This window comes from Massilia sp. 01N417, from assembly GCF_056399645.1.
In genome coordinates this window covers 1-56103 of record NZ_JBFTRS010000023.1, presented here as the reverse complement: position 1 = coordinate 56103, position 56103 = coordinate 1, and the positions used below count along the sequence as shown (strand labels likewise).

Below are 56103 nucleotides of genomic sequence, written 5' to 3'. Positions count from 1 at the left end.
CCGAAGCCTATGCGGAAGTCGACTTCGTCGGCAACGACGCCGGCCGCTACCGCGCGCGCTGGAGCGTGCGCCGCTCGCGCAACCGCGCCGCCGGCGCCCTGCAGCCCGTCACCATGAGCCTGCAGCGCCTGCCGGAACTGCAGCCGATCGGCGCCACCAAGACCGAGGTGCTGGGCGAGATCGAGCGCCGCATCGGCCTCTCCTTCGAACAGTTCACGCGCTCGGTGCTGCTGGCCCAGAACGAGTTCTCGGCCTTCCTGCGCACCGACGAGAACGAGCGCGGCGAACTGCTCGAGACCCTGACCGGCAGCACGGTCTACGGCGAGATCTCGCGCCGCGCCTTCGAACGCTGGCGCCGGGAACAGGAAGCGATGCGCCGCCTGACCTCGCGCCTGCAGGACCAGGCACCGCTGGCGCCCGCCGAACGCGAAGCCCTCGAAGAACAGCATGCCCAGGCCAGCCAGCAGCTCGCCGACGTCGACACGCGCCGCGCGGCGCTGGAAGAACAGCTGCGCTGGCACCAGGAGCTGGCGCGCCTGAAAGCCGCGGAAAGCGCCGCCGATGGCCTGCTCGCCGCTGCGAACGCCGAGCTGGATGCGGCGGGCGAACGGCGCCGGCGCCTGGCCACCCTGGACGCCGTGCAGCCGGCGCGCCCGCTGATGGCCGACCTGGCGCGCCTGGCCGACGAGCAGCGCCAGGCGCAGTCCCAGCTGGCGGCCGGCGAACAGGAACTGGCGCGCGCGCTGACGGCCCAGCAGGAAGCGCTGCGCGGCCAGATGGAGGCCGAGCGCAAGCTGGAAACGGCCGAAGATGCCCAGCGCGCCGCCGCGCCGCAACTGGACCGCGCCAAGGTCCTGGACGCGACCCTGGACAGCCTGGTGCCGGCCCACGCCAAGGCGCGCTCGGCGCATGAGGACGCGGCGGCCGAAGCGCAGAAGGCCGAGGCGGCGCGCCTGGCCAAGACCCAGGAACTGGTCGCCGCCCGCCAGGCCCTGCAGGAGACGATCGCCTGGCTCGACGCCCAGCACCGGCTGGAAGGCCTGGCCGGCCAGTGGACGCGCTGGGAACAGCGCCTTGCCCAGGCCGAGGATGCCGCGCGCCTGGATGCGCAATCGGCGGCTGCGCTGCAGGAAGCCAGGGCCGGCGCCGAACAGGCCGCCGCCGCCGCCCAGCGCACCGCCGTCGCGCTGGAGTCGGCGACCGCGCTGCTGGCCGCCCGCGATGCCGCGCGCCGCACGGCCGCCGAGGAACTGGCCGCGATCGACGCCGATGCCCTGCGTGAGGAACGCCGCCGCCTGGACGCGCGCCGCGAACGCCTGGCGTCGCTGGAACAGACCTGGAATGCGCTGGGCAGCGCCCGCCAGCGCCTGGGCGAACTCGATGCCGGCTCGCAGCAGGCCAGCCAGGCCCGTGCCACCGCCCAGGACATGCTGGACGCCGCGCGCGCAGCCGGCATCGCGCTCGATGCCCAGGTGGTCCAGGCCGAACGCCTGCTGAAGGGCGCCCAGCTGGCCTGCGCCGACGGCGTCGAAAGCCTGCGCGCGACCCTGGTCGACGGCGATCCCTGCCCGGTCTGCGGCGCCGAGGATCACCCCTACCGCCACCAGGATGAACGCCTGCACGCGGTGCTGGCGAACCTGTCCGAGGAACTCGCCGTGCGCCGCCGCGAGCAGCGCGACAACCTGAATCTGCAGGCCGAACAGCGCGCCGCCTTCGAGGCCGCCGGCGACAGGCTCGCGCAGCTCGGCCGCGAACGCGAAAGCCTCGCCGCCAGCGTCGCCCAGCTGGAACAGGAATGGCAGGGCAGCGCACTGGCCGCGGAAGCGCCGGAGACAGGCCGCAGCGCCTGGTTCGGCGAGCAGTCGGCCCGGCTGCGCGCCGACTTCCAGGCGCTGGAAGCACGCGATCACGCGCTCGGCCGTGCGCGGCTGGCGCGCGACGCCGCCCAGCAGGCCTGGGACCAGACCAACGCCGAGCATGCCCGGCAGCTGGCGGCGGCGCAGCAGGCCCAGGGCCAGCTGGCGAAGCTGGACGCCGACATCGCCGGCCTGGCGGCACGCCGCGAAGCCGCGGCCGCCAGCCTGTCCGCCCTGCTGGCGGAACTCGATCCGGTGCTGAGCGAAGCCTGCGGCGACGGCTGGCAGGACCAGTGGCGCCGGGATCCGGCGGGCTGGCGCAAGGCGCGCGCGGCCCAGGCCGGGGAATGGCTGGAGCGCTCCAGCCGTAGCTCGCGGCTCGCCGCCGGCATCGACACCCTGGCCGCGGGACAGGCGGCGCTCGACGAACGCGCGGCGCAGGCCCTGCGCCAGCGCGAGGCCGCGCGCCAGGATTTCGAACGCATCGACGCAGAATTGCGCGAACGCCGCCAGGAACGCGCCCTGCTCTTCGATGGCCGCAAGGCGCTCGAGGTCGAGCAGTCCCTGGCCGCCGCGGTGGCGGCGGCGCGCCAGTCGCTGGCTTCCTGCCAGGCGGCCAGCCTGCAGGCGGCCCAGCTCGAGGCCCGCGTGCGCGCCGCCCAGGCCCAGGCTTCGGGCCGCATCGCCGACCTGCAGGGCGCGTCAAGCGATGCCGCCACCCGCCTGGCGCAATGGATCGAGGACTTCGCCGGCAGCGACCCCGGACTGGAGCCGGTGGACAACGAACAGCAGCTGGCCACCCTGCTGGCGGTGGGCGCCGCCCGCATCGCCCAGGAGCGGGCCGCCCTGCTCGAACTGGACAGCCGCGCGCGCCAGGCGGCCGCGGTGCTGGCCGAGCGGCGCAGCCAGCGCGAGCAGCACGAAGGCCAGCGCGCCGCCCTGCCCGCGGTGGCCATGCCCGAGAGTGCCGATGCCGCGCCGGCTGCCGAGACGCTGGCGCGCCTGCTCGACGGCGTGCAGGCCGAGCGCCGCGCCGTCCACGAGACGGCCGCCGGCCTGGCGCTGCGCATCCGCGAGGACGAGCAGCGGCGCACGCGCGCGCAGTCGATGATGGCCGAGATCGAACGCCAGCGCGCCATCGAGGAACGCTGGGCCAAGTTGTCGGAGCTGATCGGCTCGGCCGACGGCAAGAAATTCCGCAACTACGCCCAGCAGTTCACGCTCGACGTCCTGCTCGGCTACGCCAACATCCACCTGTCCCAGCTGGCGCGCCGCTACCGCCTGGAGCGCGTCGCCAGCCAGGCCGGCCCCTCGCTGGCGCTGATGGTGCGCGACCAGGACATGGGCGGCGAGATCCGCTCGGTGAACTCACTGTCCGGCGGCGAATCCTTCCTCGTATCGCTGGCCCTGGCGCTGGGCCTGGCCTCGCTGTCGTCGAACCGGGTGAAGGTGGAATCGCTGTTCATCGACGAAGGCTTCGGCAGCCTGGACAGCGACACCCTGGGCGTGGCCATGGATGCGCTGGACACCCTGCAGTCGCAGGGCCGCAAGGTGGGCGTGATCTCGCACGTGCAGGAGATGACGGAGCGGATTTCGACCAAGGTGCTGGTGCGGCCGGCCGGCGGGGGCAGCAGCGCGATCACCGTGCAATGAGCGGTGCTAAAATGCCCGCCTCTCCCCGTCGTTAACATTTGTCGCATCCAACCATGAACAAACCCGCCCGCTTCCTGACCTTCAAATGCGCCAAATGCGCCAAGCCGGTCAAGGTCACCCTGCAGAAAGTCTCGGCCTGCTCGCACATCCAGCCCTACCAGGGCATCTGCGAATGCGGCGAGATCAAGCGCCACGCCACCGGCAATCCGGATGCCGTGAAGTCCTACGTCGAGTCGAACGAACTCCACTGGCACCATCACCACTGATCGGCCGCCCTTGAACAACGAACGCATCCACTGGATCGAAAACGGCGAACAGCGCTCGGCAGCCTGGCGCTCGGAGAGCGGCTGGCCGGCGCCGAAGAAGGTCGTACTGGCCGACGACACCATGAACGCCGACGCAGCCTACCGGCTGGCCCTGGAAGGCACCGGCCTGCTGTGGCGCGGCGACTTCCAGAATGCGCGCCAGCTGCTGCAGGCGCTGGTACGCCGGATCGAGCACAAGGGTGGCCGCAGCAAGCGCGCCAAGGCTGCCGCCAAGCCGGCGACGCTTACCGAACAGTTCCACCGCCACCGCCTGGCCCAGCTGCAGCGTGCCCGCACCCTGGCGATGCTGCTGATTCCCTTCGAGACCGATTATTCGATCCCGCTGCGCCGCGCGCCCGATGTGCATGACGCCTGCACCGAGGCGTATGGCGCCGGCAGTGAAGCCTTCGTCGCTTCGCTGCGCGAGCTGCTGGGCGTGATCGGCGCCCACGAATGGCGCCGCAAGGGCGTGTTCATCCCCGCCCTCGACGAGCGCATCCATCCCTGGTACGGCGTGTTCTCGCCGGTGCGCGGCGAATACGTGGAACTGGTCGCGCAGGCGCCGCTGCCGGCGGGTACGACGCTGGCCTTCGACATCGGCGCCGGTACCGGCGTGCTGTCGGCGGTGCTGGCGCATCGCGGCCTGCAGGGCGTGATCGCGACCGACATGGACGAGCGCGCACTCGGCTGCGCGCGCGCCAACGTCGAACGCCTGGGCCTGCAGGGCCAGGTCGAGGTGGTGAAGGCCGACCTGTTCCCGCAGGGCCGCGCCAGGCTGGTGGTCTGCAATCCGCCCTGGCTGCCGGGCAAGCCGAGTTCCTCGATCGAATATGCGGTCTACGATCCGGACAGCCGCATGCTGCGCGGCTTCCTGGCCGGCCTGAAGGAGCACCTGCTCGAAGGCGGCGAAGGCTGGCTGATCCTGTCCGACCTGGCCGAGCACCTGGGCCTGCGCTCGCGCGAGCAGCTGCTGGGCTGGATCGCGGACGCCGGACTCGTAGTCGCGGGCCGCCACGACATCCGCCCCGTGCACCCGAAAGCCAGCGATCCGGACGACCCGCTGGCGGCCGCCCGCATGCGCGAAGTGACGTCGCTGTGGCGGATTTGCACTTCGGGCCCGGAAGCGATACAATAGCGTTCTCAGACGCGGGGTGGAGCAGTCTGGCAGCTCGTCGGGCTCATAACCCGAAGGTCACAGGTTCAAATCCTGTCCCCGCAACCAAATACTGTACGACAGAAGCCCGACTCTTGAGCCGGGCTTTTGTTTTCTGGGCCAGCGCAGCGCATGAGAGACAAGAAAGACAACGCCACCTTCGACCTGCCGGGCTTCGAGCCGGCCGAGCCGGGCGAGGCCGTTGCTCCCGAGCCCAAGCGCCCCGCCCCACGCAGCCGCCGCGCCGCGCTCAAGCAGGAACAGATTCCGCTGCTGGACCTGGAAGAAACCGACGCCACCGGACTGCCGGTGTGGAAGTCGGATCCGGACCTGGACCTGACCGGTTTGCCGGTCTGGAAGCCGGCGGCGTAAAGCGTGCCGCTTTTCAGCTAAGTTCAGCTAAGCTGCTACGTACTTCCTTCGTTACCCTTCGCCCGTCATTCCCGCCTTCGCGGGGATGACGGGAAAAAATGATGCCTCTCATGTCCGACACCTCCTTCGCCTCCCTCCAGCTAGCCGCTCCCTTCCTCGCCAACCTGACCCAGCTCGGCTACCACGACATGACCCCGGTCCAGGCCGCGACCCTGCCGCTGGCGCTGGCCGGGCGCGACCTGATCGCGCAGGCGAAGACCGGCAGCGGCAAGACCGCCGCCTTCGGCATCGGCATGCTGCTCAGGCTGAACCCGGCGCTGTTCGCGGTGCAGGGCCTGGTGATGTGCCCGACGCGCGAGCTGGCCGACCAGGTGGCGAACGAGCTGCGCCGGCTGGCGCGGGGGATCGGCAACCTGAAGGTCGTGGTGCTCACCGGCGGCGTGCCGATGCGGCCGCAGATCGCGACCCTGGAATTCGGCGCCCACATCGTGGTCGGCACCCCGGGCCGCATCCTCGATCACCTGGGCAAGGGCACCCTCGACCTGGCGCGCCTGCGCACCCTGGTGCTGGACGAGGCCGACCGCATGACCGACATGGGCTTCTACGACGACATCGCAGCCATCGTGCGCGCCTGTCCGTCGTATCGCCAGACCCTGCTGTTCTCGGCCACCTACCCGGACGATATCCGCGAAGCCACCGCGCGCTTCCTGAACCAGCCGGAAGAAGTGCTGGTCGAGAGCCGCCACGAACCGGTCCGCATCGCCCAGCGCTTCTATGAGATCGGCTTCGAGGGCCGCCTGGAAGCGGCGGCGCGCGTCCTGGCCCATTTCCGCCCGACCTCGGCGATCCTGTTCTGCAATACCAAGGCGCGCTGCCGCGAGCTGGCCGACTACCTGCGCGAGCAGGGCTGGTCGGCGCGCGCGCTGTACGGCGAGATGGAGCAGCGCGACCGCGACGAGACCCTGGCCATGTTCGCCAACCGTAGCTGCACGGTGCTGTGCGCCACCGACGTCGCCGCGCGCGGCATCGACGTCGCCGGCCTGGAAGCCGTGATCAACGTCGACGTCTCGAAGGATCCGGAAGTGCACGTGCACCGCATCGGCCGCACCGGACGCGCGGGCGAATCGGGCGAGGCCCTGACCCTCGCTGCGCCGAACGAAAAGAAGTGGGTCAAGCTGATCGAGGAATACCAGCAGGTGGAAGCCGAGTGGCATCCGCTGGCCGAACTCGGCGACGACACCTTCCCCGACGGTCCGGCGCCGATGCTGACGCTCGCCATCGCCGGCGGCAAGAAGGACAAGCTGCGTCCCGGCGACCTGCTGGGCGCCCTCACCGGCGACGCCGGCCTGCACAAGGACCAGGTCGGCAAGATCCAGATCGGCGAATTCTTCAGCTACGTGGCGCTGGACCGCCGCGTCGCCGAGGAGGCTTTCGCGCGCCTGAACGGCGGCAATCCGCTCGGTCCGGAGTTCGGCACGGTCAAGGGCCGCAACTTCAAGATGCGCTTTATCGAGGTGTGATGCGCGAAGTCCGATACTGCTGAGTTGTAACCGGGCGTAACAGGCGCGCACGGTTGAGGGCAGCGCGGGGCATCGTCCGCGTAAATCTGGCATGATTTGCTACAAATATAGGTTAGCAAAATGACCAGCACACTCATCATCGGACCCGAGCAGCAGCGCCTCGAAGGCCGCACCGTCAGGGACATCGTCGAGCACGATCCCGCGCAGGTCAACGAGGTCTGGTGCCGCAAGATCTTCCGCCAGCTGCTGCAGTCGCTCGAACTGCAGTACGCGATGCACATGCCGCACCGGGCGATCACGCCGGACACCGTCGTCTTCCACGACAACGGCGAGCCCCTGCTGATTCCCACCGAACTCGACGACGTCCAGGACGAAGCGGCCGACCTGACCGCGCTGGCGCGGGTCGTGCACTTCGCGATCACGCGCGAGCTGGCGCCCACCGGTCCCTTGCGCGGCCGCGCGCCGGAAGGCTACAGCGATTCCCTGGTCACCGCGGTCGACCGCTGCATGTCGAGCGATCCGGCCGAACGCCCGCGCAGCATCGACGAGCTGCGCCACATCCTCGGCATCGTGTCGCTCGGGCCGGCGATACCGGCGGCGCCTGCCGTTGCGCCGGCGGACGGACCGCTGGCCTTCCGGCCCCTCACGCCCGTGCAGCCCGGCGCCGAGCCCTCGACAGCATCGCCGAAGCCCCTGCCGGCGGCCCCGGTGCCGGACGACGGCTCGCCCTCCTTCATGCGCGAGGGCGGCGCTGCGCGCCTCGGCGGCCTGTCGCGCTGGCAGCGCTGGGCCCTCGCCGGCGGCGGCGGCGCCTTCCTGGTCGCCGTCGCGCTGGCCCTGTTCGCGGAACTGCGCGACTCCGGCTCCTACGACCATATCGTGCTGACCCTGCCGCAGACCGGCGAACACGCGCAGCGCGACGCAGCCTCCGTGCCGCCACCACTGGCGCAGGCCGAGGCGCGTGCGCCGGCCCCCGAGGCCCCCGCACCGGCACCGGCACCGGCCCTGGACGAGGCCGCGGAGCCGGCGTCCGCAGCCTTGCCGCCGGCAGCGGACGCGCCGGCACCGGCCGCCGCGGGCGTCCTTCCCGCACCGGCACGGCCGCACGCGGGACCGGCCGCCTCCGGCACCTACAAGCTGGCGATCAAGCCCTGGGGCGTGGTCTACGTGGACGGCGTCGACCGCGGCGTCAGCCCGCCGGTCAAGCGCCTGACGCTCACGCCCGGCAAGCACACGATCCGCGTCGCCAACCCGAATTTCCACGACCGCGTGCTCGAAGTCGATACCGGCGCCGGCAGCGGCCAGATCGCCGTCGACTTCAGCGACACTCCCCGGTGAGCAGACATCCATCCATGACCAAGCAGCGACTCCACCTCCTCGTCCTCGCCACCGCCGGCGCCATGCTGCTCGGCGGTTGCGCCGAGTTCCCGATCTTCGACCAGAAACAGGCCCGCACGCCTTCGCATCCGAAAGCCGCCGCGCCCAAGACGCCGGCGGTCGTGGAGCGCGAGCGCAGCGGCGATGCACCGCCGCCGGCGCGCGACAGCGCCAGCCGCATGCGCGACCGCGACGGCGACGGCATCCCCGACGCACCGAAAGAGGCGAACGGCCTGCGCGAAGGCATCCGTTTGTACAACGAGGGAGATTTCAATGGGGCGATCCGGCGCCTGTCCGCGCGCGACGTCAACAACGGCCCGCTGCCGACACGGCTGGCGGCGCTGAAATACCTGGCCTTCAGCTATTGCGTGACCTCGCGGCCCTCGCTGTGCCGCCAGGCCTTCGACCGGGCGCTGCGCCTGGATCCTGCCTTCGACCTGGCGCCCGGCGAACACGGCCACCCGCTGTGGGGTCCGGTCTTCACCAAGGCCAAGCAGGCAGCAGTCGCTTCGCGCTGAATCCGCGCCGGATCAGAAAGGCAGCATCCTGCGCTGCGGCCGGATTTCCTTCTTCAGAAAACCGGCGATCAGCGGATCCGCGACGAAGTCGAGCTTCTCGTAAAAGGCGCGGTTGTGGTCCATCGGCTGCAGCAGCACGCGCGGAATGCCCAGCCCAAGGCAGTGCAGCTCGATCTGCTTGATGAGCCACTCGCCGATGCCGCGGCCGCGATGGGCATTCAGGACGATCAGGTCCGACACGAAACAGAACTGCGGCGCCGCCAGCTCGAGGCGGGCAATGGCAACCCTCTTCTTTCCCGACTCGACCGTGACCCACTGGACCAGGCCGCCCATTCCACCGGCATTGGCGGCAGCGGAAGTGTCGCGGTTGCTCCAGCCTGCGTCTTTGCGGAATGCCAGCAAGACCTTGTCGGGCAGCGGAGCGCTCAGGGGGCGGAAGGTGAGAGAAGATTGCATGGGAGAATGTTTGTTAACTCCTCCCAGCTTAAAACGCGGCAACCCGCCACGCGAGCGCGGGAATGTAAAACAACCACGCTATTTGTAAGTAGATGTTACCAAATGTGATTACAGTATTTACAACGAACCAGCTTTTCTCACGCACGTCGCCCTCAAGAGGTGCTAGCATGCCGGTCTGGCGCTCCGGCCCGGTCCCCACTCCTCATCCAGCCCGACACATGCCTCCCCTCCCCCGTTCCTCATTCGATGCGATCGTCGTCGGCACCGGTCCGGGCGGCGCCAGCGTGGCGCGCGAGCTCGCCGCCAACGGGGCCGCGGTACTGATGCTGGAACAGGGCGGCGCCGAGCCGCTCAAGGGCACGCTCGGGCAGATGGCGGCCATGGCCGCAGTGCCTGGCAAGGGCGCCTTCATCCACCGCGACGCCTCGCTGCTGGTGCGCGCGATCACCCTGGGCGGCACCTCGGCCATCAATTTCGCCACCGCGGCCCCGCCGCCCGCCGCCATGTTCGCGGCCCACGGCATCGACCTGGCGCCGGCGCTCGCGGAGCTGCGCGCCGAGCTGCCGATGGCGCCCCTGCCGGACAGCCTGGTCGGCCCGATGGCGGCGCGCATCATGACGGCGGCGCGGGAACTGGGCCTGCCCTGGCACAAGCTCGACAAGCTGATCCGCCCGCAAGCCTGCCGCACGGGATGCTGGCGCTGCGTGACCGGCTGCCCCTACGGCGCCAAGTGGACGGCCCGCGATTTCGTCGACGAGGCACGGCGCCGCGGCGCCGTGCTGCGCGAGCGCGCGCGGGTGGACAGGGTGCTGGTGGAGGACGGCCGCGCGGTGGGCGTGGAAGCCACGATCGCCGGAGAAAGAGAGCAACTGCGCGCCGGCCTCGTGGTGCTGGCCGCCGGCGGCATCGGCAGCCCGCGCCTGCTGCGCGCCTCAGGCTTGCTGGAGCAAGCGGCCGCCTTCTTCAGCGATCCGGTGATCGCCATGATGGGCAGCGTCGACGATATCGACGGTGGCGCGGAAGTGCCGATGGCCGCCGGCGCCAGCTGGCCCGAAGACGGCATCGCGCTGGCCGACCTGACCCTGCCGCAAGCCATGTACCAGGCCTTTGCCCTGCAGGCCGGACGCCTCGACCGCCTGCTGGCGCATCGCCGCACCCTCAGCATCATGGTCAAGATCCGCGACCAGGTCGGCGGCAGCATAGGCCGGCGCTGGGTCGACAAGACCCTGCAGCCGGCCGACCGCGAGAAGTTCGGCAAGGGCATGGCCATCGCGCGCGGCATCCTGGAGCGGGCCGGCGCCCGCCACGTGTTCGCCAGCCACCACTTCGCCGCCCACCCGGGCGGCAGCCTGCGCATCGGCGAGCAGGTCGACGCCGGGCTGCGTACCGCCACACCAGGCCTCTACGTCTGCGACGCCTCGGTGATCCCCGAGCCCTGGGGACTGCCGCCGACGCTCACCCTGCTGGCGCTGGGCAAGCGCCTGGGCAAGCAACTGGCTGCCGGCCTAGAGGCCTAGAACATCCCGTTCTCGTTCGGCATCGGGTCCGGCCGGGCCTGGCCGATGTCCCACATCTCGGCGATGCGCTCGCCTTCGAAGCGCAGGATGTGGACCACCGCGATGTCGGCGCCGTCCGGCGTCATTCGCGCACGCGAATGGACGGCCACCAGCGGCCCCTCGGCGATCGCGCGCTGCACCTCGAACACCATGCCCGGGAAGCGCGCCGCGTTCTCGATCATGCCGGCCTTGATGGCGGCGGCGTCGCCGGCAAAATAGGGATTGTGGTGGCGGAAGCCGGCGCCGGCAAAGCGTTCGAAGGCCTGCTCCACCTGGCCGGCGGCGGTCATTTCCAGGAAGGCCACGGCGGCTTCCTTGAGATTCTGTGTCGTCATTTTCCCATCCTGTCGAGTGTTGTGTTGACCCATTTCTGCAGCGCTGCATCGTCCGCCATATTGCCGTCGAAGGCAAGGTCCGGGATGAAGGGTTCGCGTGTCGCCGTCGCCGTCCTGAACAGCGCCGAGGGGATGACCAGGGCGCCGCGGCCGCTCGGCAGCGGATGGCGGTCGACCTCGCCGAAGGGAGAATAGCCGATCGTCGCCTCGCCCAGCACCACGGTGTCGCTCGCCGCCCTGAGCCGCTGCACGAAGTTCATGCAGGAGCTGAAGCAGCTGCGGTCGATGAGGGCCGCGATGCGCGGGCCGTGCGGCCGCGGCAGCTTCAGGGTCCGGGTCTGCGCGTCCGGATCGCCGGACAGCAGCGCCATCTTCTGGCCGGCGCGCATCGCCGCTTCGACCTTGGCCAGGTCGGCTTCGAACTCCGCTTTCGATGCGGCGTGGGTTTCGTCGGCAATGTAGTGCCTGAGCAGCTTCGCCGTCTCGGCATCCGCGATCTGGTACTTGCTGGCGCCGCCGGCCTCGCCCAGCTTGGCCGCATAGGCTTCACCGTAGAGCGCCGCCAGCGCGCGGCTGCCCCAGCTCGAGTCGCCGCCGCCGTTGCCGCGCAGGTCGAACACGATCCAGCCCGCCTTTGCCTGCCGCAGCGCGGCCAGTTGCGGATACAGGGCTTCGTAGGCGGCGCCGGAGCGCTCGCCATTGAAGTTCGGCATCCCGACCCAGTGCCTGCCGGGGCCCAGCGCCGTCAGGCCCACCGGCTTGGCCGTCGCACGGAAACGCGGCCGGATCTCGTCGATGTGCTGCTGCGCGACCTCGCCCGGCACGCTGCGCAGCGGCAGCTCGTAGCGCTTGCGGCTGCCGTCCGGCAGCACGAACACGCACTGCTTCGGCGTCCAGCCCAGGCCGTAGTCGAACATCACCTGCTGGGCGAAGGCGCCGGACGCGGTCGCATACTCGGGACTGCGGTTGGTGAACGGCGCCACCTGCATCTGCAGCCAGGTGCCGGTCCAGACATCGTCGCAGGACTGGGCGATGCTGCCGACCGGCGGCAGCGGGGTCGGCCAGCCGGGCTCGGACCAGCTCACGCGATAGCGGCCGCTGTTCAGGCCACCGGCCTGGTCGAGCACGATGCCGGTCCAGCCGTGGATGGCCAGGCGTAGGTCGATGCCCATGTGCGGGTCGCCGAAGCCGGCGACGAAGCGCATCATCATGCGCCGGTAGTCCTGCTCGCTGCGCACGCCCGCCGCCTCGGCGCGGGCGAGCCGCAGGCCGCCCTCGAAGGGCATGGTCACGCTCGGCAGGCCGGCCACGTAGCCGGCGTGGCGGGTGCGGATCGCATCGGCGGCGAAGTCCAGGTCCTGGCGCGCGATCGCGGCCCAGTCCTGGGCTTGCGCCTGCAGCGCCGCACCCAGTGCCGCGCCCAGCATCGCCAGGCACAGCGTGCGTTTCAAGGCCGGGGCGCGCACGGGCTCAGGCCTTGAGATTGACGGTCGCCGGGAACACCGGCGGACGGCGGCGCAGGCTGGCCTGCTCGTAGGCGTAGGCCATGCCGATCAGCGAGGCTTCGGTCCAGGCGGTGCCGACGAAGGAGATCCCGACCGGCAGGCCCTGCACGTAACCGGCCGGCACCGTCACGTGCGGATAGCCGGCCACCGCCGCCGGCGAGGAGAAGCTGCCGCCGTAGTGGTCGCCGTTGATGTAGTCGGTCAGCCAGGCGGTGCCGCCGGTCGGCGCGACCAGGGCGTCCAGCTTCTCGTCCTTCAGGATCTTGTCGATGCCCTCGTCGCGCGAATAGCGGTGGTTGTTGGCCAGTGCGTCGCGGTAGGCTTTGTCGTCCAGGCCGGGCTTTTTCTGCGCCGCGGCCAGGTGCTCCTGGCCGAAGAACTGCAGCTCGCGGCCGGCGTTGTTCTCGTTGAAGGCGATCACGTCCGCCATGGTCTTGACCGGCGCATGCGGGGCGTAGTCGCGCAGCCAGGCTTCGAGGTCGGGGCGGAACTCGGCCAGCAGCACTTCGAGTTCGCTGTCGCCGTACTTGTCGACGTTCGGCACCTGCACGTCGACCAGGATCGCGCCCTGCGCCTTCAGGATCGCCAGCTCCTTTTCGATCACGGCATCGATGGCCGGGCTGCTGCCGAAGAGGTTGCGGGCCACGCCGATGCGCTTGCCCTTGAGGCCGTCGAGGCGCAGCGCGGCCGCATAGTCGGCGGCCTTGCCCTGGGCGTCGCCGGTGGCGGCGTCCTGCGGATCGCGGCCGGCGATCGCGCCCAGCAGCAGCGCCGCATCCGCCACGCTGCGGGTCATCGGGCCGGCCGTATCCTGCGAGTGGGCGATCGGGATGATCCCGCTGCGGCTCACCAACCCCAGGGTCGGCTTGATGCCGACGATGCCGCAGGTCGAGGCCGGCGAAACGATCGAACCGTCGGTCTCGGTGCCGATCGCCAGGGTGGCCAGCCCGGCGGCCATGGCCGCGCCCGAACCCGAGCTCGAGCCGCTGGTATTGCGGTCCAGTGCGTAGGGGTTGCGGGTCTGGCCGCCGCGGCCGCTCCAGCCGCTGACGGAGTGGGTCGAGCGCATGTTCGCCCACTCGGACAGGTTGGTCTTGCCGATGATGACGGCGCCCGCCTCGCGCAGCTTCTGCGCCACGAAGGCGTCCTTGCTTGCGCGGACACCAGCCAGGGCCAGCGAGCCGGCCGTGGTGCTCATCGCATCGGCGGTGGCGATATTGTCCTTGATGAGGACGGGGATGCCGTGCAGCGGACCGCGCAGCTTGCCGGCCTTACGTTCGCGGTCGAGCTGTTCGGCGATGGCGACGGCATCGGGATTCAGTTCGATGACGGCGTTGATGCGCGGGCCGGCCTTGTCGATGGCGGCGATGCGCGCCAGGTATTGCTGCACCAGGGTTTTCGAGCTCAGCTTGCCGGCCGCCATCCGGGCCTGCTGTTCCTGGACGCCGGCGTCCAGTATACTGGACGAGGCCGCGCCACGGTTGCCGGCGGCGCCCGCCGCCGGCGCCATCCCCACTGCACCCGCCGCCGCACCTGCACTAAGCCCAAGCCGAACGAAATCCCTGCGCTTCATACAATCCTCCGTGTCAATTAATGCATGAGCATAGCAGTAAAGTTGCTCATGTGACACGGTGTTTATGTCAGCAGGGTGGATGCCCCATCGATGCCGCCGCACGCGAGCGATCCACGGTCGGCGTCGGCGATGGGCGGGCGCTGCGCTCGGCCGCGTCCAGCTTGCCGCGCTGGAGGTTTTCTTGTGCGCAGGTGGGTACCGGAAGGTTTGCCGGCGCGGCGCGGCGCCTGTAGCGGCAGAACATGCATGATTGAGTTTGGCACATGGCAGCTCCTCTGGTAGGATTACAAAACGGAACGCGATTCCGAATTATAACCGGAACCACGTTCCGTTTAATAGATTTTTTTATGCATACGAAGCCAGACCGGGACGAGACGTCGCAGGAAGCCGCGCAGGAAGCCCATGAGCAGCAGCCGCGCGCCAAGCGCGTCGACGCCCAGCGCAACCTGCAATCGCTGCTGCAGGCAGCCATGGACGTGTTCACGCAATCGGGCGTCGATGCGCCGGTGCGCGAGATCGCCGAACGCGCCGGGGTCGGTGTCGGTACGCTATACCGCCACTTCCCGCAGCGCGCCGACCTGATCGTCGCCGTCATGAAGTCGCAGATCGACGCCTGCGCCGATGCCGCCGCCGGCTTCGCCGGCGAGTACCCGCCGGACGAGGCGCTGGCGCGCTGGATGCAGCGCTATGTCGACTTCATCCTGACCAAGCGCGGCCTGTCGAACGCGCTGCAGTCGGACCATGCTGCCTACGCCTCGCTGCCCGATTACTTCTATGCGCGCCTGCGCCCCGCCCTCGCCTCGCTGCTGCAGGCGGCGGTCGACAGGCAACTGATCCGCCCCGGCTACGAGGCGGACGAACTGCTGCGCGCGGCGGCCACGCTGTGCAAGGCGAATCCCGACGAGGACACGGCGCTGACGCGCAAGATGGTGGGCTTGCTGGTGGACGGGCTGCGCTGCCGGCCGGAGACCCGCTAGGACGCTGCGGCGCATGAGCGAAAAAAAACGCTGCCGAGGCAGCGTTTTTTCTTGAGAGGCGGTCGCTTAGTTGCGCACGACTTTCTTGTACTCGGCGGTACGGGTGTCGATTTCGATGACGTCGTCCTGGTTGACGAACAGCGGCACCTGGATGGTGAACTGCTTCGACTCGATTGCGTTTTCCAGGCGGGCTTCCTTCATCACGTTACCCGAGGTGTTGCCCTTGACGGCCGGCTCGGTGTAGATGATCTGGCGTGCGATGGTGATCGGCAGTTCGACCGAGATGGCCTTGCCGTCGTAGAACACGGCTTCGCATTCCATACCGTCTTTCAGGTAGTTGATGGCGTCGCCCAGGTTCTCTTCTTCGATTTCGTACTGGTTGTACTCTTCGTCCATGAAGACGTACAGCGGATCGGCGAAGTACGAGTAGGTGACCGGCTTCTTGTCCAGCACGACCACGTCGAACTTGTCGTCGCCGCGGAACACGTTTTCCAGCGGGGCGTTGGTCAGAAGATTCTTCATCTTCCACTTGTAGGTGAAGCCCGTGCGGCTCGAGCCGTTGACGTCGGAGCGCAGCACGATGAAAGGCTTGGCATCGACCATGATGATGTTGCCGACACGGATTTCTTTTGCGGGTTTCATAGGAAGTTTTGACTATAAAATGAGTTGCAGTAACCGAGCATCATACCACGATATTTTCCGGCCGCCTATCGAAGCGTCCGGACGAAATTCAGCAGATTGCTCACCAAGTCGCCGTTCGCCAACATCTGCGCTTCCCACTGCTGGGCGCGGCGCACGATCGTCGGCAGTTCGGCTTGCAGGGACGTCCAGAGTGCGTCCATCTGTCCTTCCCGCTCACCGTTCCAGCACAGCGAAAAGTCGATCAGACTCTGCGTATTCACCGCGTACTTTTGCAGGAACGCGCGGAGTTTAACATGATGCAAGTTTTCATCTTGCGGATATATGTGCCAAATGAAGGGCCGGGCCGCCCACTGGGCGCGCACCCAGGAGTCCTCGCCGCGCACGAAGTTCAGGTCGCAGGCCCACAGCAGGCGGTCGTAATCTGTCTGCGGCATGAAGGGAATCACGCGCACCGTCAGCGCGCCGCGGGTGGCGCACGCGCCGGCGTGAGCATCTTTGTTCAAGAAAGCCGCGACCTTTTCGCGCGCCACACCTTCGGGCACCAGGCAGGTCACCGGCTGGCCGCCCTGCTCCCAGGCCTCGAACAGTTCCGTTACCGGCGCATGCGGATAGCAGAACAGGCTCACCTTCAGCGAGCCCATCTCGTTTGGCGTCACGCCGAAGCGGCCGAGGAAAGCGGCCATCGCGGCGGAATCGGCCTGGAAGGCTTCACGTTCGGGCACCAGGTCGCGCTCGCGCAGCAGGCCGCCGGTCTTGTCCGTGAATCCCGGGAAGTAGAAATGCTTGGTCAGCTTCAGGCGCGGATGCATGGACGGCAGGCTGTGGCAGCCTTCGACCCATTCCTCGGCGCTCAAGCCTTCGTAATTGATCCACACCGGACGCGGCTCGCACTGCGCCATCGCCTCGATATAGCCGGGCGGGATGTCGACGCCGAAGAATTCGATCACCACGTCGGGAATGTCGGCGGGCGAAAATTCGCCATCCTGGCCGGCCCAGTGGCGCACCGTGATGCCGCCGATGTCCTGCACGTCGGCCCGCGTATCGACTTGCGGCCAGATACTGCGGAAACTCGCGAGATCGTCGACCCACAAGGTGACGGCGATGCCGTGTTCGGCATGGAACTGGCGGGCGAGGCGCCAGCAGATGCCGATATCGCCGTAGTTGTCGACGACCTTGCAGAAGATTGCGAGGGTACGCGGGAATATTGAAGACATGAAGGTTTGAAAAGAATGAAGCGACCAATAGAAAAACCGGAGCACCTTCCCGCATGCGCGGGCGGTCTGCTCCGGTTTTTATCTTATGGGGTCAGAGCCCGAATTTCTCGGGTGGGCTCTGACTCCGTCTGATCATGGCGTCCCCACGGGGATTCGAACCCCGGTACTCACCGTGAAAGGGTGATGTCCTAGGCCTCTAGACGATGGGGACCTAAAACTTGGTGGAGGTAAGCGGGATCGAACCGCTGACCTCTTGCATGCCATGCAAGCGCTCTCCCAGCTGAGCTATACCCCCCAAAACTACTCAATAAAAGAGCCGCCCAAGGCGGCTCCTGGCAATGCTGGCGTCCCCACGGGGATTCGAACCCCGGTACTCACCGTGAAAGGGTGATGTCCTAGGCCTCTAGACGATGGGGACCTAAAACTGTTTTACTACTTTTACTGCTTCGATGGCGCACTGCTGGGTGTGCATCATCTTCCAATCTTGGCGTCCCCACGGGGATTCGAACCCCGGTACTCACCGTGAAAGGGTGATGTCCTAGGCCTCTAGACGATGGGGACCCTGGACTTCCATTTTTCCTGAAACTTGGTGGAGGTAAGCGGGATCGAACCGCTGACCTCTTGCATGCCATGCAAGCGCTCTCCCAGCTGAGCTATACCCCCGTTTCGGGAAGGCAGTATCATAACATACTGCTTTTACTTCTCACAGCTCTGTTTTCACTTCGCTGCGTTTGCCAGATCTTTCGACCCTGGCGTCCCCACGGGGATTCGAACCCCGGTACTCACCGTGAAAGGGTGATGTCCTAGGCCTCTAGACGATGGGGACCTCGGCACTGCCTTTGCTACTTACTGCACACTTCAGAGTTGGTGGAGGTAAGCGGGATCGAACCGCTGACCTCTTGCATGCCATGCAAGCGCTCTCCCAGCTGAGCTATACCCCCGCAGCGCTGAAGTGCGAGCATTATAGCGGAGGCACTTGCATTTCGCAAATAGCCAACAAGGGTTGTCAGAGACCCTTTTTCACTCGGGTCAGAACGGTCTCGCGGCCGAACAGTTCCAGCACCGCGTCGATGGCCGGAGTCTGCAGCTGGCCGGTGAGCAGCAGGCGCAGGGGCATGGCCAGTTGCGGCATCTTGAGGCCATGCGCCGCCAGCACTTCCTTCATGGCAGCCGAGATCGCAGCCTTGCTCCACTCCACCGTCTCCAGCTTCTCGGCGAACTGTGCCAGCGCCGGGCGCACGGCATCGGTCAGGTGCTGGGCCAGCAGTGCCTCATATTCCACATTCGCTGGATGCGGCGTGCGGAAGAACAGCATCGCCGCATCGGCCAGTTCGTTGATGGTGTTGGTGCGTTCCTTCATCAGGCCCAGTACCGCAGCCAGCGGCGGCGCGCCGTCGAACTGGGCGCCTTCGCGCTCCAGGATCGGACGGGCGAGACCGGCGAGGCGCTCGTTGTCCGCCTGCTTGATATAGTGGTTGTTCAGCCAGGCCAGCTTTTCCGGGTTGAACTGGGCCGCCGACGCGGTCAGGTGCTCGAGGTTGAACCACTCGGTGAACTGCTGCATCGAGAAGATCTCGTCGTCGCCGTGGCTCCAGCCCAGGCGCGCCAGGTAGTTCAGCATCGCTTCCGGCAGGAAGCCCTGCTCCGGATACTGCATCACGCTGACGGCGCCGTGGCGCTTCGACAACTTCTGGCCGTCCGGCCCCAGAATCATTGGAAGGTGGCCGTACTGCGGCAGTTCCGCGCCCAGCGCGCGCAGGATGTTGATCTGGCGCGGGGTGTTGTTCACGTGGTCGTCGCCGCGCAGCACGTGGGTGATCTTCATGTCCCAGTCGTCGACGGCCACGCAGAAGTTATAGGTCGGGGTGCCGTCGCCGCGCGCGATGACGAGGTCGTCGAGTTCCTTGTTGCCGATCGTGATCGGGCCCTTGACCACGTCGTTCCAGGTAACTTCGCCGTCGAGCGGGTTCTTGAAGCGCACCACCGGCTTGACGCCTTCGGGGATGGCCGGCAGGGTCTTGCCCTCTTCCGGACGCCAGGTGCCGTCGTAGCGCGGCTTCTCGCCGGCTGCGCGCATGCGCTCGCGCATCGCCTCGACTTCTTCCGGGGTGCAGTAGCAGAGGTAGGCGGTGCCGGCTTCCAGCATGGATTTGATGACTTCGCGGTAGCGGTCCATGCGCTGCATCTGATAGAAGGGGCCTTCGTCATGCTCCAGGCCCAGCCACTTCATGCCGTCCAGGATCGCCTGCACCGCTTCCGGGGTCGAGCGCTCCAGGTCGGTGTCTTCGATACGCAGGATGAAGGTGCCGCCGAAGTGGCGGGCATAGGCCCACGAATACAGCGCGGTACGGGCGCCGCCGAGGTGGAGATAGCCGGTCGGGCTGGGAGCGAAACGGGTGCGGACGGTCATGGTGGTGAACAGGTTGATTTGCCAAAGGGGCTATTTTACAGCCTTGCCATCGGCCTGTCGTAGATGGGACATTCACTCAGCTTGCATATCAAATAATTACTTTACAGAAATTAAAAAGCTGGCTACCCTTCCTCCTTTGGTCAGCATTTTCATCATTTTTTCCGATCCTGCCTGACATCATCCTCCCATGTCGAACGACCCGAGCACCGCTCCCATCGCGCCCTGGCGCGGCGAATTCCGCGTCGCCGCCACCGAAATCGGCTTCCTGCACCAGCAGTCGGCCGTGATCCTGCGCGACCTGCGCCGCGGCCTGCTGCTGTGCTCCTTGTTCTACCTGGTCTTCGGCGCCGCCGACATCAGTGCCCTCGGCTTCGAACAGGCCATCGTGCCGCTGCTGTCGCGCCTGGCGATCCCCTTCGTGGCGGCCGCCTGCCTGTATTACGCGCGGCGTCCCGATGCGGGCGTGCGCGCACCCCATTACGCGGCCACCGCCTTCACCCTGTGCTGGGCGGCCAGCTATTTCGTCGTCATCGCCTACCGCCCGGCGGACATCCTGCTGCATGGGATGTCGTGGGCGGTGATGGCGATGGTCATCCATGTCCTGATCCCGAACCGCATGCTGATCGCGGCCACGATCTCGATCGCCGCCAGCCTCGCCTTCCTGGCCCTGGCCTGGATCCAGCAGGCGGTCGGCCCGCGGCCGCTCGGTTCGCTGACCATGCTGCTGGTGTGCGCCAATGTATTCGGCGTGACCGTCGCCCAGCGCCATGCGCGCATGTGGCGCGAACAGTTCTGGGCCCAGCAGGTGTTGACGAATCTGTCGATCCGCGATCCGCTGACCGGCTCCTACAACCGGCGCCACCTGAACGCCGGCCTGCTCGACGGCGAAATCGCGCGCGCCCGCCGCTACCGCCTCAGCCTGTCGTTGATCATGTGCGATCTCGACGGCTTCAAGAAGATCAACGACACCCACGGCCACCACGCCGGCGACGAGCTGCTGCGCAGCTTCGCCGCCCTGGCGCAGGCGATGACGCGCGAGTCGATCGACACCGTGGTGCGCTACGGCGGCGAGGAATTCCTGATCATCCTGCCGGAAACGCGCCTGGAGGGCGCCCTCGAACTGGCCGAGCGCGTGCGCGCCGCCTTCGCCGCCCAGCGCATCGAGCTGGAAGGCGGGCTGAGCCTGGGCACCACGGCCAGCTTCGGGGTGGTCGGCGCAGACTTCGGCGGCGGCCATGCGGTCACGCCGCAAGGCATGATCGCGCTGGCCGACCAGCTGATGTACGAGGCCAAGCATGCGGGGCGCAACCTGGTGAAGGCGCGCCAGCTGGGGCAGCGGATCGAGAAGGTGGAGCGGGTGGCGTAAGCGGCGCGGGCGATGGATGTAGGCAGGGTGGGCACGCCGTGCCCACGCGAAAGCCGGCATCGTCCGAACCCTGAACGTGGGCTCGGAGAGCCCACCCTACGCGGTGCGGATGAGCCTGATGGGCTGCTGCTGCTGCTGCTGCTGCTGCTGCGCCCGCGCCCGCAACTGCCCGCAGCCGCCATCGACGTCCTGCCCGGCCGAATCGCGCAGCTTGGTGAGGATGCCGCGCTCGAACAGCCAGGCCGCGATGGCCTCCGCCTTGTCCCAGCTTGGCCGCCTGAAGGGCAGGCCTTCGTTGGCGTTATACGGAATCATGTTCAGCACGGCATACTTGCCGCGCAATAGCTCGACGACGGCATCCAGCTCGTCCTGGCCGTCGTTCACGCCCTCCAGCAAGGTCCACTGGTACTGGATCGGGTAGCCGGTCAGGCGCGCATAACGCTCGCCCTCCGCCACCAGCGCCGATGGCGTCAGGCGCGGCGCGCGCGGCAGCAGGCGTTCGCGCAGTTCGGCCTTGGTCGTGTGCAGCGACAGGGCCAGCGCCGGCTTCACCCGCCCCGAGGGCAGGCGCTCGAATACGCGCGGGTCGCCGACGGTCGAGAACACCAGGTTCTTGTGCGCGATATTTCCTTCCACGCCCAGCAGCTCGATCGCTTCCATCACATTGTCGAGATTGTGGGCCGGCTCGCCCATGCCCATGAACACGACCTTCTTCACGGGCCGCCGGCGGCGCGCCAGCACCACCTGGGCGACGATCTCGCCGCTCGTCACCTGCCGGACCAGGCCGCCCTGCCCCGTCATGCAGAACCGGCAGCCGACCGCGCAGCCGACCTGGCTCGACACGCAGACGCCGTCGCGCGGCAGCAGCACCGATTCCACCGTCTGGCCGTCCTGCAGGCCGACCAGCAGGCGGGCGGAGCCGTCCTCGGCCGGATGGGTGCCAAGGACGCGGGCGAGGCCGTCGAGTTCGGCGTCGATGGCGGGCAGGGCTTCGCGTACCGCTTTCGGCAGGAAGTCCATGGGACGGCGGCGGCCATGGTCGTGGCCGGCGTTGCGGACCCAGTCGCGCAGGATGCGGTCTTCGTGGAGCGGGAGGGCGCCGAGGGCGCGCAGGCGGGTGCGGAGGGAGTCGATGCGCATATTGCCGGCCCGTCGCCCCGCCTCCGCGGGGACGACGGTATTTACTTAGTCGTTCTTGACCACGATAGTCGGAAACTTGGCAGTCATGTCCTTCGCCTTCTCCGCCACCTTCACCGCCACCTTGCGCGCGATCTGTTTATAGATCGCGGCCACCGGGCCGTCCGGCTCGGCCACCACGGTCGGGGTGCCGGAATCGGCCTGTTCGCGGATCGACAGCTGCAGCGGCAGGCGGCCCAGGAAGTCGACGCCGAAGTCGGCGCACATCTTCTCGCCGCCGCCTTCGCCGAAGATGGCCTCGTGGTGGCCGCAGTTCGAGCAGATGTGCATGCTCATGTTTTCCACCACGCCGAGGATCGGGATGCCGACCTTCTCGAACATCTTCAGGCCCTTGCGCGCATCCAGCAGGGCGATGTCCTGCGGGGTGGTGACGATCACGGCGCCCGTCACCGGCACTTTCTGCGACAGGGTCAGCTGGATGTCGCCGGTGCCCGGCGGCATGTCGACGACCAGGTAGTCGAGCTCGCGCCAGTTGGTCTGCTCCAGCAGCTGCTGCAGGGCCTGGGTGACCATCGGGCCGCGCCAGACCATGGGCTCGTCCGGATCGATCAGGAAGCCGATCGACGACACCTGCACGCCATGGTTCTCGAGCGGCTCCATGGTCTTGCCGTCCAGGCTTTGCGGGCGGCCGTTAATGCCCAGCATGGTCGGCTGCGAGGGACCGTAGATGTCGGCATCCAGCACGCCGACGCTGGCGCCTTCGGCAGCCAGGGCCAGGGCCAGGTTGACGGCCGTGGTCGACTTGCCGACGCCGCCCTTGCCCGAGGCGACGGCGATGATGTTCTTCACGTTCGGCATCACCTTCAGGCCGCGCTGCACGGTGTGCGAAATGATCTTGCTGGTGACGTTGACGCTGACGTTCTGCACGCCCGGCAGCTTGCGCACGGCGTCGATGACGGCGCTGCGAACCAGAGCGAACTGGCTCTTGGCCGGGTAGCCGAGTTCGATGTCGAGGGCGACGTTGCCGCCGTCGACCTGGACGTTCTTGACCGAGCGGGTGCTGACGTAGTCTTTATTGGTATTCGGGTCGACGACCGCCGCCAGGGCGGCCTTGACGTCTTCTGCAGTGGTGCTCATGGGGTTCTCCGGATGTGATGCGCAAGTTTATCGTAAATTGGCCTACCGACTCTTGTTCAAGTGGCAAACGGCCTGATTACCCACTGCGCGTTCAGGGTCATCCGCTGGTAAAATGCTTTTTTTCACCTATCAACCTCCCTTTTCGACCATGACACGCAAGCTGTTCGTCACCACCGCCCTGCCCTACGCCAACGCCGCCTTCCACATCGGCCACATGATGGAATACATCCAGGCCGACATCTGGGTCCGCTTCCAGCGAATGCAGAAGGACGACGGCCAGCAGCGTACCGTGCACTTCGTCGGCGCCGACGACACCCACGGCACCCCGATCATGATCGCCGCCGAGAAGGAAGGCGTGACGCCGCAGGAATTCGTGGCCCGCATCGCCGCCGGCCGCGCCCAGTACCTGGACGGCTTCCACATCGCCTTCGACAACTGGTATTCGACCGACTCGCCGGAAAACGTCGAGCTGTCGCAGGACATCTACCGCAAGCTGCGCGATGCCGGCCTCATCTATACCAAGACCGTCGACCGCTTCTACGACCCGACCAAGGGCATGTTCCTCGCCGACCGCAACATCAAGGGCGAGTGCCCGGTCTGCCACGCCAAGGACCAGTACGGCGACAACTGCGAAGTCTGCGGCGCCGCCTACCAGCCGACCGAACTGATCAATCCGTACTCGGTGTTCACCGGCTCGACCCCGGTCCTGAAGCCGTCCGAGCAGTACTTCTTCAAGCTGTCCGATCCGCGCTGCTTCCAGTTCCTGAAGGAGTGGCTGAACACCCCGGGCCGCCTGCAGCCGGAGATGGTGAATAAAGTGTCCGAGTGGCTGGGCGAGAACGGCGAGAAGCTGGCCGACTGGGATATTTCCCGCGACGCGCCCTATTTCGGCATCCCGATTCCGGATGCGCCGGGCAAGTTCTTCTACGTCTGGCTGGACGCGCCGGTCGGCTACCTGGCTTCGCTGAAGAATTACTTCGAGAAGAAAGGCATCGACTACGAAGCCTTCCTGCGCGACCCGTCGATCGAACAGGTCCACTTCATCGGCAAGGACATCGTCTCCTTCCACCTGCTGTTCTGGCCGGCCATGCTGAATTTCTCCGGCCACCCGGTCATCGACAAGCTGAAGGTCAATGTCCACGGCCACCTGACCGTGAATAACGAAAAGATGTCGAAGTCGCGCGGCACCGGCATCTCGCCGCTGCGCTACCTCGAACTGAAGATGAATCCGGAGTGGCTGCGCTACTACCTGGCATTCAAGCTGAACAGCAAGGTCGAAGACCTGGACTTCACCGGCGAAGACTTCGTCGCCCGCGTGAACAGCGACCTGATCGGCAAGTACGTGAACATCGCCAGCCGCTGCGCCGGCTTCATCGCCAAGAAGTTCGACGGCAAGCTGGCATCGGAACTGTCCGACACCGCGAAGCAGTGGATCGCCCGCGCCCTGAACGGCGAAGACGGCGAGCGCCAGGCAGCGATTGCCGCCAGCTACGAAGCGCGCGAGTTCGGCCGTGCGCTGCGCGAGATCATGGCCATCGCCGACGTCGCCAACCAGTTCGTCGACGAGAACAAGCCCTGGATCCTGGCCAAGGACGAGAGCAAGACCGCCGAGCTGCACGATGTCTGCACCACCGCCCTGATCCTGTTCCGCCAGCTGAGCATCATGCTGTCGCCGGTACTGCCTTTCGTCGCCTCGCGGGTCCAGGAATTCCTGGGCGACGCCGCCTTCTCCTGGGACGATACCAAGGGCGAGAACGTGTGGAACTCGATGCTGGGCCGCACCATCGGCGCCTACAGCCACCTGATGCAGCGCGTGGACGCCAAGATGGTCGAGGACCTGTTCGACAAGCCGGGCGTCGCTACGCCGGGCGTCGCTACGCCGGCCGTGGCCGCGCCGGCCGTGGCCGCGCCGGCCGCCGCCGTCGAAGCTGCCGCGCCGGCAGCGGAAGCCGGCGATGTCGAAGAGCTGGCGCCGGAAATCTCGATCGACGATTTCACCAAGATCGACCTGCGCGTGGCGAAGATCGTCAATTGTGAGCACGTCGAAGGTTCGAGCAAGCTGTTGCGCCTCACTCTGGACGTGGGCGAAGGCCGTTACCGTAATGTCTTCTCGGGCATCAAGTCGGCTTACCAGCCCGAGCAGCTGATCGGCAAGCTGACCGTGATGGTCGCCAACCTGGCGCCGCGCAAGATGAAGTTCGGCGTCTCGGAAGGCATGGTGCTGTGTGCGTCGGCCAAGGATGAGAAGGCGAATCCGGGCCTGTACCTGCTGGAGCCGGTGTCCGGCGCCCAGCCGGGAATGCGTATTCGTTGACTTGGCAGAAAGCTATTAATTTCAGCGCAGCAGTGGCAGTATAATGCGGCGTTTTGAAAAATAACCGGGCGCATCCGTGCCGCCCCGTCCTTCTTATTTTTGAGTGGTAACGAATAATATGACCGAATACAAAGCCCTGCGACACATCCCGCAAGCGAACCTGTTCCGTCAAGGCGACGTCTTCGTCCTGTTCGGCGAGCTGTTCGGCCGTGGCTACGCGAACGGCCTGGTCGACGAGGCGCGCAAGGCCGGCATGACGATCCTGGGCGTCACCGTGGGCCGCCGCAACGACGACGGCAGCCTGCGCGCCCTGACGGCGGAAGAGCATGCGGAAGCGGAAGCCAAGCTGGGCGGCCGCATCATCAATGTGCCGCTGATGGCCGGTTTCGACATGGACGCACCGGCGGGCGAACAGAACCCGACCGAGATGCTGTCCGGCATTACCCTCAAGAGCTGGCAGGACGACAAGCTGGACTGGGACAAGATCGAGCTGTGCCGCCAGGCCGGCGTGGCCCGCTTCACCAGCTCGGCCAAGGAAGCCATGCTTGAAATCGACAAGCTGATCCCGGACGGCGCCAATGTGTTCTTCGCGCACACGATGGCCGGCGGCATTCCGCGCATCAAGGCCTTCCTGGCGATCGCCAACCGCATCTACAAAGGCCGCGGCGAACGCTTCATGTCCTCGCGCGCCCTGCTCGACAGCGACCTGGGCAAGCTGATCCTGATGAACTTCGACGAAGTCTCGGCCAATACGCTCAAGTACCTGATCGACGCCTCGGCCCCGATCCGCGAGCGCATCACCGCGAAAGGCGGCGAAGTGCGCTACACCGCCTACGGCTATCACGGCACCGAAGTCCTGATCGGCGGCGAATACAAATGGCAGACCTACACCAACTACACCCAGGGCTACGCCAAGATGCGCCTGGAGTCGATCGCCGAAGCGGCCTGGAAACAGGGCGTCTACGCGACAGTGTTCAACTGCCCGGAAATCCGCACCAATTCCTCCGACATCTTCGTCGGCGTCGAACTGTCGCTGTTCCCGCTGCTGACCGCGCTCAAGAAAGAAGGAGGCGGCGCCTGGGCCCAGCAACAGTGGGATATCTGCCAGGGCCTGCTGAACGACGGCGAGTCGGTGCAAGGCATCCTCGACAAGCTGGAGTCCTATCTGCAGACCGAGACCAGCGCCGGCTTCCGCAACTTCGAAGCCTGGCCGATGGACAACAGCCCCGAGCTGGCCGAGCTGATGATCGGTACCTCGGACGAGATCACCTCCCTGCACCAGGACAAGAAAGCGCTGGTCACCGACCACCTGTCCTCGCTGGTGGTGGAAGGCACCGGTCCGCTGATGTTCCACGGCGCGGCCGAGAAGATCGCGCCGGTGCTGTGGCTCAACCACGACATCATCGCCCGCCAGCTGAACGAAGAGCACAAGTAATTCGCTGCAGCGCGGTAAAATCGAACGTTTGTACCTTTTTTAGAGTCTAAAGAGCGCCATGGGCCTGTTCACGAAACACTCGAATTACGAATCCGACCACACCAAGTTCATCAAGGAACTGAAAGAGAAAACCCCGGGCATGGACGAGCGCCAGGTCGCCGGCCGCGCCCTGCTGTGGGACAAGTCGCCGCTGTCGCTGGACGAACAGCGCCGCGCCAACGAGTCGCGCCTCCGCCAGCAGGCTTACCCCTACCAGACCAAGGTCTGAGTTCCGGCGGCTGGCTGACGGCATAGGCTGACGACGATGGCGCCCGAGCAGGCTGCCGACGCCCCTGCACCGGATCAGGGCGCCATCGCGGACCAGGCTGCAGATGCCGGCCAGGACGACAAGCTGAACGCGGCGGCCGATGCCGCCGAGGCCGCCATCGCCCGCCTCTACGGCGAGCCGCTGCTGCGCCTGCCCAACGACCTGTACATCCCGCCCGACGCCCTCGAGGTCTTCCTCGACGCCTTCGAAGGTCCGCTCGACCTGCTGCTGTACCTGATCCGCAAGCAGAACTTCAACATCCTCGACATCCCGATGGCGCAGGTGACCCTGCAATACCTGGAATACGTCGAGCAGATCCGCAAGCACAACCTGGAACTGGCGGCCGAGTACCTGCTGATGGCAGCCATGCTCATCGAGATCAAGTCGCGCATGCTGCTGCCCAAGCGCCAGGAGGACCTGATCGAGGATGTCGGCGACCCGCGCGCGGAACTGGTGCGGCGCCTGCTGGAATACGAGCAGATCAAGCTGGCGGCCCAGCAGATCGGCGCCCTGCCCCAATACGAGCGCGACTTCCAGCGGCCTTCGCTGCCGGTCGAGCAAGGGCTGGCGCCGGTATGGCCGCATGTCGACGCCACCGACCTGCAGCGCGCCTGGATGGACGTGCTGCGCCGCGCCAAGCTGACCCAGCATCACCGGATCGGCCGCGAGGAACTCTCGGTGCGCGAGCACATGTCGGCGATCCTGCGTACACTCCAGTCCCAGCGCTTCGTCGAATTCTCGGAGCTGTTCGCGGGACACGCCAGCGTGCCGGTGGTGGTCGTGCACTTCGTCGCCATGCTCGAGCTGGCCAAGGAAACCCTGATCGAAATTACCCAGGCCGAACCATTCGCGCCCATTTATGTTCGGCTGGCTTATTCGCCGGCCTGAGCCTTATTACGACACCATGAAAATCATTTCCACCATCGACGAACTGCGCGACCAGCTGCGCGGCCAACTGCGCACCGCCTTCGTCCCGACCATGGGCAACCTGCACGAGGGCCACCTGTCGCTGATGCGCCTGGCGCGCCGTCACGGCGACCCCGTGGTCGCCTCGATCTTCGTCAACCGCCTGCAGTTCGGTCCGAACGAGGACTTCGACAAATACCCGCGCACCTTCCAGGCCGACGTCGAGAAGCTGGAGAAGGAAGGCGTGTACGTGCTGTTCGCGCCGACCGAGAAGGACCTGTATCCGGAGCCGCAGGAATACCGCGTGCTGCCGCCTAACGACCTGGGCAATATTCTCGAAGGCGAGTTCCGCCCCGCGATGTTCCCGGGCGTGTGCACGGTGGTCACCAAGCTGTTCTCTTGCGTGCAGCCACGCGTGGCCGTGTTCGGCAAGAAGGACTACCAGCAGCTCATGATCATCCGTAACATGGCGCGCCAACTCGCGATGCCGACCGAGATCATCGGCGCCGAGACTTTCCGTGCCGAAGACGGCCTGGCACTGTCCTCGCGCAACGGCTACCTCTCGAGTGAAGAACGGGCCGAGGCGCCCTTCCTCTACCAGACCCTGAACTACGTTGCCGAGCAGACCCGCGCCGGCCACGCCGACCTGGACGCTCTGGAACAGGACGCGATGAACCGCCTGGCGGCGCGCGGCTGGAAGCCGGACTATGTCTCGATCCGCAAGCGCATGAACCTGCAGGCACCAAGCCGCGAGGAATACCTTGCCGGTGAACAACTTGTCGTCCTGACCGCCGCCAAGCTGGGCAATACCCGCCTGATCGATAATCTGGAAATTTGAACCACGCTACTTTCTTTATTGAAATTTCCCTGTAGAGTATGGCAACTCGATTTGCTAGAATCTACAGGAGTATTCAAGGAGTGGTTTCGTGACCGATATGTCCATCACGCAGATCCGCAAGGGTCCGCCCAAGCTGACCGACGCCGTCCAGCGCATTGCGCCCGGTGCGCCCGCGCACACGATGAGCGACGCCTTCCAGATCTTCGACAGCCTGTCGACCCTGGCCCAGACCGGCGAAGCCATCACCATCTATCGGCCGGGCGCGGACCATGTGATGGCGCGCATCGATGCCGTCGATCCGGACCGCCGCTCCTTCATCCTCGAACTGGTCGAGGACAGCGTCCTCGCCGCGGGCAAGGCGGTCTTCGTCGCCGCCATGGGCGGCAACGCCAAGATCCAGTTCGAGCTCGACGCCAACTGGAGCATCGTGGCGGGCCGCGGCCAGTCGGTCGAGCTGCCGCTGCCGGAAAGCTGCCTGGTGCAGAACCGCCGCGCCGAAGCGCGCCTGGAAAGCCCGTTGGGCGGCAGCTACGGCGCCCGCTTCACTTACCTGGGCAAGGTGTTCGAACTGCCGCTGTACGACTTCTCGTCCGGCGGCGTGGGCTTGCGCGCAACGCTCGACCAGGCTTACGAACTCTATGTCGGCCAGAAGCTGGAAGGCGTCGAGCTGGAACTGGGCCCGTCGCTGGCGATCACGGCCGACCTCGAGGTCCGCCTGCTGCGCCCGTTCCGCACCTTCCTGCTGGGCGAGCAGGTGCAGATCGGGTGCCGGATTTCGAATATCACCATGCAGATGAAGCAGCGCCTGGAGCGGGCGGTGAGCAAGGTGCAGATGAAGCGGTAAAGTTTTGCCGGATGGCAAAACTTTACCCGCCGCTCCTGCTTTCGCGGGAATCCTTGGCTTGCTTACGTAGTAACGCTCTGCGCCCAAGCCAGCGCACTCAGATGCGCCTTGTTCACATCCAGCGGACTGATCTCCAGCGAGGCCGCCATCGACGCCACCAGGTTCGAATTCAGCTCGCAGGCCTCGGCCAGCGCCAGGTAGGGCCCGTACACGCCGCCGCGCGTCAGCAGCGCGCGCACCACTTCCTCCGGCAGCTGGATCGTATCCAGCACTTCCTTCATCGGCAGGCCCAGCAGGCGGTCCAGCAGCGAGAACATGCCCGCCACGAACAGGTATTCGCTCTCGGCGCGCGGCAGGAATTTCTGGCCCAGCAGTTCGCACAGGCGGGCGCGCACCACGGCGGTTTCCATCAGCACCGGCGAATAGCCGCTCGAGCTGGCGGTGGCCAGCAGCAGCACCAGCCAGCGGTACAGCGGTGCATAGCCCAGCATGGCAATGGCCTGGCGCAGCGACTCGACCTGGCGGCCGGCGCCGAAACCGGCGGAGTTGATGAAGCGCAGCAGCTTGTAGATCAGGGCCGGGTCGCGCTTGAGCACGGCCTCGATCTTCGGCACGTCCTCGTTGTTCTGCACCATCTGCATCAGTTGCAGGATGATGGCCTGGGCCGGGTTCATGCCCTTCACGTTGCCGCCCTCGCGCGGGGTCAGGTGCAGCTTGCCGACGAAGGCGTCCAGGCCCAGCGCCGCGCAGGCGTCGAAGTCGGCCCAGGTGGCGACCGGACGGCCCACCATGCGCAGGGTCGACTGCTTGACGGCGGCATAGGTGCGCGCCTGCGTCGCCACGTCGGCGCCGCTGAAGCGCACTTCGGCGTAGGAAGCGATGATGGACAGGTTGCGGCCCAGCAGGTCGAGGTTGGCGCCGCGCAGCGAGATGCCGACGCCGCCGGCGCGCAGGGCCTGCACGGCGGCGCGGGTATCGACGTTGGCGAGGTCGCGTACGCTCAGGGACAGCACGGTGCGCTCGGGCGGCAGCGCGTGCAGGGCGTCGGTCGACAGCATGGCCGGGACGGCGTCGAGGAACAGCAGTTTGTCGCGCAGCAGCCAGCCGTTTTCCTCGTCGACCAGCTGTTCGGCCACGAAGCCGACCAGCGACTCGAGATCGTCGGCGCCCACTTCCCTTCCGCTCTGCTGCTGCCAGCAGAGTTCGTAACCAATTACGCGCTGCTTGGGATCAAGCAAAGGTTCACGGACGATGAAGTTGGTTTGATGCATTGTAGATTAGCGCCGAGGTGAAACAGGGCGATGCGCCGTCCGCTGGCGCATCGGGATGGAAGCCTAGAAGCCGAGACTGTCGAGCAGGTCGTCGACCTGGCCCTGGTCGGCGACGACTTCGGTATTACCTTCCGGCTTGATCTGCGGGCCGTTGAGCAGGCTGTTGTCGAACTCGCGCTTGACCTCGGCCGGCGCGAAATCGACCAGCACTTGCACCAGCTGCTTTTCGAGGTTCTGGGCGATGCCGGTGATGCGCTTGATCACCTGGCCGGTCAGGTCCTGGAAGTCCTGGGCCATCATGATGTCCATCAGGTGGCCCTTGGTGGCGCTGGCGGCGCTACGCGATGCGGCCAGGCTGGCGACGGTCTTCTCGGCCAATGCGCGCCATTCCGCGCTGCCCTCGCCGCTGTCCAGCAGCGATTGCCACGAACGGCCGAGTTCCACGGCCGCGGCGTCGATGCCGTCCTGCAGGGGGCCGGCGGCGTCGGTGGCGTCCAGCACGCGCTTGGCAGCCTGTTCCGACAGGCGGGCCACGTAATCGAGACGGTCGCGCGCATCCGGGATGTCGCTGGCGGCTTTTTCGATCAGCTTGTCCAGGCCCAGCCCGCGCAGGCTCTCGTGCAGCGCGCGGGTCATGTGCCCGATCCGGCTCAGGACCTCGTCGTGCGAGCCTGAATCGGCCGTCTGCTCAGTCATTTCAGGCCTTTCCCATCTTTTCGAAAATCTTGTTCAGCTTTTCGTCCAGCGTCGCCGCGGTGAAAGGCTTCACCACATAGCCGTTGGCGCCGGCCTGGGCGGCCGCGATGATGTTTTCCTTCTTGGCTTCGGCGGTGACCATCAGCACCGGCAGGCTGGCCAGGGCGGGATCGGCACGGATGTTCTGCAGCATGGTCAGGCCGTCCATGTTCGGCATGTTCCAGTCCGACACCACGAAGTCGAATTGCTCGCTGCGCAGCTTGGCCAGTCCCTGGACGCCGTCTTCGGCTTCGTCAACGTTGGCGTAACCCAGTTCCTTCAGCAGATTCTTCACGATGCGCCGCATCGTCGAAAAATCGTCAACAACTAAAAAACGCATCTTTGGATCAGCCATGAATTACTCCGTTGTTACTTTATCTGTATGTGTTGGTTGGACTTCGACACTGCGAAAGCAGGCCTAAGCATAGCATTTTTGTTGCTCTACGGCGATAAAACCGAGGGTTAAGACGCTCGCGCGGATCAAACGCGCAACGCCCGGCCGCCATGCGCGGCCAGATGACCCAGCACCATGCCCGGCAAGGCTGCCAGGGCGCCCACTTCATGGGCGGCGCCGATGGCGATCGCCTCGCGCGGCATGCCGAACACGACGCAGGAAGCCTCGTCCTGGGCGAAGTTGTAGGCGCCGGCCTGCTTCATTTCCAGCATGCCTTGGGCGCCGTCCTTGCCCATGCCGGTCAGGATCACCCCGACCGCATTCTTGCCCGCCGCCTGGGCGGCCGAGCGGAACAGCACGTCCACCGAAGGACGGTGGCGGTTGACCGGGTCGGTCTGCTCGATTTTGGTCATGTAGTTCGCGCCCGAACGGGACAACAGCAAATGGGAGTGGCCCGGAGCAATATAAGCATGGCCGGGCAGCACGCGCTCGTTGCCCTGGGCTTCGCTGACGCTGATGCGGCACAGCGAGTCCAGGCGCCTGGCGAAGGAACTGGTGAAACCTTCCGGCATGTGCTGGGCGATCAGGATGCCCGGGCAGTCGGACGGCATCTGCATCAGGAATTCGCGGATCGCCTCGGTGCCGCCGGTGGAGGCGCCGATGATGATCAGTTTTTCCGACGAGGTCAGCGGGCTGCGCAGCTGCGGCAGCGGCGCACCCGGCGCTGGCGCATGCAGGGTGCGCGGCTTGATGCGGGCGCGCGCGGCGCCGCGGATCTTGTCGGCGATGAGTTCCGTGTACTCGCGCATCCCGGTCTGGATCGAGATCTTCGGCTTGGTCACGAAGTCCACCGCGCCCAGCTCCAGCGCGCGCATGGTGATCTCGGAACCGCGCTCGGTCAGCGAGGACACCATCAGCACCGGCATCGGGCGCAGGCGCATCAGCTTTTCGAGGAAGTCGAGGCCGTCCATCTTCGGCATCTCGACGTCGAGCGTGAGGACGTCGGGATTGACCCGCTTGATCAGCTCGCGCGCGACCAGCGGATCGGGGGCCACCCCGACCACTTCCATGTCGGGCTGGGAATTGACGATCTCGGTCATCACGCTGCGGATCAGGGCCGAGTCGTCGACGATCGCGACCTTGATCTTGTTCGTGGAGTTCATGTGGGGCCCTTTCGTCAGAACAGGTCGATCTCGCCGCCGACCGGCGCGACCTTGAGGCGGCTGGCGTAATCGAGCTCGCGCTTCGCCAGCGTATCGTTATGGGTTTGCATCAGCTTCTTGACCAGCACCTTGCCGGTGCGCGGGAAGAAGTACACCTTGCGCGGGTAGATGTCGTTCAGGTCTTCGGCCAGCACCGGGATCCGCTCGGTCTTCAGGAACTGCATCACGAAGGCGGCATTGCGCTCGCCGACGTTCATGGCCGAGAAGCCGCGCAGCACGGCGCCGCCGCCGAAGACCTTGGCTTCCAGGTGCTCGCGCCGCGCCCCGGCCTTCAGCAGGTCGTTGATCAGCACTTCCATCGCATAGGTCCCGTAGCGCATCGAGGCCGACACCGGGTTGCCGGGGTCGCCGCCGTCCGGCAGCATGAAATGGTTCATGCCGCCCAGGCCCCTGACGCGGTCGCGGATGCAGGCCGAGACGCAGGAGCCCAGCACCGTCACGATCAGCATCTCCTTCGCGGTGTAGTAGTACTCGCCGGGCAGGATCTTGGCGGCGTCGCAGTCGAAGGTACGGTCGTAGTAGACGTTGGTGGCGAATTGGCTGTTCGTATCCATGATAGGTACCGGAGTGAAGCGACGGTCAGCCGTGGCTCAGTTCATACACCGTCTTGCCGCGCAGGCGCAGCGAGTCGGACACATACAGGAAGTTCTCCGAGTGCCCGGCGAACAGCAGGGCGTCCGGCTTCATCAGGGGCACGAAGCGCGACAGGATCTTGCGCTGGGTGGCCTTGTCGAAGTAGATCATCACGTTGCGGCAGAAGATCGCGTCGAACGGTCCCTTCAGGTCCCAGCCGTCGGCCAGCAGGTTGAGCTGGCGGAAGCTGACCAGCTGGCGCAGCTCTGGGCGCACCCGCACCAGGCCCTCCTGGGCGCCCTTCCCCTTCAGGAAGAAGCGGCGCAGGCGCGCGGCCTCGAGCTTCTCGACCCGTTCGATCGGATAGACGCCGGCGCCGGCGGTGGCCAGCACGTTGGTGTCGATGTCGGTGGCGATGATCGACACCGGCGGCGTGAGCGTGTCGAAGGCCTCGCACAGCGTCATCGCGATCGAGTACGGCTCTTCGCCGGTGGAGCTGGCCGAACACCAGATCGTCAGCGGCCCGCCATGCTTGCGGCGCGCCTGGAGCGCGTGCTCGGCCAGCAGCGGGAAGTGATGGGCCTCGCGGAAGAACGAGGTCAGGTTGGTGGTCAGCGCATTCGTGAAGCTTTCCCACTCATGCGGCATCTTCCCGGCTTCGAGGCCGTCGAGGTAGCGCGAGAAGGACTCGAGGCCGGTTGCGCGCAGGCGGCGCGCAAGCCGGCTGTAGACCATCTCCTGCTTGCTGTCGGCCAGCGAAATGCCGGCGCGCTGGTAGATCAGGCCGCGCACGCGCTCGAAGTCGGCGCGCGTGAACTCGAATTCCTTGCCTGTTTCCTGCTTGGTATGAAGCGGCACGTTATTACCTTTGGATCTGTAAAGACGAAGCTGTCCCTGCGCCGCGAATCCGGTAGCCGGCGGTCCTCAGGCTGCCATCTTGTCGATCAGGCCCATCTCGCTGGACGACATCAGGCGGTCGATGTCGATCAGGATCAGCATGCGCTCGTCGACGGTGCCGAGGCCCATCAGGTAGTCGGAATTGAAGGCGGTGCCCATTTCCGGCGCCGGCTTGATCTGCTCCGGCGTCAGGGTGGTGACGTCCGACACGCTGTCCACGACCATGCCCATGATGCGGCCGCCGATGTTCAGGATGATCACGACGGTGAACTGGTCGTAGGTCGGGGTGCCGAGGTTGAACTTGATGCGCATGTCCACCACCGGAATGATGATGCCACGCAGGTTGATCACGCCCTTGATGAATTCGGGAGCGTTGGCGATGCGGGTCACGGCTTCGTAGCCGCGGATCTCCTGCACTTTCAGGATGTCGATGCCGTATTCCTCGGAGCCGAGGGTGAAGGCGAGATATTCGCTGCCGCTGCCGTCGCGTGCGTCGGCCGGTTTGGTGGTCGGTTGAGTGGACATGTCGGTTCCTAGGTTCAGAGAGTTTTTATAAAACGACGGTATCGTCCGTCAGCTGACGCGACGAGCGCAGCAGCGCCGCCACGTCCAGGATCAGCGCCACGCCGCCATCGCCGAGGATGGTGGCGCCGGAGATCCCGGCCACCTTGCGGTAGTTGGATTCGAGGTTCTTCACCACGACCTGCTGCTGGCCGACCAGTTCGTCGACGAACAGCGCGGCCTTGCGGCCTTCGGTCTCGAGGATCACCAGGATGCCTTCGGCAGGATCGGTGAAGCGCGGCGCGATGCTGAACATCTGGTGCAGCGGAATCAGCGGCAGGTATTCGCCGCGCACCTTGACCACCCTGCCCTGGCCGGCGATTTCCTTGACGTCGCTTCGGGCCGGCTGCAGGGACTCGACCACGAAGCCGAGCGGCAGGATGTAGATCTCGTCGCCGCAGCGGATCGACATGCCGTCCAGGATCGCCAGCGTCAGCGGCAGCGAGATCAGGATGGTGGTGCCGAAGCCCTTTGCCGAGCGGATGTCGATGGTGCCGCCCATCTGGGTGATGTTGCGCTTGACGACGTCCATGCCGACCCCGCGGCCGGAGACGTCGGTGACGATTTCCGCGGTCGAGAAGCCCGGCGCGAAGATCAGCTGCCAGACCTCGGCGTCGGTCATGTTGTCCGAGACCGCCAGGCCGTTCTCCTTCGCCTTGGCCAGGATCCGCTCGCGATTCAGGCCGCCGCCGTCGTCGGCCACCTCGATCACGATATTGCCGCCCTGGTGGGCGGCGGACAGGAACAGGCGGCCCGACTCCGATTTGCCGGCGGTCACGCGGGCGGCCGGCATCTCGATGCCGTGGTCGATCGAGTTGCGCACCAGGTGGGTCAGCGGATCGACGATGCGCTCGATCAGGCCCTTGTCCAGTTCCGTGGCGGCGCCGTTGGTGATGAAGTCGACCTTCTTGCCCAGCTTCGAGGCGAGGTCGCGCACCATGCGCGGGAAGCGCGAGAACACGAAGTCCATCGGCATCATGCGGATCGACATCACCGCTTCCTGCAGGTCGCGGGTATTGCGGGTCAGCTGCGACACCGACTGCAGCAGGCGCTGGTGGATCATCGGATCGAGGTCGTCGCTGCGCTGCTCGATCATGGCCTGGGTGATCACCAGTTCGCCGACCAGGTTGATCAACTGGTCGACCTTCTCGATCGAGACCCGGATCGAGCTCGATTCGGCGTGCGCGTGGGCGGCGTCGGCGGCCTTCTTGGCGGCCTTCTTCTCGGCGGCCGCCTCGATCGTCTCCGGCGCTTCCTGGCGGATCTGCACGGCGGCCGGCGGCGGCGCTTCGGCGACGATGCCGGCTTCGCGGCGGATCTGTTCGATCGGCTGGAAGAAGCCGTAGCCGCGCTCGTCGTCGGACTGCTCGACCTGCGGCGCATCGACCGGATCGGAGGGATCGAAGAAACCGTAGCCCTGCTCGTCCTCGATGCGGGCGCGTTCAAGGGCTTCGATGGCGCGCTGCTCGGGCGTCAGCGGCGGCGCCTCGAAGATCTTCAGGTCCTCGGGATTCAGCACGAACGAGCAGATCGCGACGATGTCGTCGAGGGACTCGTGGGTCATGATGATCAGGGCGCTGCGGCCGCCGGCCAGCGGCGTCACCGAGACGCGGCCCAGCAGGCCGAGTTCGTCGACCAGGGCGTCGACGTCGCGCTTCGGAATCTCCGGCAGCTCGATCTTGTAGCGGTGCGCGCCTTCGCGCACTTCCTGCTTCTGCTCGGCGTGCAGGAAGGACGGCACGGTCGGCTGGTGGCCCGGCACGATGACGCCTTCGGACAGCTCGTGCAGCATCATGCGCACGTTGGCGACGGCTTCCTGGTCGACGAAGGCGCCGTTGCGGTGGCCGTCGAGCTGCATCTTGAGGATGTCCTTGGCGGCCAGGAAGGCGTCGAGGTGCTGGCTGGTGAGCGCCATCTCGCCCTTGCGGATGCGGTCCAGCAGCGACTCCAGCACGTGGGTCACTTCGCTCATGTCGTTCAGGCCGAAGGTCGAGGCCCCGCCCTTGATCGAGTGAGCGGTGCGGAAGATCGCGTTCAGGTCTTCCGCGTCCGGCGCGGCGATATCGACGGCCAGCAGCAGACGCTCCTTCTCGGCGAGGAGTTCTTCCGCCTCGTCGAAAAAGACCTGGTAGAACTGGCTGATGTCGATGGTCATGATTGTCGCTTATCGCTTATCGCTTGTCGCTGATCGGCTTAGCCGATGACTTTCTTGACCACCTCGATCAGGCGCTGCGGATCGAAAGGCTTGACCAGCCAGCCGTTGGCGCCGGCGGCGCGGCCCTTCGATTTCATCTCGTCCGACGATTCGGTGGTGAGCATCAGGATCGGCACCTTCTGGTAGGTCGGCAGCGCGCGCAGCGACTTGATCAGCGTGAGGCCGTCCATCTTCGGCATGTTCTGGTCGGTCAGGACCAGGTCCACGGTCTGCTGCTTCGCCTTGTCGAGGCCATCCTGGCCGTCGACCGCCTCCACCACCTGGTAGCCGGCGGCCTTCAGGCTGAACGCGACCATCTGGCGCAGGGAACTGGAATCGTCAACCGCAAGAATCGTTTTTGCCATTTTTCGTATGCTCCAAGGGGAGGGGTCAGGGCCCGGTTCTTCTTTTAAAAAGGGCTCTGACCCCGAATTTCATAGTTATCGTTCGTTTAGCCAGATGTAGTCAGAACAGCTCGACGTCGCCACTCTCCAGATGCCGCTGCTCCACCGACTTCCTCAGCATGCTGCGCAGCTCCAGCGACTGGATCGCCAGCGCCATGCTGACCTTGCCCAGGCGCTCGACGATTTCCTCGCTGTGGCTGTCGGGCGCGATGTCGGCGCCGTGCTCGCCGAGCGTGGTCAGGAATTCGCGCAGGCCGGACACACGGCGCAGCGTACGGTCGAGCAGCTGGCTGGTCATGTCCTGGAACTGCATGCTGGTGATCGCCGAGTTCACGTGCTGGCCGATCTCGCCCGACATGCCGGTCAGCTTCTCGCTTTCCTCGGCCGACGGGGCTTCGCCGGCCAGCAGGCGGTTGATGCTCTGCTGGCGTGCGTCGACCGCCTGGTGGATCGCCATGAAGCTGGAGGTGAGCTTGTCGACGGCTTCCTCGAGCAGCAGCGTGGTCTGCACCAGGTCGGTCTCGACCTCGTTCAGGTGGCGCCGGCCATGGTCGGACACGCCCGACAGCAGGCGCTTCACGTGTGACCCTAAAATCTTTTTTCTTGTCATTGAGTCCTCCAGTACACTCCGCGCCTTACTTCGCTGCCTGTGCCGGAGCCGCCAGTCCGCCACCGGTCGCAGTCGCGACCGCCTTGACCGCAGCGTCGGCGTCGTCCGGAACGTCCAGCGAATTGCCGCCGTTGCCGCCGTTGCGCAGCACCGATTCCTCGGTGCGCTTGTTCATCACCAGGATGCTGATGCGGCGGTTGACCGGGTTGAACGGATCCTTGGGATCGAGATGGTTGGCGGCCGCCAGGCCGACCACGCGCAGCACCTTGGACTCGGCCAGGCCGCCGCGCACCAGTTCGCGGCGCGAGGCATTGGCACGGTCGGCCGACAGCTCCCAGTTGCTATAGCCCGACTCGGTCTGGTAGGGCGTGGAATCGGTGTGGCCCGACAGGCTGAGACGGTTGGGCACGTCGTTCAGTACCAGCGCCAGCACGTCGAGGATGTCGCGGGTGTAGGGCTGCAGCTCGGCCTTGGCGCTCTCGAACATCGGGCGGTTCTTTTCGTCCACGATCTGGATCCGCAAGCCTTCGCTGGTGACGTCGAGCAGCAGCTGGTTCTTGTATTTCTTCAGGACCGGATTGGCGTCGATGGTCGACTGGATGCGCTCCTTCAGCTTCTGCAGCTTGGTCGATTCCTCGTGTTCCAGCGCGGCGCGCGCGGCCTTCAGGTCATAGGTCTTCTTGTCGGCTTCGACCTCGCCCTTCTTGACCTGGCCGTTACGGCGCGTCAGGTCCTGGCCGCCGCCCTGCAGGATCGACGCGCTGTCGCCGCTGCCCGAGCCGCCCTGCATGGCGACCTTCAGCGGGGTCTTGAAATAGTTGGCGATGCCTTCCATGTCGCCCTTGGTGGTCGAGCCGAGCAGCCACATGAGCAGGAAGAAGGCCATCATCGCCGTCACGAAGTCGGCGTACGCGATCTTCCAGGCGCCGCCGTGGTGTCCGTGGCCGCCCTTCTTGATCTTCTTGACGATGATTGGCCGCTGGCCTTCGTCTGCCATTACTTGCTCTTCGCTTTCTTGATGTGGTCTTCGAGCTCGGCGAAGGTCGGACGCTCGGTCGAGTACAGGACCTTGCGGCCGAATTCAACCGCCAGTGCCGGCGCATAGCCATTCAGGCTGGCCAGCAGGGTCACCTTCACGGTCTGGAACATCTTGGTGGATTCCTCCAGCTTCTGTTCCAGCAGGCTGGCCAGCGGGCCGACGAAGCCGTAGGCCAGCAGGATACCGAGGAAGGTGCCGACCAGCGCGTGCGCGATCAGCATGCCCAGCTCCGCCGGCGGCGCGCCGACCGATTCCATGGTGTGCACCACCCCCATCACCGCGGCCACGATACCGAAAGCCGGCAGGCCGTCGCCAAGCTTGGCGATGCACTGGGCCGGCACGTGGCCCTCATGATGGTGGGTCTCGATCTCGTTGTCCATCAGGTTCTCGATCTGGAAGGCGTCCATGTTGCCGGAAACCATCAGGCGCAGGTAATCGGTGATGAATTCGACGATATGGTGGTCGGCCAGCACCATCGGATACTTCGAGAACACCGGGCTCTGCTCCGGGGTCTCGATATCGCCTTCGATCGACATCAAGCCCTCCTTGCGGACCTTGGACAGCACGTCGAACATCAGCGACATCAGCTCCATGTACATTTCGCGCGTGTACTTCGAGCCCTTGAACAGGGTCGGGATCGCCTGCATGGTGGCCTTCACCGCCTTTGGCGTATTGCCGACGAAAAAAGCGCCGATGGCGGCGCCGGCGATCATCAGCACTTCGAGCGGCTGCATGAGTGCAGCCACGTGGCCGCCGTTCAGCACGAAACCGCCGATCACGGACGCGATGACGACGATGTAACCGATAATGACAAACACGGGACTCCCGATCTGTGATGCCGGGGACGTGCCCGGTTGAAATATTTACGTAGGGAACTAGATTAGCTTGAGAATGGACTACGGGCAAGTAAAAGTGCCGGGAATGTGGCTCAAAAGTGCCAAATGTAAAGAATTTTCCTGCTATCGCCAGTTACAAGGCGCTGGTCGGGCTCGCGCCCGGCGATAGAAAATTCGTAACTGATAAGTACACTGCCCGGACGCATCTCGGCAGCCGCCTTGCGCCACAAGGCATCCATGGCGGCCGGCGACAGGTAGGCGAACACCACGTCGAAATTGCCGAAATTGAGCTTTTCGTAATCGCCGCGCAGGAAACGCGCCCCGCTTCCCGCCAGCCTGGCGCGCAGGCTGCTGGCCAGCCAGGGCAAGGGCGCGAGCTCGATGCCGCTGACGTCGCACGCGGGGCGGCGGCGCGCCAGGTCCAGCACCAGGCCGCCGAGGCCGCTGCCGATATCGACGATCCGCAGCGTCCGGCCGGCCGGCAACTGCGCGGCAACCGTCTCCCAGACCCGGCGTCCGGACGGGTAGTACGGCACCTGGGTGCGGAAGGTTGACCAATAGAGAAGGAGCAGGAACAGGAACACGGCCAGGAAGGCCGCTGGTGGCAGGGCCAGCGCGTCGGCACCCTGCCGCGCCAGCAGCAGGGCCGGCGGAAACAGGAACTGGATGGCGCGCCACCAGCTCGCCAGCCCGGYGCGCCAGGACAAGAGCGCCGCCCAGGCGCCCTGGACCAGGGCCACGCCGAACAGGGATTGCGGCATGCCCGCCCGCGCCAGCAGCCACACCGTGGCCAGCATCAGGGGGAAGGCAAGGATTTGCAGCAGCAGCGCGCGGATGGCAGGGGCGCGCCGGATCCGGCGCGGGGCGGCGGCGCTCACCGGGCGAAACGGATCAGGCGGCGGCGAGCGCGGCGGCGTCCCTGGCCTTGCGGGTCTTGCCGGCGCGCGAAGGCATGTGGCACAGGCCGCACTGGTAATCGTTGTTCAGGTCGAGGGCGTTGACCACGTACTTGCCCTTGCATTTCGAGCAAGGTGCCAGCACCAGCATGCCGCCCTGGAAGAAGCGCACCAGGGTCCAGGCGCGGGTCAGCGACAGCAGCGGCTCTTCGCCCGGCTCCGGCGGCATCTGTTCCAGGTAGAGCTTGTAGGCCTTCATCACGGCCTGGACGCCGGTGGCGCCCGCGTGGTCGACCAGGAATTTGTAGATATTGATGTACAGCGAGGAGTGGATGTTCGGCTGCCAGGTCAGGAACCAGTCGGTCGAGAACGGCAGCATGCCCTTCGGCGGCGACACGCCCTTCAGTTCCTTGTACAGCTTGAGCAGCCGCTCGCGCGACAGCGAGACTTCGCTTTCCAGCAGCTGCAGGCGGGCGCCGAGCTGGATCAGTTCGATGGCCAGCTGGATTTCCTGGGCTTCCGAGACTACGCTTTTTTTGCTCATGACTTACTCACTCCAACACTGACTGACCTGACTGGCGGTGGCTTTAAATCGGGGTCAGAGCCCCAAAAAAGCAAGTTCGGGCTCTGACCCCAGCGCTAACGCTGCTCTACCCCGGTGCTAACGCTGCTCTGCCCGGTGCTAACCAGGCAGCGAGGGGTTTAGGCAGCGAGAGGTTTTAGGCGATTTCTTCTGCAGGCTGGCCGGCCATCAGGATGGCGGCGTGCGACTGCGCCAGGGCGCGGTCCTTGCTGTGGCTGGTGAGCATCGACAGGATGGCGGTATCGTCGAAGCGGAAGCGGGCCAGCATCATGTTGCCGCCGGCAAGCTTCAGGATCTGGGCGTTGCTCATGCCTTCGATCAGGTCGGCGATGTCGGCCGAGATGCCGAGGCGGAAAATTGCGGTGACCTTGTCGGCGCGAATCATCTGCTGGGCGAGCATCAGGTAGCTCAGGTTAGCATCACGAATTTCAGCCATCATGTCGTTCGCAGTCATTTCCATCTCTCCGGTGTGTTCTATCTGGTCGGCGGTTTGTGTTGCCGTTGAGATAGATTCTGACTGTGAGGAAACTTTTAGTGTATTGGAGAGTGTCTGTATTTTTCGTCCGGCAAAGACGAAGACGACCCGTAGGAGTTTGTCTGACAAACCCTCCCGGATCGGGGTCGCGCCCCTATGAAAACGGGCGGAGATAGATGTTCAATAAGGCGGGCCTTTCGGCCCCATCGACGCTGAGAAGAATCTGCGTCTATGTTGGTTAACGTCAACCGTTTTGGGAACTTTAGGGTCGAATCAAAATATTTTTCGACTTTTTTACTGCCTCAAGCCCCTCTACAGACCGTTATCGGATGGCTTTTCGAGAACTTTAGGCTTTTCGCAAAAAAAATTTTCGACCGAACTCCGGGCATCTGGATGGGTTAACGGACGGGTTTCGGGGAACTTTAGGCTTGTAGCGAAAATTTTTTTGGCCATGCATTTCTTGCTACACTGCCGGCTTCGCGCATTGATTCATAACTACGTATGCCCGCACCTACACTCTGGGATATCAGCCCGACGATCTCGGCCGGCATCCCGGTCTGGCCCGGCGACACCCCCTTCGAGGCCAGCCCCACCTGGGAAATCCGGGATGGCTGCCCGGTCCATGTCAGCCGCATGACCATGACCACCCACCTCGGCGCCCACACCGATGCGCCATCCCATTACGATCCGGCGGGCCGCAGCATCGACGCCGTCGAACTCACGCCCTATCTCGGCCCCTGCCGGGTGATCCACTGCATCGGGGTCAAGACAGTGCGGCCGGAGGACATCGAGGCCCGGCTCGACGGCGTGCCTCCGCGCGTGCTGCTGCGTACCTACGCCAGCGCACCCCGCCAGGCCTGGGATCCGGCCTTCCCGGCCATCGCCCCGGAGACCATCGCCCTGCTGGCCGCCAGGGGCGTGATCCTGATCGGCACCGACGCCGCTTCGCTCGACCCGCAGGACTCGAAAACCCTGGATGCCCACCACGCGGTGCGCCGCCACGGCCTGGCGATCCTCGAAGGCGTGGTGCTGGACGAGGTTCCGCCCGGCGACTATGAACTGATCGCACTGCCCCTGAAACTTGCCGGCATGGATGCCAGCCCGGTGCGCGCGATCCTGCGCGCCCTGCCCGTTACGGAGAACGCATGAGCACCAAGGTATCGATTTCCTCGCGCGCCGATTGCGCCGCCCTCGACGCCCAGGATCCGCTGGCACGCCTGCGCGACCGCTTCGAACTGCCCGACGGCGTGATCTACCTGGACGGTAATTCGCTGGGCGCCCGTCCACGCGCATCCCTGGCCCGCGCCCACGAGGTGGTGGCGCAGGAATGGGGCCAGGACCTGATCAAGAGCTGGAACACGGCCGGCTGGTTCGACATGCCGAAGCGCCTCGGCGACCGCCTCGCCCCGCTCATCGGCGCGCATGCCGGCGAAGTCGTGGTCACCGACACCACCTCGCTGAACCTGTTCAAGGCTTTGGCCGCCGCCCTGGATATCCAGCGCCGCAAAGCGCCGGAGCGCAAGGTCATCGTCACCGAGCGCAGCAACTTCCCGACCGATATCTATATGGCGGACGGCCTGGCCCGCTGGCTCGACCGCGGTTATTCGGTCCGCCTGGTGGACAGCGTGGAAGAGATCGCGGCCGCGGTGGACGCCGACTGCGCGGTCCTGATGCTGACCCACGTGAACTACCGCACCGGCTGGCAGCACGACATGGCGGCGTCGACCCGGCACGCCCACGAAGCCGGCGCATTGGCGGTCTGGGACCTGGCCCACTCGGCCGGCGCGGTCCCGCTCGACCTGCATGGCGCCGGCGCTGATTTTGCGGTCGGCTGCACCTATAAATACCTGAACGGCGGCCCCGGCGCCCCGGCCTTCATCTGGGTACCGCAGCGCCACCAGGCCGCCTTCAGCCATCCGCTGACCGGCTGGTGGAGCCATGCGGCGCCGTTCGCGATGTCGCACGGCTTCACGGCGGCGGACGGCATCGGCCGCGCCCTGTGCGGCACCCAGCCGGTGACCTCGCTGGCGATGGTCGAGTGCGGGCTGGAGATCTTCGAAGAGACCGACATGCAGGCCATCCGCGCCAAGTCGCTGGCCTTGACCGACCTCTTCATCGCGCTGGTCGAAGCGCGCTGCGCGCAACACCCGCTCGGCCTGGTGACCCCGCGCGAGCATGCGCGCCGCGGCAGCCAGGTCAGCTTCACCCACCCGCAGGGCTATGCGGTGATGCAGGCCCTGATCGAGCGCGGCGTGATCGGCGACTACCGCGAGCCGGAGATCATGCGCTTCGGCTTCACGCCGCTGTACACGCGCTACGCCGACGTCTGGGATGCGGTCGAGATCCTGCGCGACATCCTCGACAGCGCCGGCTACGACGCCGGCGCAGCGCGCAGCGCGGTGACCTGAAGGAATCGACATGAACGACCAGAAGAAAGGCGCCGAGTGGCACGGCGCGAAAATGGACTTCAAGGAGTCCATGAGCTACGGCGACTACCTGGGCCTGAACCAGATCCTGAGCGCCCAGCATCCGCTGTCGCCGAACCACAACGAGATGCTGTTCATCATCCAGCACCAGACCAGCGAGCTGTGGATCAAGTTAATGATCCACGAACTGCAGGCGGTGCGCGAACAGATCCGCAGCAATGATCTGCCGCCGGCATTCAAGATGCTGGCCCGGGTGGCGCGCATCATGGACCAGCTGGTGCATGCCTGGGACGTGCTGGCCACCATGACCCCGCCCGAGTACAGCGCGATCCGCCCCTACCTCGGCGCCTCGAGCGGCTTCCAGTCCTTCCAGTACCGCGAACTGGAATTCATCCTCGGGAACAAGAACACCAGCATGCTGGCGGTGCACCAGGTCATGCCCGAGCACCACGCCCTGCTCGAGCGCGAGCTGCACGCGCCCTCGATCTACGACGAGGCAGTGCGCCTGCTGGCGCGTTCCGGCCTGCCGGTATCGCAGGCGCGCCTGGATGCCGATCCGACCCAGCCGACCGTCCACGACGACTCGGTGCTGGCGGCCTGGCTCGAGGTCTACCGCGACCCCGAGCACCACTGGGCCCTGTACGAGCTGGCCGAGAAGCTGGTCGACATGGAGACCGCGTTTCGCACCTGGCGCTTCCGCCACGTATCGACGGTGGAGCGCATCATCGGCTTCAAGACCGGCACCGGCGGCACCGCCGGCGTCAGTTACCTGCGCAAGATGCTGGACGTGGTACTGTTCCCGGAGCTGTTCGCACTGAGGACCGCCTTATGAAATGCGACATCCTGATCGTGGCCGGCCTCTGGAACTCGGGTCCGCAGCACTGGCAGACCCACTGGGAAGGCAAGTACTCGAAATGGGAACGGGTCGCCCACCGCGACTGGAACGATCCGGATCGCGATGAATGGGTGGCGGAGCTGGACGCCGCGATCGCGGCCTGCGAGGGCCGCCCCATCCTCGTCGCGCACAGCCTGGGCTGCATGCTGGTGGCGCAGTGGGCGCAATGGGCCTGCACCCACGGCGGCTCGCCCCTGAAGATCGCCGGCGCCTTCCTGGTGGCACCCAGCGACGTCGAAGCACCCTCCTATCCGGCCGCCGCCAACGGCTTTACGCCGATCCCGATGCAGGCGCTGCCCTTCCCTTCGATGGTCGTGGCCAGCACCAACGACGAATACGTGCACATCGAGCGCGCGCGCGCCTTCGCCGGCGCCTGGGGCAGCAGGCTGGTGGAGATCGGCGACGCGGGGCACATCAACGGCGCCAGCGGCTACGGGCCGTGGCCGGAGGGCGAGCGGATGCTGGAGGACTTCTGCTCGACACTGCACCCCTGAGCGCCGCCCCGGCCGTCGAGGCCGGGCTGGACAAGCCGTTTTCGCTCTACCTCGACCTGGTCCGCATCCTGGCCGCCTGCGCGGTCGTGATGGCCCACTTCGGCTATTTCCACATCTTCGACGACTACCAGATCGCCCACGTCGCCGACCTCGGGCGCGAAGCCGTGATCGCCTTCTTCGTGCTGTCCGGCTTCGTGATCGCCTACAGCGCCGAGCAGCGCAATCCCACGCTGGGCGACTACGTCAGGGCCCGCGGCGCACGCCTGTATTCGGTGGTGCTGCCGGTATTGGCGCTGGCCTACGGCCTGGCGGCGCTGGCCACCACCCTGCTCCAGGTGCCGGTGAACGGCGCCTACCAGCTGCACAAGCCCTGGCTCTACATCCCCTTCCACCTGCTGTTCCTGGGCGAGCTGTGGAGCTTCGTCGAGGTGCCGCCCTGGCTGGTGCCTTACTGGTCGCTGAACTACGAAGCCTGGTATTACGTGCTGTTCGGCGCGATGCACTACCTGAAGGGACGCCGGCGCCTGCTGGCCCTGATGGGGCCCAGGCTGTGGCTGCTGCTGCCGCTGTGGCTGTCCGGGGTCTTCCTGTACCGCTGGCAGAAAGCGCATGTCATCCCGCGCGGCATCGCCCGCGCCGGCTGGACCGTCACGCTGCTGCTGGCGGCCCTGTGGACCTGGTACGACCCGGAACAGCAGCTGCGCCTGGTGGCGCGCGCCGTCTGGCCCTTCCCCGGCATCCGCATGGGCAGCGCCGACCGGGTGCTGTCCGACTATCTGGTGGCGATCCTGGTGCTGGCGAACTTCGCCTGCGCGCGCCATGCCGGCTTCACCCGGCTGCTCGGCGCGGCACCGACCATCCGCTTCGTGTCGGCGCACACCTTCACGCTCTACCTCTCGCACAGCCTGGTGATCTGCACCTGGCAGGCGCTGCTCACCTTCCGGCGCGGCGATCCGGCCGTGCTGCTGGGGCTCGCGCTGGCGATCGCGGCGACGGCGGCCGTGCTGCAGCCCTTGACCGACGCCCTGCAGCGCCGCCTGCGACGATGAAAAAACGGCCGGGCATCGCTGCACCGGCCGTTTTACAGGGAAGCCGATTCGCTTACTTCGCGCTCGCCAGCAGCATCTCGTTCAGGCGCTTCACGAACGAAGCCGGGTCGCTCAGGCTGCCGCCCTCGGCCAGCATGGCCTGGTCGAACAGGATGTGGGCCCAGTCGCCGAAGCGCGGGCTAGCGGCGTCTTCGTATTTCAGGCGCGTCACCAGCGGGTGGTTCGGGTTGATCTCGAGGATGGGCTTCGATTCCGGCGCGTCCTGGCCGGCCGCCTTCAGCATGCGCACCAGGTTGGCCGACAGCTCGTGCTCGTCCGCCACCAGGCAGGCCGGCGAATCGGTCAGGCGGAAGGTCACGCGCACGTCCTTGGCCTTGTCCGCCAGCGCGCCCTTCATCTTCTCGACCAGGTCCTTGTACTGGCCTTCCGTTTCCTCGTGTTCCTTCTTCTCGGCCTCGTCTTCCAGCTTGCCCAGGTCCAGGCCGCCCTTGGCGACCGACACCAGTTCCTTGCCGTCGAAGTCGTTCAGGAAGGACAGCATCCACTCGTCGACGCGGTCGGTCAGCAGCAGGACTTCGACGCCCTTCTTGCGGAAGATCTCCAGGTGCGGGCTGTTCTTCGCCGCGGTGTAGCTGTCGGCGGTGACGTAATAAATCTTTTCCTGGCCTTCCTTCATGCGCGACACGTAGTCGGCAAAGGAGACGGTCTGCTCGCTGGAGTCGGCATTGGTCGAGGCGAAGCGCAGCAGCTTGGCGATGCGGTCCTTGTTGGTGGCGTCCTCGCCGATGCCTTCCTTCAGCACCTGGCCGAACTCCTTCCAGAAGGTCGCGTATTTATCCTTGCCTTCCTGCTCGTCCGAATTCGCCATCTCTTCCAGCATGCCCAGCACGCGCTTGGTCGAGCCTTCGCGGATCACGCGCACGTCGCGCGACTCCTGCAGGATCTCGCGCGAGACGTTCAGCGGCAGGTCGTTCGAGTCGATCACGCCCTTTACGAAACGCAGGTAGACCGGCATCAGCTGCTCGGCGTCGTCCATGATGAACACGCGCTTCACGTACAGCTTAATGCCGCCGCGCTTGTTGCGGTCCCACAGGTCGAACGGGGCGTGGCTCGGCACGTACAGCAGCTGGGTGTATTCGCTGCGGCCTTCGACGCGGTTGTGGGTGTAGGCCAGCGGCGCCTGGAAGTCGTGCGAGATGTGCTTGTAGAACTCCTCGTACTGCTCCTTCGTGATGTCCGACTTCGAGCGGGCCCACAGCGCGGAGGCCTGGTTCACGGTCTCGAATTCGTCCTTGACGACGGTTTCCTTCTTCTCCTCGTCCCACTCTTCCTTCCTCATCACGATCGGCAGGGAGATGTGGTCCGAGTACTTGCGGATGATGGACTTCAGCTTCCACGACGACAGCAGCTCGTCCTCGCCTTCGCGCAGGTGCAGGATGATGTCGGTGCCGCGGCTGGCCTTCTCGATCTGCTCGATGGTGTAGTCGCCTTCGCCGGTCGACTCCCAGCGCACCGCCTCGGAAGGCTGGCTGCCTGCGCGGCGGGTCTCGACGGTGACGCGGTCGGCCACGATGAAGGCCGAGTAGAAGCCCACGCCGAACTGGCCGATCAGGGCGGCGTCCGCCTGCTGGTCGCCGGACAGCTTGCTGAAGAATTCCTTGGTGCCCGACTTGGCGATGGTGCCCAGGTGCGAGATCACCTCGTCACGGCTCATGCCGATGCCGTTGTCGGAGATCGTGATGGTTTTCGCATCCTTGTCGAACAGGACCTTGATCTTCAGTTCGTGATCGTTGCCGTACAGGGCATCGTTGTTGATCGCCTCGAAGCGCAGCTTGTCGGCGGCATCGGAGGCGTTCGAAATCAGTTCGCGCAGGAAGATCTCCTTGTTCGAATACAAGGAGTGAATCATCAGTTGCAGCAGCTGTTTTACTTCTGCTTGGAAGCCAAGGGTTTCTTTTTCGGCAACAGCCATCTTATGTCCTCGTTATGTTCAGGGGTTAAACAGACCGGGACGATATTGGGATACCGATAAGGATTTCAAGAGTCATTTTTGAAGAGAAAGATTTGGCGGCAAGAATCCGGATGCGGGGGCGTGCAGCGCCTGCGTGCCGGCGCGCTTTGCCGCCTTTGGCTGTTATGCACCACGCATGGAGCGCGCCTGACCGCCAAAAACTTTGCTGTTGGATATCTTTTTCTCGACTTCGTACGACAGTCGTCATACCGTATCGAAAATCCCAAAAAAATTTTGGCGCGGCGATGTCGAAACCGGACAACGTGCTTCGTCGTAGTGATAGCAGGACCCAAAACAACCGGACAAGGAGATCGATCATGCAAGAACAGGTACGTGCCATCCCCGAAGGCTTCCACACCGTCACGCCCCACCTCGTGTGCGCCGGCGCGGCCGAGGCGCTGGAGTTCTACAAGAAAGCCTTCGGCGCCACCGAGATCGGCCGCATGCCCGGCCCCGGCGGCAAGATCATGCACGCCGAGATCCGCATCGGCGACTCGCGCGTGATGCTGGCCGACGACTTTCCCGACTGGGGCAGCAACGGCCCGCTGGCCCTGAAGGGCACCCCGGTCTTCATCCACCTGTACGTGAACGATGCCGACGCGACCTGGCAGCAGGCGGTGGCGGCAGGCGCCAAGCCCGTCATGCCGATGGCCGACATGTTCTGGGGCGACCGCTACGGCCAGGTCGAAGACCCGTTCGGCCACCGCTGGTCGATCGCGACCCACAAGCGCGACATGACGCCCGCGCAGATGCAGGAAGAGATGCAGAAGGCAATGCAGCAGAGCCAGGGCTGCGGCAACCAGCAGGGAGAGCAGCAATGAAGTTCATGGTGATCGTGAAGGCCAACGCCGATACCGAGGCCGGCGCCGTGCCCACCCGGCAGCAGCTTGCCGAGATGGGCCAGTTCAACGAGGAGCTGGTCAAGGCCGGCGTGCTGCTGGCCGGCGAAGGCCTGCACCCGACCAGCAGGGGCGCCCGCATCGTCTTCGACGGCGACAAGCGCACCGTGGTCGACGGTCCGTTTACCGAATCCAAGGAGCTGATTGCCGGCTTCTGGATCATCGAGGTCAGCTCGAAGCAGGAAGCGATCGAGTGGATGCGGCGCTGCCCGAATCCCTACGGCGGGAAGCCGGGCAACATCGAGATCCGCCAGATCTTTGCGGCCGAGGATTTCGGCGACGCGCTCACGCCCGAGCTGCGCGAACAGGAAGAGCGCCGGCGCGAACAGGCCGCGGCGCGCTGAGGAGGCGACGATGCAATTCATGGTCATCCGCAAGGCCGACGAGGCCACCGAAGCGGGCGCGCCGCCGTCCGCCCAGGGCCTCGCGGACATGGAGCAATTCAACCAGGCGCTGGCGGACCAGGGCCGGCTCGGGCTGGCCCTGGGCCTGCGCCCCAGCAGCCGCGCCGTGCGCCTGAAGCTGGGTCCGGGCGTCGATACGGTCACCGACGGCCCCTTCGCCGAGGCCAAGGAGCTGGTGGCAGGCTTCACGGTGTTCGAGGCGGCGTCGAAGGAAGCCGCGATCGAGCAGCTGAAGCGCTGGCCGCAGAGCGACGTGCAGGCGACCGGCGAGGCGGTGCTGGAACTGCGCGAGACCGGCTGCCCGGGCGGCTGCGCCCAGGTCCCGCTGGCCGACGGCGATGGCGACCGCCGCTACGTCATCCTGCTGCGCTCGGACGAAGGCACGGAACGCGATCGCATCCCGCCGCAGCGGATGCTGGACGACCTGAACGCCTTCAACGCGGCGCAGGCAGCACAGGGCAGGCTGCTGGCCGGCGACGGCCTGAAGTCGAGCGCGCGCGGCGCCCGCCTCCATTTCAAGGACGGCAAGGCGAACGTCATCGACGGCCCCTTCGCGGAAGCCAAGGAGTTGATCGCCGGCTTCTGGATGATCCGGGCCGGCTCGATGGCGGATGCGATCGCCTGGGCACGCACCCTGCCCTATCCGACCGGCCCGCATGTCGAAGTCGAGATCCGCGAAGCGATGACGCTCGACGACCTGGCGCCGGCCATGGACGAGCAGCAGCGCCGCGCCGACGCCAGCCTGCGCGCCGAACAGCTCGACGCCGCCCTGCGCAAGGTATCCGTGCAGGCATGAGCGAAAGCGAGATCGGCCGCGTCGTCGAAGCGGTCTGGCGCATGGAGTCGGCGCGCATCGTCGGCGCGCTGACGCGCATGCTGCGCGACGTCGGCATCGCCGAGGAACTGGCCCAGGACGCCATGCTGCAGGCGCTCGAAAGCTGGCCGTCCGGCGGGGTGCCGGACCGCCCGGGCGCCTGGCTGATGCAGGTGGCCAAGCACCGCGCCCTCGACTACCTGCGCCACGCCAGCATGCGCGCCGGCAAGGAAGGCGAGCTGTCGTGGGAGATGGACGAACAGCTGCGCGACGGCCAGCGCCAGCCCGACGAGCTGGCCGAACTGGCGCAGATGGCGGAGCACGGCATCGACGACGACGTGCTGCGCCTGATCTTCGTCTCCTGCCACCCGGTGCTGTCCGGCGAGGCGCGCGCGGCGCTCACGCTCAAGCTGATCGGCGGCCTGTCGACCGCCGAGATCGCGCGCGCCTTCCTGGTGCCGGAAGCCACGGTGGCCCAGCGCATCGTGCGCGCCAAGCGCACGCTGGCGGAGGCCAGGGTGCCCTTCGAGGTGCCGCGCGGCGAAGAACGCAAGCCGCGCCTGGCCTCGGTGCTGCAGGTGATCTACCTGATCTATAACGAAGGCTATTCCGCCAGCGCCGGCGCCGACTGGCTGAGGCCGGGCCTGTGCCGCGAGGCGCTGCGCCTGGGCCGGGTGCTGGCCGAGCTGGCCCCCGAGGAAGGCGAAGTGCACGGCCTGGTCGCCCTGATGGAGATCCAGTCCTCGCGCGAGCGCGCCCGCACCGGCCCGAACGGCGAACCGGTGCTGCTGCTGGACCAGGACCGCAGCCGCTGGGACCGGCTCCTGATCGGGCGCGGCCTGGCGGCACTGGAGCGCGCCGGCCGCCTGGGCAGCCTCGGCCCCTACGGCCTGCAGGCCGCGATCGCCGCCTGCCATGCGCGCGCCCTGACGCCGGACGCCACCGACTGGGGCGGCATCGCCGCGCTGTACGACGCCCTGGCGGCGCTGCTGCCCTCGCCCATCGTCGAACTGAACCGCGCGGTGGCGCTGGGCATGGCCTACGGCCCGGCCGAAGGCCTGGCGCTGGCCGACCAGCTGCTGGACGAGCCACGGCTGGCCAGCTACCACCTGCTGCCCAGCGTGCGCGGCGACCTGCTGGCCAAACTGGGCCGCCACGCCGAGGCGCGCGCCGAATTCGAACGCGCCGCCGGCCTCACGCAGAACGAACGCGAACGCAGCCTGCTGCTGGCACGGGCGCGCGACGAGAAAGTCCGCATCGGTGAGTGATCCCGTCTACTTCGACGATGCCGGCGCCTTCCGCGCCTGGCTGGCCGCACACGCGCACGAAGCGGCGGAACTGCTGGTCGGCTTCCACAAGGTCGGCAGCGGCCGCCCCGGCATGAGCTGGTCCGAATCGGTCGACCAGGCCCTGTGCTACGGCTGGATCGACGGCGTGCGCAAGCGCGTCGACGATGAGCGCTACACGATCCGCTTCACGCCGCGGAAGCCCGACTCGATCTGGAGCGCGATCAACATCGACAAGGTGGCGAAACTGAGGGAACAGGGCCTGATGGCGCCGGCCGGCGAGGCCGCCTTCGCGCGCCGTTCCGAGGAGCGTTCGCGCGTGTATTCGCACGAGCGGGAGACGCCGGCCGAACTTTCCACCGCCGAGCTGGCGCGCTTCCGCGAACAGCCGGCCGCCTGGACCTATTTCGACGGCTGCCCGCCCGGCTACCGCCGGCGCATGCTGCACCGGATAACGAGTGCGAAAAAGCCCGACACCCGCGCCGCCCGCCTGGAATGCCTGATCGAGGCCTGCGCGGCAGGCCGCAGGCTCTAAAGGTATGGCATGATGGAGGCTTCGCCCTTCTTCCTGCACACCTCATGCGCGTACTCATCATCGAAGACGACCCGGCCATCGCCGCCAATCTCTACGATTACCTCGAAGCCTCGGGCTATACCCCGGAACACGCGGCCGACGGCGTGACCGGCCTGCATCATGCGGTCAGCGCCCAATGGAGCGCGATCCTGCTCGACGTCGCCCTGCCCGGCATGGACGGCTTCACCCTGTGCCGCAAGCTGCGCGAGGATGCGCGCCGCGACACCCCGGTCCTGATGCTGACGGCGAAAGACACGCTGGACGACAAGCTGGCAGGCTTCGGCCACGGCGCCGACGATTACCTGGTCAAGCCCTTTTCGCTCAAGGAAGTCGGCGCGCGCCTGTCGGCGCTGATCAAGCGCCACAATGGACAGGTCGTCCCGGGCGCGCTGCGCTGCGGGGACATCACCCTCGACCCGCGCACCCTGGAGGTGGAGCGCGCCGGCCGGCCGATCCGGCTGCCGCGCAAATGCCTGCACCTGCTGCAGTTGCTGATGGCCTCTCCGGGCCAGGTCCTGCGCCGCGCCGAGCTCGAAACCGCCGTGTGGGGCGAGATGCTGCGCGACAGCGACACCCTGCGCGCCCACATGCACACCCTGCGCCGCGCCCTGACCGCCGAGGGCGAGCCCAACCCGATCGAGACCGTACACGGCATCGGCTACCGCATCGGCGCCGGCAATCCCTACGATGCGCCTTAGCCTGCGGCTGAAGGTCGCGCTGGCGCTGTTCGCCGCCTGTGTGCTGCTGCTGGCCATGCAGGCGATAGGCGTACGCGTCCTCGCAGAAGGGCAAGAAGAAAGCCTGATCAACGCGATCATCGAGGACGACATGCGCAACCTGCTGCAGTCCTGGCGCGACGAACCGGCAACCCTGCCCCCGCTCGATCCGAAGGTGGGCGCGCGGGTCTCGGCGGAAGGCGGCGCGTGGTTTACCTTGCCGCCGTCGCTGGCCACGCTGCCGGAAGGCGTGCATGAAGTCATGATGGATGGCCACGAGGTCCACCTGGCGGTGACGCACTTCGGCAGCGAAAGAGTGGTGCGCGCCTACGACTACAGCGTCTACGAAAGGCACTTCAAGAACGGCATGAACATGCTGATGTTCGCCACCGCGCTGTTCGCCCTGCCGACGGTCTGGCTGGCCTACTGGCTGTCCGGGCTGCTGGTGCGCCAGGTCGGCAGCCTGGCGCGCCAGGTCAAGGACCTGCGCTCCGGCGCCGCCTCCGCGATCGATCCCGCCAGCTATGACGAGCGCGAAGTGGCCGGGCTGGCCGAAGCCGTCAACGACTACCACCGCCGCATGGCCGCGATGGTCGAGCGCGAGAAGGAGTTCACCGCCAACGTCAGCCACGAGCTGCGCACCCCGCTCACCCGCATCCGTACCAGCTGCGAGCTGCTGGAGCCGGTGGCCGGCGCGCTCGACGCCAAGTCGCGCCAGCGCCTGCTGCAGATCGAGCAGGCGGCCGAGGACATGCATGCCCTGGTCGAGTGCCTGCTCGCCCTCGCGCGCGACGAGACCGGGACGGTGGGTCCGCCGGTCCGGCTCGCGGAGCTCGTCGGCGCCATCGTCGAGCGCTACGCCGAGCGGCTGGAAAAGCAGGCGGTGCGCATCGTCGTCGACGTCGCCGCGGACGCATGCATCCATGCCAACGCGCCGGCCCTCGGCATCGTGCTGTCCAACCTGGTCGACAATGCCTTGCGTCACACGGAAGACGGCGAGATCCGCGTCGCCTACCGCGACGGCACGCTGTCGGTCGACGACACCGGATCCGGCATCGCCGCGGATGCCCTTCCCCACGTCTTCGAACGCTTCTACCGGGCGCCGGGCGGACGCGGCGACGGCTTCGGCATCGGCCTGGCGATCGTGAAGAAGATCTGCGAGCGCTGCGGCTGGCAAATCGAGGTTCATAGCGCCGAAGGGGTTGGCACCCATGTCCTGCTTGGCCTGAAAGGACCCTGAAAGCATGGGCCTCACGAAAATTTCACGACTTCTTTACGAATTCTTCACGCGCGATTGTCTATGATGAGCGCCCCGGCGCGCCATACTACAATTGCACACGCCGCGTCACCGCAATACCGCGACAATCTGAAAGCTAGCACATGAAAAAAGTCCTCATCCTCGGCGTCAACGGCTTCATCGGCCACCACCTGTCCAAGCGCATCCTCGAGACCACCGACTGGGAAGTCTACGGCATGGACATGAACTCCGAGCGCATCGGGGATCTTCTCGCCAATGAAGAATATGCACCGCGCATGCACTTCTTCGAAGGCGACATCACGATCAACAAGGAATGGGTCGAGTACCACGTCAAGAAATGCGACGTGATCCTGCCGCTGGTCGCCATCGCCACGCCGTCGACCTATGTGCAGCAGCCGCTCAAGGTCTTCGAACTCGACTTCGAAGCCAACCTGCCGATCGTGCGCTCGGCCGCCAAGTACAACAAGCACCTGGTGTTCCCCTCGACCTCGGAAGTGTACGGCATGTGCCACGACGAGGAATTCGATCCGGAGAACTCGGAGCTGGTCTACGGCCCGATCAACAAGCCGCGCTGGATCTACGCCTGCTCGAAGCAGCTGATGGACCGCGTGATCTGGGGCTACGGCATGGAAGGATTGAATTTCACCCTGTTCCGCCCCTTCAACTGGGTCGGCGCCGGCCTGGATTCGATCCACACGCCGAAGGAAGGCTCGTCGCGCGTGCTGACCCAGTTCTTCGGCCACATCGTGCGCGGCGAGACCATCTCGCTGGTCGACGGCGGCCACCAGAAGCGCGCCTTCACCTATATCGACGACGGCATCGAGGCCCTCATGAAGATCATCGAGAACAAGGACGGCAAGGCCAGCGGCCAGATCTACAA

At 66.2% G+C, this 56103-nt stretch carries 54 protein-coding genes and 8 tRNA genes (1 of these 62 only partly in view); 30 read left to right on the top strand and 32 right to left on the bottom strand.

Features of this window, described 5'->3' with window-relative positions; all coding sequences use genetic code 11:
• The 8 genes from AC1DOQ_RS21720 to AC1DOQ_RS21685 all read left to right on the top strand — a co-directional run.
• On the top strand, positions 1 to 3509 hold the 3' portion of the coding sequence (locus tag AC1DOQ_RS21720) for an AAA family ATPase (protein ID WP_477369020.1). Its footprint begins 277 nt before the window's first position; only the last 3509 of its 3786 coding nucleotides appear in the window; the start codon falls outside the window, past its left edge; its stop codon occupies positions 3507 to 3509.
• A 53-nt stretch (positions 3510 to 3562) separates the two neighbouring features.
• Positions 3563 to 3775 carry a hypothetical protein gene (locus tag AC1DOQ_RS21715; protein WP_477369018.1) on the top strand — a complete coding sequence of 71 codons (213 nt, stop codon included), beginning with the start codon at positions 3563 to 3565 and terminating at the stop codon, positions 3773 to 3775.
• A gap of 10 nt (positions 3776 to 3785) precedes the next feature.
• The gene (locus AC1DOQ_RS21710) at positions 3786 to 4949 is read left to right on the top strand and encodes a methyltransferase (RefSeq protein ID WP_477369016.1); all 1164 of its coding nucleotides are present in this window, start codon (positions 3786 to 3788) and stop codon (positions 4947 to 4949) included.
• 10 nt (positions 4950 to 4959) lie between these two features.
• Positions 4960 to 5036: transfer RNA gene (locus AC1DOQ_RS21705), tRNA-Met, on the top strand.
• 63 nt (positions 5037 to 5099) lie between these two features.
• Entirely contained in the window at positions 5100 to 5339 is a 240-nt protein-coding gene (locus AC1DOQ_RS21700) for a hypothetical protein (protein WP_477369014.1), read from the top strand.
• 110 nt (positions 5340 to 5449) lie between these two features.
• Positions 5450 to 6859: an ATP-dependent RNA helicase DbpA gene (dbpA, locus tag AC1DOQ_RS21695; RefSeq protein ID WP_477369012.1), complete on the top strand. Its 1410-nt coding sequence runs from the start codon at positions 5450 to 5452 to the stop codon at positions 6857 to 6859.
• Positions 6860 to 6979: 120 nt separating this feature from the next.
• Complete coding sequence (locus AC1DOQ_RS21690; protein ID WP_477369010.1) at positions 6980 to 8197, top strand: serine/threonine-protein kinase; 1218 nt, start codon at positions 6980 to 6982, stop codon at positions 8195 to 8197.
• Positions 8198 to 8211: 14 nt separating this feature from the next.
• Entirely contained in the window at positions 8212 to 8754 is a 543-nt protein-coding gene (locus AC1DOQ_RS21685; RefSeq protein WP_477369008.1) for a TssQ family T6SS-associated lipoprotein, read from the top strand.
• 12 nt (positions 8755 to 8766) lie between these two features.
• Here the strand turns inward: AC1DOQ_RS21685 and AC1DOQ_RS21680 are convergent, their stop codons facing one another.
• Positions 8767 to 9210, bottom strand: coding sequence for a GNAT family N-acetyltransferase (locus AC1DOQ_RS21680; protein ID WP_477369006.1), 444 nt, complete (start codon positions 9208 to 9210; stop codon positions 8767 to 8769).
• 218 nt (positions 9211 to 9428) lie between these two features.
• On the opposite strand from AC1DOQ_RS21680, the gene AC1DOQ_RS21675 reads away from it, so the two are divergent.
• Entirely contained in the window at positions 9429 to 10727 is a 1299-nt protein-coding gene (locus AC1DOQ_RS21675; protein WP_477369004.1) for a GMC family oxidoreductase N-terminal domain-containing protein, read from the top strand.
• Here the strand turns inward: AC1DOQ_RS21675 and AC1DOQ_RS21670 are convergent.
• The 3 genes from AC1DOQ_RS21670 to AC1DOQ_RS21660 are packed head-to-tail and all read right to left on the bottom strand — an operon-like array spanning position 10724 to position 14179.
• Positions 10724 to 11101, bottom strand: coding sequence for a nuclear transport factor 2 family protein (locus tag AC1DOQ_RS21670; RefSeq protein ID WP_477369002.1), 378 nt, complete (start codon positions 11099 to 11101; stop codon positions 10724 to 10726). The two genes, AC1DOQ_RS21675 and AC1DOQ_RS21670, sit on opposite strands and share 4 nt — an antisense overlap.
• Complete coding sequence (locus tag AC1DOQ_RS21665; RefSeq protein WP_477369000.1) at positions 11098 to 12552, bottom strand: S41 family peptidase; 1455 nt, start codon at positions 12550 to 12552, stop codon at positions 11098 to 11100. Before AC1DOQ_RS21665 ends, AC1DOQ_RS21670 begins: the two co-directional genes overlap by 4 nt.
• A 19-nt stretch (positions 12553 to 12571) precedes the next feature.
• Positions 12572 to 14179, bottom strand: coding sequence for an amidase (locus AC1DOQ_RS21660; RefSeq protein ID WP_477368998.1), 1608 nt, complete (start codon positions 14177 to 14179; stop codon positions 12572 to 12574).
• Positions 14180 to 14526: 347 nt separating this feature from the next.
• Between AC1DOQ_RS21660 and AC1DOQ_RS21655 the strand changes: the two genes are divergently transcribed.
• The gene (locus AC1DOQ_RS21655) at positions 14527 to 15156 is read left to right on the top strand and encodes a TetR/AcrR family transcriptional regulator (RefSeq protein WP_477368996.1); all 630 of its coding nucleotides are present in this window, start codon (positions 14527 to 14529) and stop codon (positions 15154 to 15156) included.
• Between the two features lie 66 nt (positions 15157 to 15222).
• Here AC1DOQ_RS21655 and AC1DOQ_RS21650 read toward each other — a convergent pair whose 3' ends face one another.
• From AC1DOQ_RS21650 to gltX, 10 genes are all read right to left on the bottom strand, one after another.
• Positions 15223 to 15798, bottom strand: coding sequence for an elongation factor P (locus tag AC1DOQ_RS21650; RefSeq protein WP_442124428.1), 576 nt, complete (start codon positions 15796 to 15798; stop codon positions 15223 to 15225).
• A 65-nt stretch (positions 15799 to 15863) separates the two neighbouring features.
• Positions 15864 to 17012, bottom strand: a complete 1149-nt coding sequence (earP, locus tag AC1DOQ_RS21645; protein ID WP_477368994.1) for an elongation factor P maturation arginine rhamnosyltransferase EarP — start codon at positions 17010 to 17012, stop codon at positions 15864 to 15866.
• Positions 17013 to 17147: 135 nt separating this feature from the next.
• Positions 17148 to 17223: transfer RNA gene (locus AC1DOQ_RS21640), tRNA-Glu, on the bottom strand.
• 8 nt (positions 17224 to 17231) lie between these two features.
• Positions 17232 to 17307 (bottom strand) — tRNA-Ala (locus AC1DOQ_RS21635).
• Between the two features lie 47 nt (positions 17308 to 17354).
• A tRNA-Glu gene (locus AC1DOQ_RS21630) sits at positions 17355 to 17430 on the bottom strand.
• A gap of 67 nt (positions 17431 to 17497) precedes the next feature.
• Positions 17498 to 17573, bottom strand: a tRNA-Glu gene (locus tag AC1DOQ_RS21625).
• 26 nt (positions 17574 to 17599) lie between these two features.
• Positions 17600 to 17675: transfer RNA gene (locus AC1DOQ_RS21620), tRNA-Ala, on the bottom strand.
• An 87-nt stretch (positions 17676 to 17762) separates the two neighbouring features.
• Positions 17763 to 17838 (bottom strand) — tRNA-Glu (locus tag AC1DOQ_RS21615).
• Positions 17839 to 17877: 39 nt separating this feature from the next.
• Positions 17878 to 17953 (bottom strand) — tRNA-Ala (locus AC1DOQ_RS21610).
• A 65-nt stretch (positions 17954 to 18018) separates the two neighbouring features.
• Positions 18019 to 19422: a glutamate--tRNA ligase gene (gene gltX, locus AC1DOQ_RS21605; RefSeq protein WP_477368992.1), complete on the bottom strand. Its 1404-nt coding sequence runs from the start codon at positions 19420 to 19422 to the stop codon at positions 18019 to 18021.
• Positions 19423 to 19609: 187 nt separating this feature from the next.
• On the opposite strand from gltX, the gene AC1DOQ_RS21600 reads away from it, so the two are divergent.
• Complete coding sequence (locus AC1DOQ_RS21600) at positions 19610 to 20788, top strand: GGDEF domain-containing protein (protein ID WP_477368990.1); 1179 nt, start codon at positions 19610 to 19612, stop codon at positions 20786 to 20788.
• 96 nt (positions 20789 to 20884) lie between these two features.
• On the opposite strand, the gene AC1DOQ_RS21595 is transcribed toward AC1DOQ_RS21600, so the two are convergent.
• Entirely contained in the window at positions 20885 to 21928 is a 1044-nt protein-coding gene (locus AC1DOQ_RS21595; RefSeq protein WP_477368988.1) for an RNA methyltransferase, read from the bottom strand.
• A 45-nt stretch (positions 21929 to 21973) separates the two neighbouring features.
• On the bottom strand, positions 21974 to 23062 hold the full coding sequence (gene apbC / locus AC1DOQ_RS21590; protein WP_477368986.1) for an iron-sulfur cluster carrier protein ApbC: 1089 nt from the start codon (positions 23060 to 23062) through the stop codon (positions 21974 to 21976).
• 148 nt (positions 23063 to 23210) lie between these two features.
• On the opposite strand from apbC, the gene metG reads away from it, so the two are divergent.
• From metG to AC1DOQ_RS21560, 6 genes are all read left to right on the top strand, one after another.
• Positions 23211 to 25376, top strand: coding sequence for a methionine--tRNA ligase (gene metG / locus AC1DOQ_RS21585; protein ID WP_477368984.1), 2166 nt, complete (start codon positions 23211 to 23213; stop codon positions 25374 to 25376).
• Between the two features lie 118 nt (positions 25377 to 25494).
• The gene (locus tag AC1DOQ_RS21580) at positions 25495 to 26811 is read left to right on the top strand and encodes an enoyl ACP reductase FabMG family protein (RefSeq protein WP_477368982.1); all 1317 of its coding nucleotides are present in this window, start codon (positions 25495 to 25497) and stop codon (positions 26809 to 26811) included.
• A 58-nt stretch (positions 26812 to 26869) separates the two neighbouring features.
• Positions 26870 to 27079: a DUF3460 family protein gene (locus tag AC1DOQ_RS21575; RefSeq protein WP_477368979.1), complete on the top strand. Its 210-nt coding sequence runs from the start codon at positions 26870 to 26872 to the stop codon at positions 27077 to 27079.
• A 36-nt stretch (positions 27080 to 27115) separates the two neighbouring features.
• Complete coding sequence (locus tag AC1DOQ_RS21570) at positions 27116 to 28006, top strand: segregation and condensation protein A (RefSeq protein WP_477368977.1); 891 nt, start codon at positions 27116 to 27118, stop codon at positions 28004 to 28006.
• Between the two features lie 16 nt (positions 28007 to 28022).
• Entirely contained in the window at positions 28023 to 28862 is an 840-nt protein-coding gene (panC, locus tag AC1DOQ_RS21565) for a pantoate--beta-alanine ligase (protein ID WP_477368975.1), read from the top strand.
• Positions 28863 to 28959: 97 nt separating this feature from the next.
• Positions 28960 to 29706, top strand: a complete 747-nt coding sequence (locus tag AC1DOQ_RS21560) for a flagellar brake protein (protein ID WP_477369094.1) — start codon at positions 28960 to 28962, stop codon at positions 29704 to 29706.
• Positions 29707 to 29768: 62 nt separating this feature from the next.
• On the opposite strand, the gene AC1DOQ_RS21555 is transcribed toward AC1DOQ_RS21560, so the two are convergent.
• The 15 genes from AC1DOQ_RS21555 to flhD all read right to left on the bottom strand — a co-directional run bounded on the left by AC1DOQ_RS21555 (position 29769) and on the right by flhD (position 42376).
• Positions 29769 to 30977, bottom strand: coding sequence for an EAL and HDOD domain-containing protein (locus AC1DOQ_RS21555; protein ID WP_477368974.1), 1209 nt, complete (start codon positions 30975 to 30977; stop codon positions 29769 to 29771).
• A 63-nt stretch (positions 30978 to 31040) separates the two neighbouring features.
• Positions 31041 to 31673: a protein phosphatase CheZ gene (gene cheZ, locus AC1DOQ_RS21550; RefSeq protein ID WP_477368973.1), complete on the bottom strand. Its 633-nt coding sequence runs from the start codon at positions 31671 to 31673 to the stop codon at positions 31041 to 31043.
• 1 nt (position 31674) lies between these two features.
• The gene (gene cheY / locus AC1DOQ_RS21545) at positions 31675 to 32067 is read right to left on the bottom strand and encodes a chemotaxis response regulator CheY (protein WP_442124442.1); all 393 of its coding nucleotides are present in this window, start codon (positions 32065 to 32067) and stop codon (positions 31675 to 31677) included.
• 125 nt (positions 32068 to 32192) lie between these two features.
• Positions 32193 to 33269, bottom strand: coding sequence for a protein-glutamate methylesterase/protein-glutamine glutaminase (locus AC1DOQ_RS21540; RefSeq protein ID WP_477368972.1), 1077 nt, complete (start codon positions 33267 to 33269; stop codon positions 32193 to 32195).
• Between the two features lie 14 nt (positions 33270 to 33283).
• Positions 33284 to 33883, bottom strand: a complete 600-nt coding sequence (gene cheD, locus AC1DOQ_RS21535) for a chemoreceptor glutamine deamidase CheD (protein WP_477368971.1) — start codon at positions 33881 to 33883, stop codon at positions 33284 to 33286.
• 25 nt (positions 33884 to 33908) lie between these two features.
• Positions 33909 to 34760 carry a CheR family methyltransferase gene (locus AC1DOQ_RS21530; protein WP_477368969.1) on the bottom strand — a complete coding sequence of 284 codons (852 nt, stop codon included), beginning with the start codon at positions 34758 to 34760 and terminating at the stop codon, positions 33909 to 33911.
• A gap of 66 nt (positions 34761 to 34826) precedes the next feature.
• Positions 34827 to 35324, bottom strand: coding sequence for a chemotaxis protein CheW (locus AC1DOQ_RS21525; protein ID WP_477368967.1), 498 nt, complete (start codon positions 35322 to 35324; stop codon positions 34827 to 34829).
• Between the two features lie 25 nt (positions 35325 to 35349).
• A complete protein-coding gene (cheA, locus tag AC1DOQ_RS21520) occupies positions 35350 to 37515 on the bottom strand; it encodes a chemotaxis protein CheA (RefSeq protein WP_477368965.1) in 2166 nt (721 codons plus the stop codon).
• Between the two features lie 38 nt (positions 37516 to 37553).
• A complete protein-coding gene (locus tag AC1DOQ_RS21515; RefSeq protein ID WP_442124448.1) occupies positions 37554 to 37919 on the bottom strand; it encodes a response regulator in 366 nt (121 codons plus the stop codon).
• 100 nt (positions 37920 to 38019) lie between these two features.
• Positions 38020 to 38568 carry a chemotaxis protein gene (locus tag AC1DOQ_RS21510; RefSeq protein ID WP_477327501.1) on the bottom strand — a complete coding sequence of 183 codons (549 nt, stop codon included), beginning with the start codon at positions 38566 to 38568 and terminating at the stop codon, positions 38020 to 38022.
• Between the two features lie 25 nt (positions 38569 to 38593).
• Positions 38594 to 39565, bottom strand: a complete 972-nt coding sequence (gene motB, locus AC1DOQ_RS21505) for a flagellar motor protein MotB (protein ID WP_477368963.1) — start codon at positions 39563 to 39565, stop codon at positions 38594 to 38596.
• The gene (motA, locus tag AC1DOQ_RS21500; protein WP_477368961.1) at positions 39565 to 40425 is read right to left on the bottom strand and encodes a flagellar motor stator protein MotA; all 861 of its coding nucleotides are present in this window, start codon (positions 40423 to 40425) and stop codon (positions 39565 to 39567) included. The genes motB and motA overlap by 1 nt, the downstream gene beginning before the upstream one ends.
• Before the next feature lie 110 nt (positions 40426 to 40535).
• Positions 40536 to 41321 (bottom strand): class I SAM-dependent methyltransferase, encoded by a 786-nt coding sequence (locus tag AC1DOQ_RS21495; RefSeq protein ID WP_477368959.1) that lies wholly within the window; start codon positions 41319 to 41321, stop codon positions 40536 to 40538.
• Positions 41322 to 41334: 13 nt separating this feature from the next.
• A complete protein-coding gene (gene flhC, locus AC1DOQ_RS21490) occupies positions 41335 to 41883 on the bottom strand; it encodes a flagellar transcriptional regulator FlhC (protein WP_477368957.1) in 549 nt (182 codons plus the stop codon).
• A gap of 175 nt (positions 41884 to 42058) precedes the next feature.
• The gene (gene flhD, locus AC1DOQ_RS21485) at positions 42059 to 42376 is read right to left on the bottom strand and encodes a flagellar transcriptional regulator FlhD (RefSeq protein ID WP_047826184.1); all 318 of its coding nucleotides are present in this window, start codon (positions 42374 to 42376) and stop codon (positions 42059 to 42061) included.
• A gap of 522 nt (positions 42377 to 42898) precedes the next feature.
• Between flhD and kynB the strand changes: the two genes are divergently transcribed.
• Genes kynB through AC1DOQ_RS21460 form a run of 5 tightly spaced genes read left to right on the top strand, consistent with a single transcriptional unit; the run spans position 42899 to position 47261 of the window.
• A complete protein-coding gene (kynB, locus tag AC1DOQ_RS21480) occupies positions 42899 to 43546 on the top strand; it encodes an arylformamidase (RefSeq protein WP_477368955.1) in 648 nt (215 codons plus the stop codon).
• The gene (kynU, locus tag AC1DOQ_RS21475; RefSeq protein ID WP_477368953.1) at positions 43543 to 44805 is read left to right on the top strand and encodes a kynureninase; all 1263 of its coding nucleotides are present in this window, start codon (positions 43543 to 43545) and stop codon (positions 44803 to 44805) included. Before kynB ends, kynU begins: the two co-directional genes overlap by 4 nt.
• Positions 44806 to 44815: 10 nt before the next feature.
• Positions 44816 to 45655 (top strand): tryptophan 2,3-dioxygenase, encoded by an 840-nt coding sequence (gene kynA / locus AC1DOQ_RS21470; protein WP_477368951.1) that lies wholly within the window; start codon positions 44816 to 44818, stop codon positions 45653 to 45655.
• Positions 45652 to 46212 (top strand): RBBP9/YdeN family alpha/beta hydrolase, encoded by a 561-nt coding sequence (locus AC1DOQ_RS21465; protein ID WP_477368948.1) that lies wholly within the window; start codon positions 45652 to 45654, stop codon positions 46210 to 46212. The genes kynA and AC1DOQ_RS21465 overlap by 4 nt, the downstream gene beginning before the upstream one ends.
• Positions 46158 to 47261 carry an acyltransferase family protein gene (locus tag AC1DOQ_RS21460; RefSeq protein ID WP_477368946.1) on the top strand — a complete coding sequence of 368 codons (1104 nt, stop codon included), beginning with the start codon at positions 46158 to 46160 and terminating at the stop codon, positions 47259 to 47261. The genes AC1DOQ_RS21465 and AC1DOQ_RS21460 overlap by 55 nt, the downstream gene beginning before the upstream one ends.
• 52 nt (positions 47262 to 47313) lie before the next feature.
• Here the strand turns inward: AC1DOQ_RS21460 and htpG are convergent, their stop codons facing one another.
• Entirely contained in the window at positions 47314 to 49233 is a 1920-nt protein-coding gene (htpG, locus tag AC1DOQ_RS21455; RefSeq protein WP_477368944.1) for a molecular chaperone HtpG, read from the bottom strand.
• 356 nt (positions 49234 to 49589) lie between these two features.
• Between htpG and AC1DOQ_RS21450 the strand changes: the two genes are divergently transcribed.
• The 8 genes from AC1DOQ_RS21450 to AC1DOQ_RS21415 form a co-directional block, all read left to right on the top strand.
• Positions 49590 to 50093: a VOC family protein gene (locus AC1DOQ_RS21450; protein WP_477368942.1), complete on the top strand. Its 504-nt coding sequence runs from the start codon at positions 49590 to 49592 to the stop codon at positions 50091 to 50093.
• Entirely contained in the window at positions 50090 to 50515 is a 426-nt protein-coding gene (locus AC1DOQ_RS21445) for a YciI family protein (protein ID WP_477368940.1), read from the top strand. The genes AC1DOQ_RS21450 and AC1DOQ_RS21445 overlap by 4 nt, the downstream gene beginning before the upstream one ends.
• A gap of 10 nt (positions 50516 to 50525) precedes the next feature.
• Positions 50526 to 51371: a YciI family protein gene (locus AC1DOQ_RS21440; protein WP_477368938.1), complete on the top strand. Its 846-nt coding sequence runs from the start codon at positions 50526 to 50528 to the stop codon at positions 51369 to 51371.
• The gene (locus AC1DOQ_RS21435) at positions 51368 to 52657 is read left to right on the top strand and encodes an RNA polymerase sigma factor (RefSeq protein WP_477368936.1); all 1290 of its coding nucleotides are present in this window, start codon (positions 51368 to 51370) and stop codon (positions 52655 to 52657) included. Before AC1DOQ_RS21440 ends, AC1DOQ_RS21435 begins: the two co-directional genes overlap by 4 nt.
• Positions 52650 to 53210, top strand: coding sequence for a YdeI/OmpD-associated family protein (locus AC1DOQ_RS21430; RefSeq protein WP_477368934.1), 561 nt, complete (start codon positions 52650 to 52652; stop codon positions 53208 to 53210). The genes AC1DOQ_RS21435 and AC1DOQ_RS21430 overlap by 8 nt, the downstream gene beginning before the upstream one ends.
• Before the next feature lie 44 nt (positions 53211 to 53254).
• Positions 53255 to 53947, top strand: a complete 693-nt coding sequence (locus tag AC1DOQ_RS21425; protein WP_477368931.1) for a response regulator transcription factor — start codon at positions 53255 to 53257, stop codon at positions 53945 to 53947.
• Positions 53937 to 55205, top strand: a complete 1269-nt coding sequence (locus AC1DOQ_RS21420; protein ID WP_477368929.1) for a sensor histidine kinase — start codon at positions 53937 to 53939, stop codon at positions 55203 to 55205. The genes AC1DOQ_RS21425 and AC1DOQ_RS21420 overlap by 11 nt, the downstream gene beginning before the upstream one ends.
• 140 nt (positions 55206 to 55345) lie before the next feature.
• Positions 55346 to 56103 (top strand): bifunctional UDP-4-keto-pentose/UDP-xylose synthase (locus AC1DOQ_RS21415; protein WP_477368927.1); only part of this gene is annotated, 758 nt, incomplete at its 3' end.

Coding starts and splice junctions, on each gene's coding strand:
- AC1DOQ_RS21715 (WP_477369018.1), top strand. CDS start 3,563: ATGAACAAACCCGCCCGCTTCCTGACCTTCAAATGCGCCAAATGCGCC.
- AC1DOQ_RS21700 (WP_477369014.1), top strand. CDS start 5,100: ATGAGAGACAAGAAAGACAACGCCACCTTCGACCTGCCGGGCTTCGAG.
- dbpA (WP_477369012.1), top strand. CDS start 5,450: ATGTCCGACACCTCCTTCGCCTCCCTCCAGCTAGCCGCTCCCTTCCTC.
- AC1DOQ_RS21690 (WP_477369010.1), top strand. CDS start 6,980: ATGACCAGCACACTCATCATCGGACCCGAGCAGCAGCGCCTCGAAGGC.
- AC1DOQ_RS21685 (WP_477369008.1), top strand. CDS start 8,212: ATGACCAAGCAGCGACTCCACCTCCTCGTCCTCGCCACCGCCGGCGCC.
- AC1DOQ_RS21680 (WP_477369006.1), bottom strand. CDS start 9,210: ATGCAATCTTCTCTCACCTTCCGCCCCCTGAGCGCTCCGCTGCCCGAC.
- AC1DOQ_RS21675 (WP_477369004.1), top strand. CDS start 9,429: ATGCCTCCCCTCCCCCGTTCCTCATTCGATGCGATCGTCGTCGGCACC.
- AC1DOQ_RS21670 (WP_477369002.1), bottom strand. CDS start 11,101: ATGACGACACAGAATCTCAAGGAAGCCGCCGTGGCCTTCCTGGAAATG.
- AC1DOQ_RS21660 (WP_477368998.1), bottom strand. CDS start 14,179: ATGAAGCGCAGGGATTTCGTTCGGCTTGGGCTTAGTGCAGGTGCGGCG.
- AC1DOQ_RS21655 (WP_477368996.1), top strand. CDS start 14,527: ATGCATACGAAGCCAGACCGGGACGAGACGTCGCAGGAAGCCGCGCAG.
- AC1DOQ_RS21650 (WP_442124428.1), bottom strand. CDS start 15,798: ATGAAACCCGCAAAAGAAATCCGTGTCGGCAACATCATCATGGTCGAT.
- earP (WP_477368994.1), bottom strand. CDS start 17,012: ATGTCTTCAATATTCCCGCGTACCCTCGCAATCTTCTGCAAGGTCGTC.
- gltX (WP_477368992.1), bottom strand. CDS start 19,422: ATGACCGTCCGCACCCGTTTCGCTCCCAGCCCGACCGGCTATCTCCAC.
- AC1DOQ_RS21600 (WP_477368990.1), top strand. CDS start 19,610: ATGTCGAACGACCCGAGCACCGCTCCCATCGCGCCCTGGCGCGGCGAA.
- AC1DOQ_RS21595 (WP_477368988.1), bottom strand. CDS start 21,928: ATGCGCATCGACTCCCTCCGCACCCGCCTGCGCGCCCTCGGCGCCCTC.
- apbC (WP_477368986.1), bottom strand. CDS start 23,062: ATGAGCACCACTGCAGAAGACGTCAAGGCCGCCCTGGCGGCGGTCGTC.
- metG (WP_477368984.1), top strand. CDS start 23,211: ATGACACGCAAGCTGTTCGTCACCACCGCCCTGCCCTACGCCAACGCC.
- AC1DOQ_RS21580 (WP_477368982.1), top strand. CDS start 25,495: ATGACCGAATACAAAGCCCTGCGACACATCCCGCAAGCGAACCTGTTC.
- AC1DOQ_RS21575 (WP_477368979.1), top strand. CDS start 26,870: ATGGGCCTGTTCACGAAACACTCGAATTACGAATCCGACCACACCAAG.
- AC1DOQ_RS21570 (WP_477368977.1), top strand. CDS start 27,116: ATGGCGCCCGAGCAGGCTGCCGACGCCCCTGCACCGGATCAGGGCGCC.
- panC (WP_477368975.1), top strand. CDS start 28,023: ATGAAAATCATTTCCACCATCGACGAACTGCGCGACCAGCTGCGCGGC.
- AC1DOQ_RS21560 (WP_477369094.1), top strand. CDS start 28,960: ATGTCCATCACGCAGATCCGCAAGGGTCCGCCCAAGCTGACCGACGCC.
- AC1DOQ_RS21555 (WP_477368974.1), bottom strand. CDS start 30,977: ATGCATCAAACCAACTTCATCGTCCGTGAACCTTTGCTTGATCCCAAG.
- cheZ (WP_477368973.1), bottom strand. CDS start 31,673: ATGACTGAGCAGACGGCCGATTCAGGCTCGCACGACGAGGTCCTGAGC.
- cheY (WP_442124442.1), bottom strand. CDS start 32,067: ATGGCTGATCCAAAGATGCGTTTTTTAGTTGTTGACGATTTTTCGACG.
- AC1DOQ_RS21540 (WP_477368972.1), bottom strand. CDS start 33,269: ATGAACTCCACGAACAAGATCAAGGTCGCGATCGTCGACGACTCGGCC.
- cheD (WP_477368971.1), bottom strand. CDS start 33,883: ATGGATACGAACAGCCAATTCGCCACCAACGTCTACTACGACCGTACC.
- AC1DOQ_RS21525 (WP_477368967.1), bottom strand. CDS start 35,324: ATGTCCACTCAACCGACCACCAAACCGGCCGACGCACGCGACGGCAGC.
- cheA (WP_477368965.1), bottom strand. CDS start 37,515: ATGACCATCGACATCAGCCAGTTCTACCAGGTCTTTTTCGACGAGGCG.
- AC1DOQ_RS21515 (WP_442124448.1), bottom strand. CDS start 37,919: ATGGCAAAAACGATTCTTGCGGTTGACGATTCCAGTTCCCTGCGCCAG.
- AC1DOQ_RS21510 (WP_477327501.1), bottom strand. CDS start 38,568: ATGACAAGAAAAAAGATTTTAGGGTCACACGTGAAGCGCCTGCTGTCG.
- motB (WP_477368963.1), bottom strand. CDS start 39,565: ATGGCAGACGAAGGCCAGCGGCCAATCATCGTCAAGAAGATCAAGAAG.
- flhC (WP_477368957.1), bottom strand. CDS start 41,883: ATGAGCAAAAAAAGCGTAGTCTCGGAAGCCCAGGAAATCCAGCTGGCC.
- flhD (WP_047826184.1), bottom strand. CDS start 42,376: ATGACTGCGAACGACATGATGGCTGAAATTCGTGATGCTAACCTGAGC.
- kynB (WP_477368955.1), top strand. CDS start 42,899: ATGCCCGCACCTACACTCTGGGATATCAGCCCGACGATCTCGGCCGGC.
- kynU (WP_477368953.1), top strand. CDS start 43,543: ATGAGCACCAAGGTATCGATTTCCTCGCGCGCCGATTGCGCCGCCCTC.
- kynA (WP_477368951.1), top strand. CDS start 44,816: ATGAACGACCAGAAGAAAGGCGCCGAGTGGCACGGCGCGAAAATGGAC.
- AC1DOQ_RS21465 (WP_477368948.1), top strand. CDS start 45,652: ATGAAATGCGACATCCTGATCGTGGCCGGCCTCTGGAACTCGGGTCCG.
- htpG (WP_477368944.1), bottom strand. CDS start 49,233: ATGGCTGTTGCCGAAAAAGAAACCCTTGGCTTCCAAGCAGAAGTAAAA.
- AC1DOQ_RS21450 (WP_477368942.1), top strand. CDS start 49,590: ATGCAAGAACAGGTACGTGCCATCCCCGAAGGCTTCCACACCGTCACG.
- AC1DOQ_RS21445 (WP_477368940.1), top strand. CDS start 50,090: ATGAAGTTCATGGTGATCGTGAAGGCCAACGCCGATACCGAGGCCGGC.
- AC1DOQ_RS21440 (WP_477368938.1), top strand. CDS start 50,526: ATGCAATTCATGGTCATCCGCAAGGCCGACGAGGCCACCGAAGCGGGC.
- AC1DOQ_RS21435 (WP_477368936.1), top strand. CDS start 51,368: ATGAGCGAAAGCGAGATCGGCCGCGTCGTCGAAGCGGTCTGGCGCATG.
- AC1DOQ_RS21425 (WP_477368931.1), top strand. CDS start 53,255: ATGCGCGTACTCATCATCGAAGACGACCCGGCCATCGCCGCCAATCTC.
- AC1DOQ_RS21420 (WP_477368929.1), top strand. CDS start 53,937: ATGCGCCTTAGCCTGCGGCTGAAGGTCGCGCTGGCGCTGTTCGCCGCC.